The sequence below is a fragment of the Marinobacter sediminicola genome (genome assembly GCF_031157525.1).
GTDB classification, from domain to species: domain Bacteria; phylum Pseudomonadota; class Gammaproteobacteria; order Pseudomonadales; family Oleiphilaceae; genus Marinobacter; species Marinobacter sediminicola.
Map to the genome: position 1 here is coordinate 57,672 of NZ_JAVIXR010000013.1, position 48,822 is coordinate 106,493.

A 48,822-nucleotide genomic window follows, 5' to 3' on the forward strand; every position below is an offset into this window, starting at 1 on the left:
GCCAACCTGCCCTTCATTGCTGTGATGTTTGCCGTATTGCTAGCCGTCATTTTATGGCCTGAAGGCATCGTCATGAGCGTACCCCGCTTGCTTGGACTTTAGTCAGGCCAGCATAAACCTCGATCGATCTTAAGGAATACCCATGAAAAACCAGCAATTTCTTGATGTTATTTATACACATACTGAAGGCGAGCCAACTTGTATCGTTCATAGCGGCATCCCCTATCCGCATGGTGGCGATATCCTGTCCAAGCGCGAATACCTCAAGGCTAACCACGATCACGTGCGTACAAGCCTGATGAGAGAGCCCCGGGGCCACCAACATATGTTTGGTGTTTTCCTGACCCCTCCTTCGGATGCCAACCACGATGCCGGTATGCTCTGGATGGATGGTGAGCAATTTGTTGATATGTGCGGCCACGGCACGATCGCCCTTTCAATGTCGATGGTTGCCCATCGCCTGGCGCCAGCGCCCCAAGCTGACGGCATTACCAAGATTCGTTTCGAGACCACTGCGGGCACTGTTGTGTCAGAAGTTAAGGCCGATGAAGAGCGGGTTCATTGGACAAAGTTTGAAAATGTGCCGGCATTCGTGATGGAGCAGGACATTCCGGTAGAAGTGCCCGGACTGGGCACGTTGAAGGCTGACCTGGTGTTCGGCGGAAACTTTTTTGCAATTATTCGAGTGCCATCAGACATCCAGCCCATTTGCGCTGAAAATGGCAGCTATTTCTCCCAGGCTGGAGAAGCGGTAAAGGCAGAGATTAATCGGCGCATGGAAGTACGCCACCCAACTCACCCACATATTAATGGACTGAATTTTGTTACCTTCTGGCATGAGGGGACACACCCGGATTCTCTCTACCGCAACGTTCACGTTTTCTCCGGCGGAAAACTGGATCGGTCTCCTGGCGGAACTGGAACCAGCGCCATGATGGCAATGTTCCACGCCAGAGGTGAGCTCGAGGTCGGCCGCCCAATTTATTCCGAGGGACTGCTTGGCAGCGGGCGTTTTACCGGCGAGATTCTCGGTGAGACAGAGATTGGCGGCTACAAGGCAATCCGCCCCAGCGTTCAAGGCACTGCCGAACTCGTTGGTTACGGCAAGTGGTTGATCGACGAAACAGACCCTGTGGGCCGTGGTTTCGTTATTCGGTAAATCCAGCCAACCACTGTCGCCAGTATGGTGGCAGTGGTTGTTGTTGGCACAACCTCGCCATGACTCTGGTGTCTCGCACAGCTTCTATCTGGCAACCCAAAACCAGAGCCGGCACACCCCGCACAACCCTCCAATGCTTAGGCAACCATAGGTCATATTCAGGTAACCCAAAATTCTCACTCTGTGCCCAAAATCCAAGTTGTCATGTGGGCTTAACCGCTTTCAGTAGGGCGAGCACATTTCGCCCAAACTCTTTCCCAGCAACGACTCACACCGATTTAAGTCGGTGCCGGCCAGTTGAAACCGTCTGATGGGGTGCCCTCCGAAGGGGGGTCACAGGTTCAAATCCTGTCGGGCGCGCCATATTTTTCAAGGCCTTACGTGAAAGCGTAGGGCCTTTTTATTGGTTGTGCCCAAATGGTGTCCGGCTTCTTAAACCACTTTTTCTCAACGCTAGAATTACTGCCTTTGCCCAGAGCCTGAGGCCGTGCCTGGCACGTTAGCGCTCAGTTCACTCTCCACTCCATAAACATCCGGCGCCTGAATCTCTGCAATCAACCACTCTTTAAACGCCTTCATAGCCGTGGTTAATGGGCGGTGCTTCTGATGAACGAGGTAAAAGGCCTTCCGGGTGTCGAGCGGGATATTAAAGGGCACTACCAAATTCCCGGAACTGATCTCTCTAGAGGTCAATGTAAGATCCGCCAGAGCAACGCCAAGATTTTCTTGCGCAGCGGCAGTGGTCAACTGGCTGCTGGACAACTGAAGGCTGTCTTTCGGCGTAATGTATTCCGAACTGGCCACCTGGAACCAATTCTCCCACTCCCACATGCGGGTGCTGACGTAAATCAATGTGTGGTTTCGCAAATCGCCCGGGTCCCGCAAAGGATGCTTACCCTCAAGTAACTTGGGGCTGCACACGGGTACGAGCATTACTTTCTGCAGGAAATGGACTTCTATATCGTCCCACTCGCCATTGCCGTAGTAGACCGCCATATCCGTGCTCGACTGATTAAAGTCGAGCAAACCAACAGAGGCACTTATCCGTAGTTCAATATCCGGAAACATCTCTCTGAAACGCGACATACGGGGCATTAACCAGCGCGTCAGGAAGTTGGGTGCGACGCTGATCTGGACCACATTCGTTTCTTTGCTGGCCGTCAGCCTGTGTGTCGCCACCTCAATTTCGTTCAGCGCATGCTTCACAGACACCAGGTACTGTTTTCCAGATGGCGTTAGCTCAACCGTGCGCTTGCTTCGGCTGAACAGTTTTATCCCCAAATACTCCTCAAGAGTCTTTATCTGGTGACTCACTGCGGATGCAGTGACAAACAATTCCTTTCCGGCGGCCGCAAAGCTGCCGTTTCTGGCGGATGCCTCAAACGTCCTAAGGGCGTTTAAGGGGGGGAGTTGCCTCATAGGGCTTACTACCTATCATGAGTTTTTCTCAGCAGTCTCGTTAGAAACGATCGCTTTCCCAAATTTTTAGACCTAAGTAGCATATTCCCCATAGCACTTATATGGTGAAAACCAAGGAGATTATCCTTTATGAATACTCAAGCATCACGCGTTCCCAGCATTACCGAAATCAATCAGGCTGTAGAACTGGCCAAAAATGAGCGCAGCAAATACATTGCGGAAAAAACCAGCGCGCTGTCTGCCAAGCTGAGCACATTCATTCGCTCTACAATTCAATCTGTAGCGGGCAAAGCTTCTCCAAGCCACTGACACGCTTAGCCGCTTCAATCCGACAAGGGACTGATTGAAAGCGAGTTGCCATGCCAGCGCCCCTAGTCTCGCCCTTCGAGCGCGGCGCGCATTTTCAAAGTGACTAGCACCGTATTCAGGTGTGGCACCGCAATACCATGGCGCCTGGCTATGGCCACCACGCTACCGAGCACAGCGTCCCGTTCAATCGGGCGACCGTTCAGGTAATCCAGCGCCATGCTGTTCTTGTACGCGGGCATTTTACGGGTGCTCTCGATATTCTTGTCGATCAGCGACTCGTCCATGGGGTAGCCATCCGCCGCCGCTACCTCCATCACCTCGCGCATCATTGCCCGCATTAGCTCCTCGCCTCCTTCTGTGTCCACCAAAGTTCGCGTATCCGCGCCATTGGCGATGACCGACAGGGGATTAAACGGAGTATTCCAGAGGCATTTCCGCCAACGCTCGCCCACTACGTGCTCGGTCAACTCGACGTTAATCCCGCCCTCCCGAAACAGTTCAGCAAGCATCTGGCAGTCCTCATCAATGCCTTGCGGGTAACGCCCAAATACCAGCTTCCCAAAGGCCTTATGCTCGACTATTCCGGAATCCACCCGGCTCACCGCCACAAATGCCAGGCAACTTATGAGTGGGTTCTCCGGGTAGGCATCCACCAACTCTTGCTCAATATCCAGCCCGTTTTCAATCAGCACTAAGCGGGTATTGTCACCCATCCAGGGTGCAATCATCGCAGCCCTGTCCACACCGGGAAGCACTTTCACACAGAGAATCAGGAAGTCGGGATATGCGTCTGGTATGTCGCCATGGCGACAAATGCGATCTGGCGCGAAGGACAGGTCACCAAGCGGGCTTTCGATTCGAATGCCATGCTCTTTAACTGCCTCATAATCTGAACGCAGCACAACGCTCACAGCGCATCCAGCTTTCTTGAGAATGGCACCGTAGAAGCTACCAATCGCTCCGGCGCCAACAATCAGCATGCTTGGCTTTTTACTCATACTATTTCACCATTTCACAGCGGAGCTTGAAGTAGACCGAGGTTTACCATACAAACAAAAGCCTTACACTCCCTGATACCACCGCACCCCGTCTGCATCAACTGAACGAGTGATTTCACCAAGCTCATACAGATAGTTCAAACATGCGACGGCTTCTCCGGTCGCAAGATTAAGAATCAGAAGATTGTCTTCAGCTATGGGCCTTGAAAACAGCACTTCGAATAGGTCGTAGGCGCGTTTCGGGGACTCCTGGAGTGCTTCCAGCAAGGCAGTAAACACTTGGGTCTGTGAGCCAATCAGTTCATCGATGCGGGCGTGCAACCCGATAAAGCACTCCTGGTGGGCGGGCAACACCATTACGTCATCCGGTATTTCCGCTTTCAGTTTTTTCAGTGAACCAAGCCAATCCGCCATGGGGTTAGCGAAAGGGTCCATTGGAGTAACGGACACATTTGAAGAAATTCGCGGCAGCACCTGATCGCCGGAGATAAGCAGTTTTAGCTCCTCGGAGTAGAAGCAGGCATGCTCGGGAGAGTGGCCATTACCGACGACGACTTTCCAATCGGTGCCGCCGATTGAGTGATGCTGGCCTTCAGCCAACCGGCGATACGAAAACGGTGGTTGAAAGACTCTTTTCCGGTAGGAGCCATATCCCCGGGCATAGGTTCCGATCACTTTCTCGGGCCAGCCTGCACTGCGATTAAACGCATCAACTTCCGGGGGCACACCGTCTTCATTGATCTGGCTATATACGATACGACATGTCATGTATTCCAGCTGGGTCATCCAGAACTGCTCGGCGCCTTCACGTACCAGCCAGCCCGCCATGCCCACGTGATCCGGATGGAAGTGCGTTGCATACACGGTCCGGACAGGCGCATCGTCAGGCAAGCTGCTCATCAGTTGTTGCCACGTATTCACTGCCTCTTGGGTGTACATCCCGGTATCAATAACTGCGTAGCCGTCATCATTTCTCAGAAGCCAGATATTAATGTGATCCAACCCGCCGGGCAGAGGCATACGACTCCAAAAAACATTGGGCGCGACTTCTCGCAACTCCCCAATCTCAGGGGCGCGTTCCAATGGATAGGCTATTCTGCCAGCCGTGATTATGCTCAATACAGAGTCCTCTATAACGGTATTCAGTGATTTGCGCGCGCCTGATCCTGCAGCTTGCGCCACAGCACCTTTCCAGCTGCTGATTTGGGCAGCTCATCAAGAAACTCAACGTGCGTAGGCACTTTGTACGTGGCCATGCTCTGTTTGCACCAGTCAATAATATCCTCTTCCGTAACCGCTGTGCTGGCTCCGGGCTTCAATACGATCAAAACCTTGGCCGTTTCCCCGCGTTTTTCGTCCGGTACGCTGATCACGCACGCCTCCTGAATGTCAGGGTGGCCATACATGATGCTTTCGACTTCAGCAGGCCAAACCTTGTATCCGGACGCATTGATCATGCGTTTGAGGCGGTCGACCATAAAGAAATAGCCTTCTTCATCCAGGTAAGCGAGATCACCAGTGCGTAGATAGCGTTTGCCATCACGGTGGATAAAAGCGTCTGCGTTCGCCTCGGGCTTTTGCCAATACTCAAGCATCACTTGAGGGCCGTTAAGGATGATTTCGCCAGTTTCCCCTTGGGGCAATTCCTCAAGCGTGGCAGGATCAATGATGCGGGCATCCACGTTGAACGTCGCGATACCCAGGCATTGCCGCTTTCCTCGCTCCACTGGGTTACCAAGCACAAAGCCTGCGGTTTCGGTTAGCCCGAATGCCTCGTTGTAAGTGAGCCCATACTCTTCGTTGAGCCTTCGGGATACGGCTTCTGGCATCGCCGCCCCACCGCCCATCAAACGATGAAGGCTCGAAATATCGTGATGAGCCAGTGCCGGGTTGGCAAAGAATTCAACAAACATCGCCGGAGTTCCTGACCAGCTAGTCACCCGGTATCGCTCAATGAATTCCAGCGCCATTTGTCGATCCCAGCGCTGCATGACAACTACCGTTGAACCACAAAAAATGGGCGTATTCATTCCGGCCTGCATGCCCAACACATGGAACAACGGGGCTATAGCCAACACGGTGGTTGCCGGGCTGTTGCCACGCCAGGCAGAAGTACCTGCAACAGCGGCCATAATCGTGCGATGGTTATGGAGACAGCCTTTCGGGTTGCCGGTTGTTCCTGATGTATAAGCCGTCAGGCACACATCGTTATGAGTGCCGGTATAGGGCAAAGGCTGGCGTCCCAAGCTGAGCGCATCGTCCCAACCCACAACATTCTCACGGGCAGGAATGTTTCGAGGCTCGGTTAAGTTACCCGGTAGACGCGTCGCTTTCTCCTTACTCAATTCGCCCAAATAGTCTGAGTAGGTATGAATGATCACTCGGTCCAGACAGCCTGATTCCAGCACTGTCGCCGCATTCTTGTAGAGTTCCTGGGCCGCCAGGAGTGTCCGCGCGCCACTGTCAGAAACACAATACTCGAGCTCCCCCGCCAGGTTCATGGGGTTGACGGGTACAACCACGCCTTGGGCACGCAAAATGCCATAGTATGCAACCACAAACTGGGGGCTGTTCTGGGAGTAGAGTGCTACCCGATCGCCTGGTTCTACATTGCATTCAGCTTGCAAATAGCCTGCTAGTGCCTCTGCCTGTTGAAGCAATTCGGCGTAGCTGAGCACTGAGTCGTAGAAAACCACCGCGGACTTGTCCGGGTAACGGCGTGCGGATACTTCCAGGTTATCGAAAAGGGTCGTCTCGGGAATGTCTAAAATACGGGGAAGACCTTGGGGCCAATATGTCTTGTAGCTCATTGCGTCGTATTCCTAAAAGTCAGCAGCACAACCAGCACGTTGTTCAATGTCGTTTAGAACTAATTGGCAAACAGCACTCCATGGGCGCATTGATTGGTTTTCCACCAATGCCTTTAAAACCTGCCATACAAGTTATTAGCTGGGCAACCGGAAAAATAACCGGCCGCTTGTTTTTACTGGCCAAAACCTCGGTTTCTTTTACTGAATAAAAATTTAAGTACTTTTAATTCATCACCTTATAGTTCGCATGCAACATAACCCTGAACGAGATATACAATATGAACATAAGCTCTATCTAAATTGTGCTTTTCTCACCTTGCAACCAACTTGCTATGGTTTTTACTCAAAACATAAAAACTGACCAGCACCAGCCGAGCACAAGCACTCCAAACGAACTCTATATCTTCGGCTTTTTTTCGGAGCCTCAAATGAATAAAGCGAGCAATCCGTCTATGTCCCTGGCGGACGCAATCAACCATCGGCGCTCCGTGCGGGGCTTTCTGCCCAAAGCGGTACCGGCAGAGACGATGACGGCGATATTCGAACTGGCACAAATGGCGCCATCCAATTGCAACACGCAACCCTGGCATGTGGTTGTTGCCTCTGGAGAACTACGCGACAACCTGCGCGACCAGTTCGTTGAGAGGGCCAAATCCGGCGTGCCTTCCGCACCGGATTTCAACTACGTTTCCAGGTTTGAAGGCGCTTATCGCGGCCGGCAGGTTGAGTGCGCCGCCGCGCTGTACGGCGAAATGGCAATTGCCCGGGACGATAAGGTCGGGCGCAATCGCGCTGCCCTGCGCAACTTTGAACTTTTTGATGCGCCACACGTAGCCTTTTTATGCATGGATCGTTCTTTTGGCGCCACCATTGCTGTGGATGTGGGCATTTACGCCCAAACCCTGATGCTGGCCATGACAGCCCATGGCGTGAGTTCCTGTGCTATGGGTAGCCTGCGCTCACACCCGGATCTTGTTCGCGACGCGTTCGATCTGGATGACACTATGGGCGTATTGTTTGGTGTGTGTTTTGGCTACGAGGATCCGGAGGTCCCGGCCAACAACACCCGCACCAGCCGGGTTCCACTCAGTGAGGCGGTGACGTTCAAAGATCACTGACACTGTGTTTCCCATGAATTTTTAAACTGCAGTCATGCAACCGGGGGTCTAAGCAATGGATATCTCATTTTCTGACGAAGAAGTGGCGTTTCGCGATCAGGTTCGGGACTTTTTCAAGCAGGCCCCTGTAGCGGAAGTCACCGCACTGATAGCGCAGCCAGACACCTACAAAGAAGGAACGGTTCGGTGGCAGAAGCACCTGTTTGCCCAGGGCTGGATCGCCCCCACCTGGCCGATTGAGCACGGCGGTGCCGGCTGGACGCCCACCCAGATGCACATTTTTGAAACTGAACGAGTGGCTGCCAGTGCGCCTGATGTTCTGCCCTTCGGCTTGAAAATGGTCGGGCCGGTTATCTACACCTATGGCACCGAGCAGCAAAAGCAACGGTTCCTGCCACGCATTCTTGCGTCTGATGACTGGTGGTGCCAGGGCTATTCCGAGCCGGGTGCCGGCTCCGATTTGGCGTCTCTGAAAACCCGCGCTGAGCTGGACGGTGACCACTACGTTGTTAACGGATCCAAAACCTGGACCACCGGCGCGCACCATGCCGACTGGATCTTCTGTCTGGTCCGCACCAGCACCGAAGGTCGCCCCCAGCAAGGTATTTCTTTTTTACTGATCGATATGACGAGCCCGGGAGTCACCGTACGCCCTATTCCCACGATCAACGGCGAACACTCACTCAACGAAGTGTTTTTCGACAATGTTCGGGTGCCCGTGGAAAACCGTATCGGTGACGAAAACAAAGGCTGGACCTACGCCAAATCCTTGCTGGCTCATGAACGAACGGTTATCGCCAGGGTTGCCGATTCAAAACGTCGTCTTGAGAAGCTCAGGCAGTATGCACTCAAGGAAACAGAAGGCGGCCAAGTGATGGCACAGGACCCGGTTTTCAGATCCCGTTTTAGCGACATCGAAGCGGAATTGATGGCGCTGGAATACACAGGGCTGCGGGTACTGGCGGCCCAGGCCAGTGGTCAGGGGCCGGGAGCGGAGTCTTCATTACTGAAGATCAAAGGCACGGAGGTTCAACAGGCCATCCACGAGCTGACCATTGATCTGGCTGGTCCTTACGGCGGCATCATCAATGACAGCCTCACCTCTGGCGACATTGGTCACGAATTCGGGGACCAGGCCCGGAAAGATTACATGTATGGTCGGGCCACCACTATTTACGGTGGTTCCAATGAAATCCAGAAAAACATCACTGCCAAGCACGTACTTGGCCTGTAACCGGACTGATCTAACGCTGAGGAGTCATATCCGTGCACTTTAATCTTTCTGAAGAACAGGCAATGCTGCAAGCAAGTACTGCCCGTTTCATTGATCAGCAGTATTCATTTGAAGTCCGCGAAAAAGACGTAAGGCTGCCCGAAGGATTTAACCGCGACACCTGGGCGACATTTGCGGAGCTTGGTTGGCTATCCGTGCCTATTTCCGAAGCCGGTGGTGGATTCGGCGGAAACGCAGCAGACACCATGGTACTAATGGAAGAGCTGGGCAAAGGCCTGGTGGCATCGCCTTATATTCCAACGGTTATGCTATTCGGCAGCCTGGTTGATATTGGTGCGCCAGAAGCATTGAAACACAGCCTGCTGGAGCCCCTGATTGCCGGGCAACTGCAAGGCGCCTTCGCCTATCAGGAGCGCCAAAGCCGTTACAACCTTGCAGATATCAAAACTGCGGCCACCCGTGAGGGTGAAGGCTATGTGCTCAATGGTGAAAAGGCGCTGGTAATGAATGGCGCTGCAGCAGACCGGCTAGTGGTAGCAGCACGCACCAGTGGGGAACAGTTCGACACCGCAGGCATCAGCTTGTTTGTGATTGATGCCAATGCCACCGGTGTACATAAGACAGCTTACCGGCTTATGGATGGGCAACTGGCTGCCAACATCCGGTTTGAAAACCTGAGCGTGACAAGCGACCAGTTGCTTGGCGATGAAGGTGACGGTTACAGCCTGATTGAAAAGGTCGTCAACAGTACGGTTCTTGCCTTGTGCGCCGAGGCGCTGGGCATTATGAACAAGCTCACTGACATCACACAGGAATACACCAAAGCCCGCAAACAGTTCGGCGCGCCTATTTCATCATTCCAGGTATTGCAGCATCGCATGGTGGATATGTTCATGGCCTGCGAGCAGAGCCGCTCCTTACTCTACAGGACCGTTTGCTCGGTAGGGACCAGCGATGCCGATCGCAGCCTGCACGCCTTGAAGTACATGATTGGCCGCAATGGCCGAATGGTCGGAAACGAGGCCATTCAGCTGCACGGCGGCATGGGCATTACAGATGAGCTGGAGGTTGGCCATTACGTAAAACGTTTAATGGTAATCAACACCCTGTTCGGTGATGCAGACCATCACCAACAGAAGCTTGCCCAAATATCCTTACCCACGTGAGTGCAACCACGGCCACCATAGAGAAACAAAGCGGCGCTCTATGGCATCTTAACCTCTCAGCCTTGTGCTTGATGGCGGTTTCCCTGAGCGCCGTGGTTGTTGAATTCGGCGCCTCGCAATGGGCCAGCCTCTTGGCAGGCGTGTCTATTCTGTTGTTTCTGACACTTCAGTGGCGCCAGATACACCGGACGTTCCAGTTTTTTGTGATTGTCGCGATCGGGCTTGGGCTTACGCTCTGGTTCAATTATGACATCACCTGGCCCGAGCTGGCGGCAGCCATAGACCGGGGCGCCTTCTTCACATTTTTCCTGACATCCCTTGCCGTACTCAGAGAAGCCGCGGGCAGTTCACCCCTGGTGCGCCGGTGCGGCACGATTATGGTTAACCAGCCACCTGGGCGGCGCTACCTGCTGATGTCCTTCGGCTCCCACTTGTTCAGCGTTATGCTCAATGTGGGCGCACTGAACGTGCTTGGCACCATGGTGAAACGCGCCATTCATTATGGTGATACCGATGAGCAGAAGCGCGTTGCCGGCATCCGCAGCCGGCGAATGCTGACAGCGGTGCTCAGAGGTTTCAGCAGTATTCCATTGTGGTCACCCACCTCCGTTACCATGCTTCTGGTGCTGTCTGCCATTCCCAGCCTGCAGTGGGAGCACTACGCACCGGTGGGGCTTCTTCTGGCCGCCGTATTTATCCTGTGGGGGGCCGTTCTTGACCGGATTTCCTACCCGCAGCGAAAGGTGACTCCGGGAGCCAATCACCGGCTGTACTATTTGCTTCCTCTGGTTCTGTTGGTTGCGCTGATACCTGCCACCGCCATTGCCGTATCGGTTCTCACCGGCCTGCAAATGTTTTCAGCTCTGCTGATGTGCGTGCCCTTTATTGGCGTAATCTGGATCAGCTTCCAATACCGGCGCTCAAATGCGCGCCTGACTGCGGCTCTCGTTGCCCGGCGAGTCACCCGGTCATTTCCGGTAACTTTCACCAACCAGCGCAATGAAGTCGCCCTGTTTGCATCCTCCGGTTTTATTGGCGTGATTCTTATTCCGTTGATTGATCCCGCCTGGATAAATAACTGGATAGAACAGGCCAATATTGGCGATGCCTGGCTGATGATCATAATATCCCTGACCATTCTCCTGTCATCGTTGCTTGCCATTAATCCGATCATTACTGTCACACTTATTCTGGGCATTTTGCAGCAACTGCCAGATCTTTCCATACCGCCTACCGTTCAGGTAGTCGTCATATCCCTCACTTGGGCAGTATTTGCCGGCTTATCGCCCTTCACTGCAGCTTTGCGCTTTATTTCAAATTTTTCCGATGTCACCCCTGCCGTTTTTGGCATCGTATGGAACGGCGTATTTAACCTGACTGTACTAATTGCTCTGTACGCAGCACTTCTTATTTTCCTTTAGATTGTCAAAACAACATTACAAATAAAGCCCATACCGAAAAAGCCTACGACATAGACAATAACGATAATAGCCAGCTACTTATTATTTGGTAGATTGTAATCTGCCAATAAAAAGCAAGACAGGAGAGGAAGCTCAATGAGCCTACCAAAAATAATTAAAGACAATATGACCATACCGGTTATAGGGTCACCTTTGTTTATCATTTCCAACCCCAAGCTGGTGGTGGAACAGTGTAAAGCCGGTATTGTTGGCTCATTCCCTGCCTTGAATGCCCGACCAGCCGAAAAACTCGATGAGTGGCTAACCACCATCAAGCAGGAATTGGCTGACTATAAAGCGCAGAATCCGGATGCCAAAGTAGCGCCCTTTGCCGTGAACCAGATCGTTCACCCCTCCAACGACCGTCTTGAGCATGATATGGCCGTTTGCGTAAAGCATAAGGTGCCTATCATCATCACCAGCCTTCATGCCCCCACTGAGGTTGTGAAGGCAGCACACAGCTACGGCGGTCTGGTTTTCCACGACGTCACCAACGTAAAACATGCCAAGAAGGCACTTAGCGTAGGCGTTGACGGCCTGATTCTGGTGGCTGCAGGCGCCGGTGGGCACGCCGGAACAACTAACCCTTTTGCCTTGCTGACCGAGATTCGTCAATTTTACGATGGCACGGTTATTCTGGCGGGCTCGATCACCCGTGGAAATCATGTTCTCAGCGCAGAAGTTATGGGGGCAGATCTGGCTTACATGGGTACACGCTTTATAGCGACTCACGAAGCTAACGCAGATGACGCCTATAAACAGATGGTTGTGGACTCGACTGCATCCGATGTTATCTACTCAAACCTGTTCACCGGCGTGCATGGCAACTACCTGCGCGGCAGTATTGAAAACGTGGGGCTCGACCCGGACAACCTGGTTGAATCCGACAAGAGCAAAATGAAGGTTGGCTCCAAGGGAAGTGCCAAGGGCAAAGCATGGCGAGACGTGTGGGGCGCGGGACAAGGCGTGGGCAATATTACTGCCATCACCTCCGCTGCAGAGGTGATTTCACAACTGCGGGATGAATACGCAGAAGCTCGGAACAAACTGACGGCCGCCTCTTAACGCGGCTACGGATGCCGCGGTTCGGTTTCCCGAATCGCGGCACTCTCTTCTGGCTATTTAAGCCTGAGTTACACTACCTCAAACAGACCAGCCGCGCCCTGCCCTCCACCAATACACATAGTGACAACCACCAGTTTGGCACCGCGACGCTTGCCTTCCAGCAGCGCATGCCCGGTCAGGCGTGATCCGGAAACACCGAACGGGTGACCAATGGCGATGGCGCCACCGTTCACGTTCAGCTTCTCCATGGGAATGCCCAGACGATCACGGCAATACACAACCTGCGAAGCAAAGGCTTCGTTAAGTTCCCACAGGTCGATATCGTCCATGGTCAGGCCGTTACGCTCCAGCAACCGGGGAATCGCAAACACCGGGCCTATGCCCATTTCATCTGCCTCACAACCCGCCACCGCAAATCCGCGGAAGATGCCGATAGGCTCAATGTTGTTCTTTTCCGCGTACTGGCTGTTCATAACCGTACACACCGAAGCACCGTCCGACAGCTGGCTCGCATTACCTGCGGTAATAAACTGGTCAGGACCACGCACCGGCTCCAATGAGGCCAGGCCTTCTGCGGTGGTATCGGGGCGGTTGCACTCGTCACGATCCACCGTGACCTGCTTTTCGCTCATTTCGCCCGTCGCCTTGTCTTTCACCAGCATGGTGGTTTCCATGGGCACGATTTCATCATCGAACAGGCCGTTCTTCTGGGCGGCCGCAGCGCGCTGCTGGCTGATCAGAGAGTATTCATCCTGCGATTCACGGCTTACACCGTAGCGCTGAGCCACAATATCAGCAGTTTCGATCATCGCCATGTACAGGTCAGGCTTGTGTTTCATCAGCCATTCGTTGGTAGCGCGGTATTTGTTGAGCTTGTCGTTAATGACCAAACTGATCGATTCAACACCGCCTGCCACCATAGCGGGCACTTTTTCCGAAATAACGCGCTGCGATGCCAGAGCGATGGATTGCAGGCCAGAACTGCAGAAACGGTTAATGGACAGACCCGCAGTTGTCACCGGCAAACCGGCCCGAATTGCCGCTTGCCGAGCCATGTTTTTGCCCTGCGCTCCTTCGTGGTAGGCTGCGCCGAGGATGACATCCTCAACCACGCCCGGGTCGATACCGGCGCGCTGCACAGCATGCTCGATAACATGTGCGGCCATATCAAGGCTGTGAGTGTTGTTGAAAGAACCACGATATGATTTAGCCAAGCCAGTACGGGCTGTGGATACGATAACTGCATCTGCCATTACAAAATCCTCTTGTTGTAACGTTAATAACCGCAAATTCGGCTAAGCACGTTTGAACTTACCCAGTCGGCGCTCACCTACTGCACGAGCACCTTCAAGGTGGTCTTCGGTTTTCGCCAGCCATACCTGCTCGGCAAACTCGTGTTTTACCCGTTCCCTGAGCTCTTCAATCAGCCCAACTCGTGAAGTAGCACGAGTTGATTCCACGGCCAGAGGCGCACATTCGGCAATTTCTGCAGCCAGTGCGATGGCGTCATCACGCACAGCCGCAGCACTGGACAACTGGTCTGCCAGACCCCATTCGTATGCCTGCTCACCGTTTATTCGCCGGCCTGTCAGCAGCATCAAATTAGCTTTTTGTGCACCTATAATTCGCGGCAGCACAGAGCTGATGCCAAACCCCGGGTGGATTCCCAGCCGTACAAAGTTCGCAGCAAACCTGGCTTCCGGCGCAACAACACGGAAGTCCGGAACCAACGCCAGGCCAAGCCCGCCGCCAACAGCCGCACCGTGAATAGCACCGACGACGGGTTTTTTACAACCGAACAGGCGGATGGCGTTCTGATAGAGCCGGATAGCACTGTCCGGAGAATCCGGATCAAATAATGCCTTGCCTGATGAGGAAAAATCGGCGCCAGCGCAAAATGCCTTGCCTTGCGCAGCAAGCACAATGGCGCGGCAGCGGTCATCCTGTCCCAGCTCATCAAAACAATCGGCAATCTGCTGAATCAGCGAGTTATCAAAGAAGTTAAGGGGAGGCCGCTGTATCTCGACCACAGCGACATGGCCGTGCCACTCAACATCAATATCGTTGTAGGTTGTCATTGTGTATCTCCGTTGATATGCCCACTCTTCAATAGGCTCGTGCAATAGAGGCCCAGGCACCGCCTTCGTCGGTCAGGCTGACTTTGCTAGCTACATGCTGCCCCAGCCACTGGTTCCAATAGAACTCGGAGCCAAATTCCTCACGCCAGCACCACATTCGGCGACTGTACTGCTGCAGCGGGTATTCATGGCTAAAGCCCATGGCGCCATGGGCCTGGTGTGCCAGTTGTGCGACCTTGCCAGCAGCCTCGGCAGCTACAGACTTTGCTGTGGCAATGGCCATTAGCGCATCATCAAACTCGCAGTCAGGCTGGGATACTGTTCGGGCCGCTTGCTCAACAGCCGCGTTGGCCAGAGCACTCTCACCCGCTATATCCGCCACACTGTGCTGAATGGCCTGAAACCGTGACAAGGCCCGGCCAAACTGATTCCGTTCCTGCACGTAATTTACAGTGAGCGTCACAATATGCTCCAAGGCGCCAGCAATCTGATGAGCCCGGGTAAGCGCGGCCATGCCCCGTGCCAACTCGATTGCCCCCCCGCTGTGAACCGTTCCGGAGGCAAGAGGCACCGCACCCTTAAACGCAACGGTGCTTCGGGGCTCCCCCGCCAGGCTCCGCTGTTCGCTGATCTCGCAGGCATCAACGTTAACCAATGCAATCGTTAACTGCCCTGATTGCAGGCAGGGCACAGCCAGTTGCGACACCTGAGAGGCAAACGCTACCCCTTCAACAACGCCGTGTAGCTCTCCATTATTCAGCTCAGGTAGCGCATCCAGTGCTAGCGCAAAACCATTGCTCTGTTCGCCGCTTGCCAGCCCTGCCTGAGCCAGCAACCAGTTGGCCACCAGGGATTCCGCCAATGGCACGGGTAATGCGTAACGGGCAGCACGCCTTATGAGCGAGAATCCCAGCCCCATAGAGCCACCCACGCCACCTTCAGCCTCGGGCACCCAGACGAGCAACAACCCGGCTTCTTTCAGCGCTCCCCATAGTTCGGTTGGGTAGTGCCCACTATCGGCGGCATTGACCACGTCAGCGCTGCAGTGGTCTGCAAAAATGCGCTCTGCGGTATCCAGAATTAACTGATCAGACTGTTCCATCGGATGCCTCTTTTATTGTCAGCTACTATTCATTCACGACCTGCGTGGTGCGCCTTATAAAACACCTCAACGCAGCCCGAGACCGCGTGCAATAATGCCCTTCAGAATTTCGTTGGTACCGCCACGAAGTGTGAACGACGGTTGCCGAAGCAGGCTTTCCGACAATAGATTCTGAAAGTCATCACCGCTGTTCTGCGACATAAAGATTGGCCAGAACTCCCGTAACTTTTCGACTATTTCCTGCTCAAACCGGGTTCCCAGGTCTTTCACAATTGCAGCTTCTACCTCCGGCGATTGTCCATTTTGCAGCAGCGTTGCAATCCCCAGAGACATGCTGCGTAACGCACGAATCCGGGCAACCAGACGGCCCAGAACCGCTTTTTGGTGTGAGTTTTCCGGCATTGCAGCCATTTCGGAGAACGCCCTTTCCAACGCAACAAACGTACTCAAAAAGCGCTCAGGGCCAGACCGCTCCATAGCCAACTCCCCAGTGATCTGCTTCCAGCCATCACCAACGGCACCCAGCACCGCATCGTCCGGTACAAAAACATTTTCAAAATTGGTTTCGTTGAAATGCTCGACGCCGCTCATATCCCGGATGCCGCGAATGCTGACTCCCGGAGAATCCAGTCTCACCAAAAACTGGGTGAGCCCGGCATGGCGGTGGTTTTCGTCTACCTTGCTGGTTCGTGCCAATACCGTCATGTATTCGCAAACCTGCGCTCCTGACGACCAGAGTTTGGTTCCGGTAATTTGCCACCCTCCTTCGGTGGGTAATGCCCGTGTTCTGACCGCTGCAAGATCGGAGCCCGCGCCTGGCTCACTTAGCCCGAGCGCAAAGTAGCATGTGCCTGCCGCAATACGTGGCAAGATGCCTTCCTTCATGGCTTTGGTGCCGGATTGCAGGATAAGCGGGCCGCTCTGGCGGTCAGCAATCCAGTGCGCATGCACAGGCGCGCCTGCCACCAGCAACTCTTCAGTGATGACGTAACGATGAAGAGCTGTTAGTTCCTGCCCGCCATATTCTTTTGGCCAGGTGACACCAATCCAGCCTTTTTGCCCCAGCCTGCGAGTAAAGTCCGTATCAATGCCTGCACACCAGCAGTCAGCTCCCGGGTGGAAGGTACCTTTGCGCCGCTCATCGGCAAGAAATTGGCGCACGTCCATCCGGAGCGTTTCAACACTCGGATCAACTATAGGTGCAGGAAAATTAAAGTTGATGTTCTGCATAACGAACCACTCCTAAAACAATCTCTGGAGGATCTGACGCTATAAATAAAAAAGGGTTTTCTTTCTCAAGAAAACCCAAAACCTGAAATGCAAAATGAAACTACAACACTCAACATAATCAATAATATCAACAGAGAAAATAACAACAAATACACTTTATCTATAGCTCAGATACACCAATCACATACGAAATAAAATGAAATTATCACTTATCGACATAACTCTTCCTGAGTTCCGTTTTAAGTATTTTGTTAACACCAGACATTGGCATTGGTTCTTCCCGGATAGTAATTCCGGTTGGGCACTTATAATGTGCAATGCGATCGCGGCAATACTGGATCAGTTCTTCTTCTGTCACTGATCCGCTACCATCACGCAGGCGAACAACCGCATGAACCGACTCACCCCAAATTTGATGCGGTACGCCAATAACAGCACACTCAACAATGGCAGGGTGGTGGGATAATACGTTCTCAACTTCAATTGGATAGACGTTTTCGCCACCACTGACGATCATGTCCTTTATTCGGCCTGCCAGAACCAGGTATCCGTCTGCATCGAAATAGCCACTGTCTCCAGTGTGATACCAGCCATCACGCAAAGCAGCCTCTGTTTGCTCAGGTGCTCGCCAATACCCCTTCATTATGTTTGGCCCGCGCACCACTATCTCACCTGTTTCTCCCTGGGGTACGCTGCGGCCCATGGCATCAACAACCTTCAGATCCACGTAGGATGTTGGCCGCCCTACGGTATGCAACTTGGATTCGCCACCACCTGAAATCACATGGTCCTCGGGACCAAGGGTTGTAATAACCGGCGACGCTTCCGTCATTCCGTAGGCCTGACAAAAGCGAATACCCGGGAATTTATCAATGGCGCGCTGCAATAAAGCGACCGGCATAGGCGATGCACCGTAGCCAACCATTTTCAAAGAGGACAGGTCGAATTCATCGAGTTTCGGGTGATCCAGAATCATCTGAAACATAGTAGGCACTAACTGCAAGCCATTGATTTTGTACTTCTCAATGGTCGCCATCACCTCTTCGACATCAAACTTCGGCAACAGAATCGTATGGGTACCGAGGGTTACCGCGGTGTATACCCGGGAACCAGCCGCCGTATGAAACATAGGGGCAACAAGCAAGTAGCGCCCAAGCTCTACCAACTCATACAGAGGAATGGTGCCACGGCTGTTTGCCAACAGGTTAGCATGGCTCAGCATGACGCCTTTGGAGCGCCCCGTAGTGCCACCGGTGAAAAACAGCACAAGCGTATCATCGCCACCACTGCGCTCACCCATCGGCTCGGCGCTGGTTTCCTCAATCAGTGCCTCATACGAGAGCTGGTATTCCGGCGTGCTCAACTCACTGGCATTGATAACAATCTCTACCGCGGAACAAGCAGCAACTAACGCCTCAGCCTGAGCAAGATGATACCCATCGACAACCAATACTCTTGGCTCGGAGTCTTCAAGGCACTCAATCATTTCTCTCTGGGACAAGCGAAAGTTGATCGGCACCACAATTGCACCGATAAGAGATGGCGCAAAGAACATCTCGAACAACCGGTGTGAATTGAAACCGAGATACGCAACCCGGTCTCCGGCCCGGATACCTCGCAGAGCCAGCGCGTTAGCAAGGCGACGGCAACGATCAGCGGTATCTGCCCAGGTATAGGTACGACCTTCATCCGTGATTGAAGGTGCATCTGGCCAGCGCGCAGCTGTGGTTTCCAGAATCTCACCAAAACTCATGGACGGTTCATCGTTTCGCGTATTCGCCTTGGCCAACATAATAAAAACCCTGCTCTATTCTTATAGATTTACAATGTTCAGTGACGATCGCTTCCAATCGCTATGACATGCTCATTGGCAATAGCAGTGAAATAATCGGGAAAGCCAACAACAAGCCCACCACAATCAAATCAACAACCATAAATTTCATTACACCGAAGAAAATCGTATGCACCGGAATCTCTCGTGAAATCACACTCTTAATGACAAACACGTTCAATCCAACCGGGGGTGTTACCAAACCCACTTCCAGCAGCTTGATAACAATGACACCGAACCAGATCAGGTCGAGGCCCATGTTTTCAACCAGGGGAATAACGAACGGCAGGGTCAGCAACATGGTGCCGAGTGGGTCAAGGAACATACCCAGACCGACATAAAGCAGCACGATGCACAGCAACACCATCCAGTTTTCAAACCCGGCTGCTGCGACTGCCTCTACAAGCACGCCGGTCACGCCAGTGAGCGACACAAAGGAAACAAAAATCTTGGCACCAACTGCGATAAAGAACAGTCCGGCTGACTGATAGGCAGTCTCGCGCATTGACGCCATGAAATCAGACCAGGTCAGGCGACGGGAAAGAACACCAAACCCCAAGGCAAAAGCCAAACTGATGGCTGCGGCTTCTGTTGCCGTAAATAGTCCACCGTATATGCCGCCAATGATGATGGTCATCAGCATCAGAGCTGGCCAAGCCTTAATCGCGGCATTAAGCCGTTCTTTGCCTGTGAAGTTCAGATCTTTTGGCACGGGCGCGGCCGAGGGCCTCACCAGCGACCACACAACAACCACCAGAATAAAGCCAGCCAGGCTCAAAAGCCCCGGCAGAATACCGGCCAGAAACAGCTTGTTGACAGATTGCTCAGTAAACATGCCATAGATAATGAACAACACACTTGGCGGTATCAGTGCGCCCAGGGTTCCACCCATGGCAACAGTAGATGTCGCGAGTTGCGGGCTGTAGCCGAAGCGCAACATTTCTGGAACACAGATCCGGCCCATAGAGGAGGCGCACGCAAGACTTGAGCCAGTGATCGCAGCGAAACCACCACAACCGAACAAGGACGCAATAGCGAGACCACCCGGAAGCTTGGCAAGCCAGACTCGCATGGCTTCGTAGATATCCGTGGTTATGCGTGAATGATAGGCAATGTGCCCAGCGGCTATGAACAGCGGAATCATGCTCAAAGGATACGAATGGATGAAGTCGTAAGCGTTGGACTCAATTAACCCCAGCGCCGGCCTCAAGCCCCGCATGAAGGTAAAATCACCACCCGGGCGCCAGGCGTAGGCCACCAAAGAACAAACGGAAGCCACACTTACCAGCACATACCCAATAGGTACCCGCATAGCCAGTAGAACAATCGCGGCACTGAAACCGTACATGCCAATTACTGAAGGTTCCATCGTGCTTACTCCTCCGCCTGCTCAGCACTGTGTGGACGAACTACTCCGCACAAAACCAGTGTTTCAAAAATCGCCAGATCGATGAGCCGGATAAAAAAGATGCCATAGCCGATGAAAAACGCGATGCGTCCGGGCCACTTCGGCAACTCCAGCAATCCAAAGAAATACGAACCACTATCGATGGCGTCTACCATCGATATATATGCGGCATACGCAATAGGCGCCACGGCGCACAAACCGACGACCGCACTCAAGATATTCAACGAGATCTGAACCCGAGGACCAAAACGGTTGGTAAATACCTCTACCGCTATAAAGCCCCGGTCTGCCGCCACGTATGCCAGCGGCAAAATCAGTGCTCCAATCATCAATTCGCCAACGATAACCACCTCGTCAGAAACGCCGGAGTAGCCAAGCTCACGCAGTATTACACTTGCCATGATGATGACGCCGAGCGCCAAAATGCAGAACACAGCTATGTACAGCAGTATATTTTCCAGGCCAGCCAAAAACCCTCGGGCGCGGGTTACGCCCCTGGAGCAGGCCATGCCTATACTGCGCCCGTGATAACTCTCTATCGATCCCATGGGTAACCTCGCTCATCTCGCTCAGCTTCATATTTCTTCACCAAAGCGGTGTACTGATCCCAGATTCCCTGGCCATCAAGGCCCAACTTGTTGGACTGCTCAATCCACTCACGAACATATTTTTCAGTGGCGCTGAACAGTTTCTGCCGATCTTCCTCTGGCAATTCGATCATTTCGATTTTATTGCCCAGCTTACCCGTGGGCAGATTAGCGGAAACGTCATCTATCTCTTCCAGTAGCAGGCGGGCGTAATGATCCGTCATAGCGATACCGGCATTACGGAAGATTTGCTGCTGTTCGGGCGTGAGATCATCCCAAACGTACCGGTTCATCACCAGGGCAAACCCCATGATCTGACCCCAGTCGACCCGGGTAACCGAATGGGTGACTTCCGGCGTCTTGAACGCCTGCATCGCATAAAAATACGCCGCAGAGCAGTCCGCAAGCCCCGTTTCCAACGCTTGATAGATGTCTGAATAGGTCATATTGATCAGATTGGCACCCAGATCCTTGAGAACCTTGGCGTAGGTAACTGAAGCCCGCATGCGCTTGCCTTTCAAGTCCTCAAGGGTGCGAATCTCGTTACCTTCTGTGCACTCGAACTGAACGCCTGTGGTGGTGTAGTTACCAAGATAAATCAAGTCATGCTTTGCCAGCGCCTGCTTCATCTGCTCGTTCTGAGTCATCAGGTCGTACATCGCATGCAGACCGACCCAGGGGTCCGAGTTAGCCAGCGGTAAATCACCAATGGCCAGTGCCTGCAACTTTTGCGGCTGGTAGGCGGCCAGTACCGTTCCAAGGTCTGCAGTACCGGCAGACACCCCGTCCAGGATGGCACTGTACTTCAACAGAACCCCGCCCCAATGGATGTCGAGCCGCATTTCACCACCGGACTCACGTTTGATCTCTTCCGCGAAAAACTCTAATGCCTCTGCTCTGGTGCCGCGGTTAGGTGTGCCCTCGGCATACCGGAACGTGGTTTCCGCTACGGCCTGACCCACTCCAATCAGTCCTAACGCCAGAGCAAACATTACTTTTTTCATAGTTTTAACAGGCTTCATTGTTATTATCCTCTAGTACCTATGACGAACACCTACCCAGCCTGATCAGCGGTTCCAGGGGTAGCCATCCTGATCCCGTTGTTGCTCATATTTCTGTACCAGTGCCGTGTAACGATCCCAGATTCTCTGACCATCCAGCCCGCGTTCAGTGGCTTCCTTGATCCAGAGATCACGATACTTGGTAGTCGCATCCAGAATTTTCTGGCGCTCTACCTCATCCATAGTAGTCACTGGAATGGTAGGGCCCCACTCTCCGGACACCAGGCTTTTTGCAGCCACCTCAATCTCATCAATCTGCAGCTGTGCAAAACGATCCACCATGCTGGAGCCCGCCTGGCGAATAACATCCTTCTGGTCGTCCGTCATGTCCTCCCAGGTGTACTGGTTCATGGCAATGGCAAACCCCATTAACTGACCCCAGTCAGCACGGGTCACTGTGCTAATCACTTCGTAGGTCTTGTAGGCGCGCATGGTGTAAAAATAGCTGCCCAGGCAATCCACCAGGCCAGAATCCAGTGCCTGATACACATCACCGTAAGTCATGCTGACCATGTTGGCGCCAAGGTCACCCAGCACGTTGCCGTAAACTGCCGATGCGCGCATGCGCTTGCCTTTGATGTCATCCACAGTACGGATTTCATTGCCCTCGGTGCATTCAAACTGCACCCCTGTGGAGGTGAAGTTACTCACGTACACCAACCCCTGCTCTGCCAATGAATCCTGGAGCTGCTGCTCGGTGGTTTCCAGCTCATACATGGCACGCATCCCCACCCAGGGGTCAGAGGTAGCCAGAGGAATATCTCCAATACTGAGGGCACTGAGCTTGCGCGGGTTATAGGCAGACAACACTGTCCCCATATCAACCGTGCCTGAAACAACGCCATCCATGATGGCACTGTACTTGAGCAGGGCTCCGGCCCAATGAATCTCAACCACCATCTCACCACCAGACAACCTCTTTACTTCACTGGCGAAGTACTCCAGAGCCTGCGGCCGCGTCCCACGATTCGGGCTGCCGTCGGCGTAGCGCAAAACCAATTGAGCCGAAGCCTGGGCAACCAGGGCAAAGACAAGAAAAACAGTGATACTGACGAGCCTTAAAGGATGTTTCATAATCGTGACCTCATGAGATTGCTCAGATTTTTGTTATCACAACGATTGGCAGAGTCAGGGGCGTGGCGTTTCGACAAAAATACTCACCTGCCAACGCTATACTTCCTGCTCTTCAATCCACTTTAAAAAGACACTAGCACTCGCAAAAACCTCTAACAATTATATAAATTCTATATTACCTATATTTTTATTTGCTAAGACGGTTCCCTGGCTACTCCGCTGGCACACCCTGCTCATCTTCACCACCGGCAACATAGCGAAACGTGCCCGAGGCCGTTGCGACCAGTGTGTCCTGATGAAATACCCGGGCGTCTACGAAGAAAATTTTGCGACCACTGCTCACCACCCGCGCCTCAGCGCGAAGCACCCCTTCCGAGACAGGTTTCATGAAACTGGTGTTCATCGAGATGGTAATGCAGCGCCGGAGGTTGCCGGGTACGTCGCAATACACACCACTAAAACCGCAAGCGGTGTCCAGCAGCGACATAACCACACCTCCGTGGACGAAGCGATTGCGGTTATGGTGGGTTTCATTGAGCTCAAGTTCGACGACCGCCCAGTCTTTACGCCATTCAACCAACTCGAAACCGAGCAGGTCCCGAAAACCCATGGAGATCAATGTCGGAACAGAGCCTTTTTCAGGCAACTGCCCCTTATTACTCGGTCGTACTGACATATCCGGCCCCGTAGAAGAGTTGTTTTTTCAGGACCTATCAAGATATCAAGTCCAAACACCCCAAACCATTATCTATATTGGATACAATCTATATAGAAAAGGCATGGAGCCTATCAGGGGCATGGAAGGAGGCGGCGAGCCCTGTTTCCGGGCTCGCCGGGCACATCATATTCGCAGCGGCTGCGGATATTCGTTAAGCGGCATAAGACGGGTCAGTGCGATCGAGCATCCGCAGGAGCGCAGGCCACTCACGCTTGCCCAACAAGCCCCGCTTGCTTGGGTGCAGCACATCTGCCGTCGCATCGCACGCTTGCTGAGTTGGCATATTGAGCCTCCGCCCCATGGACAAGGCATCGACCTGGGCTTTGCAGGCCATTTCCAGCCAATAAATGCGACTGAAAGCCTCGCCTACGGAAGGGCCAACCGCCAGAAGGCCGTGGTTTCTCAGGATCATCACGTTATGCTCGCCCAGATCCCTCTGGAGCCGGGCCTTTTCATCCGGATTAAGAGCCGGGCCTTCGTATTCGTGGTACGCCACGGCGTTGTAAAACCGCATGGCGCTCTGGGTCAAAGGCAGCAACCCTTCCTCAATAGCCGACACGGCCATGCCCGCACGCGTGTGGGTGTGTATCACACACATGGCGTCATGGCGCACTTGATGCACAGCCGTATGGATGAGCGCGCCGGCTTGATTGACACCATATCCATGAGGGCTCTGCGGCTCCAGAACCACCTCCCCGTTCAGATCAATGGTTATCAGGCTGGATGCGGTAATTTCGTTATAGAGATACCCATAGGCGTTAATCAGTAAATGCTCTGTGCCGGGAATTCGCGCCGAAATGTGGTTATAGATCATATCGGTCATACCATAGTGGTGGACCAGCCTGTAACAGGCTGCCAACTCCACTCGGGCCGCCCACTCTTCCGGTGACACCACATCACGAACCTGCTCTATCGCTACTTTCATGAAAGGCCTCCTCTGCCGTCAGATTTCATCAGGTTCTTCATCCCAGCATTGCCACCTGCACGTCGCGACTTCCATCAAACGGGTTGCGGCCATGCCAAACCTGCAAGTTATCGAGAATCATCACGTCGCCATCCTTCCACTGCCAGGCTCGCTCCCGTTCGTCGAGAAATCTGGTGAAGTGCAAGGCTTCTTCTTCAGTAAGGGAGTCTCCATTGCCAAGGAAGGTGCCAGAGGGGCGCTCCTGGGTCTCCTTTAGCCGCCGGATGATTTCAGGATCCAAACCGGCCATATTGCTGTCGACCCTGTAGATATGGAGGTTGGATCTGTAGAGCTTTTGCCCGGTATCGGGGTGCTCCACCACCGCCGCAGTGCGGTTCACCATGGTCAAACTCCCATCTTTATTCCAGATGGGCTCCAGCCCTCGCTCCTTGCACCGTTCTGTCACTTCGTCCCTGTCTTCTGTTTCGAAGGCAACATCCCATCCCCGCAGATCTACATGTGGAACCGATGCTTCCAACTGCCCGGTTGGTTCCGCAAAGTTACGCACCGTCATCACGCCGTGGGTTTCCAGTTTTTCCTGCAAATCGGATGGAAGTGACTCAAATAGCCCTCGCGTATCCGCAACAATGGTAGCGCCACCTGTGTGCGCGGTTTCCTTGCTGAAAAAAGCGACTCTCGGCGGAAAACTCTGCATATAGGCCATTTCTGAGTGCAGACGAATTTTTGCATTTTTATCGAGCCGGGTTGCTTCCATCACTTTGCCTGCAATTTGGCTTCGCGGAGCGAGTCCACCCAGGTAATCGCCGTCGTAAGACGGAAATACCCCAACAATCGCCCCAAAATCTTCAGTTTCGCGCACAGGAAAGCCGCGCAAGATAACGCCGCCATGGGTGATGATGAGCTTGTCGAGCAGGTCGCGATGAGACTCCATCCAATCAATAAAAGGCTTCCGGGACTGGAGCCGCTCTCCGGCTGGCTCTATAAACAGCAGTGGCGAGCTTTCCTTGGGCGCATGGCAGATTACATCCGGGCCAAGCAGTTTAACGTCTTCCGATATTTCGAAGGTCATAGTCATAGCAAGACTCCTTATCCTGTTGTTTTTATTTAATACAAAAGCCCAATCAAATACCGCCACCTGGGCTTAAGAGACCACCATTAAGTCATCAAATGAAAAGCTAATAGTTGAGTTTATTTCTAATACTAAGTATTAAAATCAATTAAAATAAACAAGAACAAATAAACATTGCATTGAGTCTCTCAACAAACTCATGAAGACAGAAATACATTTTCGGCATACAGCACCACCAGTTTTGCTATCAGATGAGATCCTCACACAGTCTTTTCCACGGAACAAAACAACCCCAACCAAACAATACTCAGTATATAAAATCAGCATCGACTGCATACCGCATTGCTATTGGCTGGTAAATAACCGGAGTGATAGCTTGATAAATGTCTAAAACCAAAAATGGAGATAACAATGATAAAAACTTTGATTTCCAGCTCTATCCTCACACTGGCGCTGACAACGACGGTTTCTGCCGCGACACAGCTGCGTTATGCCGAAGGGTCACCAAACCGGGGTGCTCGGGCGGACGCCGTTTTCCATATGATTGAGGATGTGAAGAAGCTTTCTGGCGGTGAGCTGACCTTTGACACCCACTGGGGTGGCGCGTTGCTGAATTACAAATCCATGGTTGGTGGCGTAGCCGGTGGCACAGCCGACATGGGCACCATGCTTGCCGCCTATGATCCAAAGAAACTGAGATCGTTAACCATTGGCGATATACCCACAGCCTATTCCGACCCCTGGGTAGGCACTCGCGCCATGTACGAGCTGATGTCCACCAATAAGGACATGCAAAAACTGTTGGCAGATCAAGGTTTTGTATACCTGACCGGATTCTCGACCACCGGGGCGCAGTTTGAGTGCGCAGGCGACAAACAGATTCGGTCGATAGCTGACATCAAAGGCAAACGCATGCGGGCTGTTGGCAACTTTGCCAAAATTCTCGATGACCTGGGTGCCAACCTGATAAACCTGAACATCAGTGACGCCTACCAGGCTTATGACACGGGCCTCGTTGACTGCGGCGCATCCTATTTCTACACCATCAGAGCGTTCAAAACCTTCGAAGTGGCGTCTAACTACACAATCGCCAACTGGGGCCAGCTCCTTGGTTTTGCAACGCTGATGAATATTGATATATGGAACGATCTGTCTCCGGAGCACCAAGCGGTTTTGCAGAAAGCGGGCTCCAATGCCGTAGATTATGCCGCCAAACTTCAGATTGAAGAGATGGAGCTGGTGGTTGATGGCCTGCGCACCGGGTCCATCGGCAAGAAGGCAGAGCTATATGAACTGCCCGAAGAAGACCGTTCCGCACTTGATGTGGCTGCAGAAAAATACGTCCAGGAATGGATTGATCAAGCGAACCAGGATGGTGTAGACGGCCAGAGCATATGGAATGAATTCAAAGCATTACTAGCCAAGTACCAGGAAGAGAAAGATAGCAAAGGTTATCCCTGGCAGCGTTAATCTGAATGAAAAAACCCGCAGGCATGGAACATGCCTGCGGGCTCTCTGGTCTTAAAGTTATAATAAACCGGTCGTTATTTCCTGTCCCAGGGGTAGCCCTTGGTATCACGCTCGTTCTCATACTTCGCTAGCAGAACCTGATATTCGTCCCATAGCTTCTGACCATCCACACCGTCTTTAGTGATGCTATCGATCCAGTCACGGGCATACTTTTCAGCTGCTTTTTCCAGTTTGGCTTTCTCTTCGTCGGCCATTTCGTACACAGTCACTTTTTTACCGATCGACCCGGTGCGCAGGCCATCAACCACCAGCTCCATCTCTTCAATCTGAAGTTTGGCGGCATAATCTACAGCGTTAGATCCGGCCTCACGCATGATGGCCTGCTCTTCCTTGGAGAGATCCTCCCAGGTGTAGAGGTTCATCAATGTGGCAAACCCGTTAATCTGCCCCCAATTCACCAGTGTGACGTTATCAATAACTTCGAACGTCTTCATGGTGCGTATGGTGTACAGGTAACTCGCGCTGCAATCGACCAGCCCGGTATCAATCGACTGATAGAAATCGCCCGCCGTCAGGTTAACCAAGCTCGCACCCAGCTCGTCCAACACCTTGGCATAGGTGGCAATGGCGCGTATCCGCTTACCCTTGATATCCTCTACGGTGCGAATCTCATTACCCTTACCACATTCAAACTGAACCCCTGTGCTGGAATAGCCGGTGATGTAAACCAGCCCCTGGCGCGCCAGTAGATCTTGCATAACCTTGTTCGTAGTCATCAGTTCATACATGGCCCGAGTACCCACCCAAGGATCCGAAGAGCCTACAGGCACATCGCCAATCGTGAGAGCTTTCAGTTTCTGGGGTGTGTAGGCGGCAAGCATGGTGCCCATATCGGCTGTGCCACGGGAAATCCCGTCAGTCATGGTTTTATAATCGAGTAACGCACCACCCCAGTGGATATCGAACTTGAGCTTCTCTCCAGACAGTTGCTTCACCTCTTCCATGAAATGCTCTACTGCCACTGCGCGACTCCCACGGTTGGGCGAGCCCTCAGCAAAGCGCAGTACCATATCTGCAGATACCGTCCCTGCCATAGCGCACATCAAAACTGCGCCAGACACCATTTTTTTTAACATTATATTCTCCCCAAAAGCAGTAGCGAATTTCATTCGACCATAGCACCGCCCCCGGAGCCGGACCACTACAACTTATGGCTAGTGGCCATGCCTAATAACTATAAAAGAACACATTTAAAACTTGTGCAAAAGCCCACTTGCCCGGTCATATATTAAAATCGCATACCCCGGTACAAATTTATCTATTGGTCGCCAAGCTAGCCACGTGCCAACCTTAGTAGACTACCTACGTTTACATTAGGCACAGGCAAAATTCCAATGAGTGACTTATTAACGGAATGGCAGGACGACCTGCTCATACTCACATTAAACCGGGCAGATAAACTGAACGCTCTGACCAAGGAAATGCGTGACGGGTTAATTAGCGCACTGGCCGGGCAAGCACATGAACCAAAGGCACGGGCCATCCTTATCCGCGCGGAGGGGCGGGGTTTTTGCGTTGGCGCCGATTTGCAGCCGGACAAGATTCTTGCGCGGCGGGACACGATTCAACAGGAGATGGAAGACGGCATAAACAAGCTTGTCTCTCTTATGCGCAGCATTCCTGTACCTGTTATAGCCGCTGTAAACGGCCCCGCCGCAGGCGCAGGGTTCAGCCTTGCCTTGGCCGCTGATATTGCCATTGCGAATGAATCCGCAAACTTCAGTCTGGCGTTTGCGCGAATTGGCCTGGTAATGGACGGCGGCGCATCTTTCTTTCTGTCACGAGCCATAGGCGCTGCACGTACCCGTGCTCTGGCCATGCTGGGCAAGAGCATTTCTGCCTCAGAAGCCCTCGACATGCGGCTGATTTACAGCATCAGCGAAGACGCCAGCCTTCAGGATGATGCCCTGGCGCTGGCGCTAAAACTTTCCAAAGGCCCCACAGTGGCGCTCGGTTTGATCAAGTCAGAAATCGAGTTGGCGCAAACGGCAACACTGGAAGAAGCTCTGGCGTTTGAAGCCAGTTGTCAGGGCAAGGCGTTCAAAACAGATGATTTCGAAGAAGGGATTGGCGCTTTTCAAGAGCGGCGACCTGCAGCCTTCAAAGGACAGTAAACCGACAAGTTGAGTCTTTTGAAAATACCCGAATCCTGCTGTGACAGCGCCCTTGAGGAAGCTATCACAGCAGGATTTTTTTGGTTTTGTGCTCAGATACTTCGCCCGGCAGCCTGCCAGTATTTATCTCTCAGACGGCGCTTGAAGATTTTGCCTGAATCCTCGCGGGGCAAATCGTGCCCAACTTCAATACGTCTGGGTACTTTATAGCCTGCCAGGTGCTTTCGAAGATACGTTTTCACGTTTTCGACGTCGATATCATTACCGTCGTCAGTCTCGATAACAGCCATCACTGACTCACCAAATTCCGCATCAGGAACCCCGAATACCGCGCAGTCTTTAATCCCCGGGCAGTTGTGCAAGACCTCTTCAATTTCAGCCGGATAAATATTAACGCCACCGGAAATAACCATGTCTTTGATGCGATCGGCAATGAACAAAAAGCCGTCTTCATCAAAATAACCCATATCGCCGGAGGTGATATAGCCATCCCGGTCGATCGCTGCGCGTTCTTCCGGCTTACGGTTGTAAGTGAAGTCCATATTCGGGAAGCGCGAGTAAATCTCACCAATCTGACCTGGCGGTAGAATATTACCCTCAGCATCCAGGATACGGACATCCGCTTCTGGCACGGTTGTGCCCACGGTACCCGGCTTTGCCAGCGCTTGCTCAGAGGTACAGGCAGTAACACCACTGGATTCCGTCGAGCCGTAAAACTCGTTGATAACCGGGCCGAACCATTCAATCATCCGGGTTTTCACATCGGCGGGGCAAGGCGCGGCCGCATGCACAACAAACTCGAGACTGGAAAGGTCATACTTGTTACGCACATCTTCAGGAAGCTTCAATAACCGAATAAACATTATCGGGACCATGACCGCCGCCGTGATTGCGTACTCCTCAACCAATGCCAGAAACGACTCCGCATCAAAGCGCGGCACAATCAACAGCAACTCACCAACCCTCGATGACTGCATGGCAAAACCATTGGGCGAACTGTGGTAAAGCGGGCCTGGAACCATGGCGCGCACGCCTTCTTTACAGCCGTATACCCGCGACCGGAACGCTTGCATCTCTTTGGCATTTTCAGGGGGCAAGGGCTTCCGCCTTACGCCTTTTGGGTGCCCGGTGGTGCCGGAGGTATAGATCATGGACGCCGGCCCTTCCTGCGGAGGATCAGCAATCGGATCAGATTCCGCCAGCCACCGGGCGAAAGCAATTTGATCGTTCGGCACTTTGCAGTCTTCGGGTGTGAGATTAAACGCCTCGCGTAACGCCTTGGGCGTCTCTACCAGAATGCACTGGACACCTTCCGGAATCTCGTTTTTGACCTTGCGCCAAAGATCGGCATGTATGACCAGTATCTTGGCCGCGCAGTCGTGGAGGATATACGTCAGCTCTTCACCCACCAGATGCCAATTGATTGGCACCGCATAACCACCGATATAGGCTGTGGCTCTGGACAGGGTCATAAACGGAATATCGTTGCGCATGAAAATAGCGACGCAATCGCCCGGTTTAACGCCAGCCTCTCTCAGCCCGGTTGCAGCACGCTTGATGTCGTTTTGAAACGCCTCATGACTGAGATGCTGGTCTCCGCAAACTATCCCGGTCAGGGCGCGTGTATGTTGTTTTTGGGTAGTCATAAATCCGGGGTCTCCTGTAACACTGCTGACTGGGTAGGAATAAGGTAGGGCTATTTACCGGTGTACTGGGGTTTGCGCTTTTCGTTGAACGCGCGCACGCCCTCCACCCAGTCATCGGTTGCCGTGCAATCTCCAAAGGATTCCGCTTCGGCTTGCAGTTGCGCTTCCAATGAAGAACTCAGTGATTGCAGGATGAGGCGTTTGGCGTTGCCGTAGGCATGAGTGGGACCCTTGGCGAGGCGCTCTGCCATGGCTTTGGTGCGTTCTTCCAGGGTGCCTTCAGGCACTACCCAGTTGATCAGGCCCATGCCTGCGGCGTCCTGGGCGGAAAACCGCTCACCCAGCAAAGTGAGCTCCATGGCTTTCTTTTCACCGACCAGTCGTGGCAGTTGATAGGTGCCGGCACCGTCCGGGGTCGTTCCTATGCCTGTGTAAGCCAAAGTGAAAAAGGCTTTTTCACAGGCCATCACCAGATCACAGCACAGCGCCAGGCTCACTCCGGCCCCGGCAGCGGCACCTTGCACACTGGCAAGAATCGGTTTGTTCAGACTGCGCATCAGGCCCATGATGGGATTCAATTCCTGAACGCGCCTGGTGAAACGGGCTCGCCGCTGCTCTGGCGTCCACTCTGTGAATTCCATAAACCCTTTTACATCGCCACCGGCTATAAAGTGCTTACCGGCACCTCTCAACACCACACAGCGAACCTCATCATCGACTCTGATCTGTTCCAGGCGCTCGCGTATTTGCTCGCGCATTTCGGTGGAGAGTGCATTACGGGCTTCGGGGCGGTTCATGGTGAGGTACGCCACCCCATTCTCAACGCTGTAAAGTAAATCGCTCATTGTTTTTGTTGCCTCGCAATATCGGGAATTGCCGAGCTTTCTAGCTGCACGCTTTCCCGGCACGCAGCTGGTCAATCTCTTCTGCGCTGTAGCCAATTTCTTGCAACAGTGCATCTGTGTCTTGGCCGTAGGGTTTGGCTGCGAAACGGATGTGTGCTTCGGTACGGCTGAACCTGGGCGCAGGCGCTGGCTGCTTCATGCCGCCAATGTCCACGTAGGTATTACGCTCAACATTGTGCGGGTGCGATTGCGCCTCGATCAGATCCAGCACCGGCGCAAAACAGATGTCGCTGCCTTCCATCAACTCGCACCATTCATCACGGGTTTTCTGTCTGATGGTGTCGGCGACAATCTCTGACAGCTCGGGCCATTTGCTCTTGTCCATCTGATCGGCAAACTTGTCTGCCGGCAGGCCGGCCACTTCGATCAGCTGGGCGTAGAACTGGGGCTCGATGGAACCCAGGGAAATGTATTTGCCGTCGGCGGTTTCGTAGGTGTCGTAAAAGTGCGCACCGGAATCCAGGCGGTTCACGCCACGCTCAAGGCTGTGGGTACCGCGCTCATGGGCAGAATTGAACATGGACATCAGCACTGCGGAGCCGTCGGTCATGGCCGCATCAATCACCTGCCCTTTGCCGGATTTTTGAGTCTCCAACAGTGCGCAAACAATGCCAAAGGCCAGCATCATGCCGCCGCCACCAAAATCCCCCACAAGGTTCAGCGGTGGCACGGGTTTTTCGCCTTTGCGCCCGAACGCATGCAGGGCGCCGGTCAGGGAGATGTAATTGATATCATGGCCTGCCGCCTGCGCCATTGAACCGTATTGCCCCCAACCGGTCATGCGGCCATAAACGAGCCTTGGGTTCACCGCCAGGCAGTCATCCGGCCCAACGCCCAGTTTCTCTGTTACGCCGGGGCGAAAGCCTTCAAGCAGAGCGTCTGCGCTTTCAACCAGCTTCAGTAGAGCTTTGACGCCTTCGGGGGTTTTCAGGTTCAAGGCAACCGAACGCTTGCCGCGCCGGCTGCAGTCCAGCTCCGGTTGAACGGCAGTCACGCCAACCCGCTCCACACTGATCACTTCAGCACCCATGTCCGCCAGCATCATGCCGCAGAAAGGCCCCGGGCCTATGCCCGCCAGTTCAACAATACTAATCCCGTGTAATGGCCCCATTAACTCTATCCTCCTGATCTCAGCCAGATTCTGTCGGCCGGTTCAACCTGCGGTATGCGCTGCCACAATTTTCTGATCAAACAGGCGCCCGATTTCGGTGTTGCTCAGCCCGAGTGTTTCGGCAAGAATTTCTTCTGTGTGCTCACCCAGATGGGGCGCTCTGCGCACCGGCTCTTTTTCAACAGAGGTGAATCGCAGAGGATTGTCCGGCATCAAGTAGGTGCCGATACCCGGCTGTTCCACCATTTCAAACAATGGGTTATCAACTGAACAATCGCGATCGTTCTCCACCGCTTCTTTAACTGTCTGGTACTTGCCCCAGCACACCCCGCCGTTATCCAGCGCGGTTTGCACGTCTGAAAAATTGCGGGCTTTGAACCAGGGTTCCAATATCGAAGTAATCTCATCGCGGCCTTTGTAGCGATCCCCTTCCTGTTTGAAGTTGAAACCGGAGCGCGCCTCCAGTTCACCGATCTGGGTTTCCGTTTCCGTAACACTCACAATGGCCCGCCACTGGTTGGGGCTAACGCCAACGATCATGACCCGCTCGCCGTCTTTGCACTCGAAGTCGTGGCCATAAGTGCCGTAGATGTGATTGCCAATGGCATCACGATCAGCATTGTTGATCATGGCCTCGGCGATATACCCCAGGTTACCCAGTGTTGCCCAGGCTACGTCTGCCAGAGCGATTTTTATCAACTGACCTTCCCCAGTGCGGGAGCGGTGCCGCTCAGCCGCTAACAGTCCCAACGCAATCTGCTGGCCGGTAATCACATCCCAGGCAGGCATCGGGTTATTCAAAGGCCCGGCTTTGCCATCTCCGGTCAGGGAAGGAAACCCGACCTTGCAGTTCACCGTATAGTCCAGTGCACTGCCGCCGTGGCGGTCGCCCGTGAGATTCAGGTAAATCAGGTCTTCACGGTGCTGGCGCAGGCGCTCATAGGCCATCCAGCCTTTCGCCGGGAAGTTAGTCAGGAACATGCCGGCCTGATCACCAGGTGCTGCCACCAATCGGGTAAGCAACTCTTGGCCTTCAGGTTTACGGAAGTCCACCGCGATCGAACGCTTGCCCTTGTTCAGGCTGTGCCAGTAAAGGCTGCGCTGATCGGCGGTAACCGGCCACCGGTTGTAGTCAATGCCACCACCGATGGGATCAAAACGAATCACGTCGGCACCAAGCTGGGCCAGTGTCATGCCACCAGAAGGCGCGGCCACAAATGCACTGCCCTCAATTACCCTGAGTCCCGACAAGATGTTCTGCATATCCATGCTCCGTGTTGATACGTTGTTGCAAATGCTCAGCTAACTTCGGCGTAACCGTTGTTAATCACCACAATGTCGCGCTCTACAGAGCGACAGCGGAAGGCGATTTTGTTGCCGTCGCGCCACATTTCAGTGCGAATGGTTTCGCCCGGATAAACCGGTGCAGAGAAACGCACGCGCATACGATTCAGGCGCGCAGGATCGTAGTCGCACAAGGTTTTCAGCAGAGCATGAGTCGCCACACCAAAGGTGCACAGACCATGAAGAATCGGCTTTTCGAACCCGGCCTGGCGCGCAACACTCGGTGAGGCGTGCAGGGGGTTATAGTCTCCGGACAAGCGGTAAATCAAAGCGGCCTGATCCAGAGTTGGCAGATCGCAGATCAGGTCTGGCTCACGCTCGGGAATCCGGTCTGGCGTTGCGCTGGAGGTAGATGGACCACCAAAGCCGCCATCACCCCGCGCCATGATGGTGCTGAGCAGTGTGCACAGATCTTCACCTGTTGCCTTGTCACGCACCACGCGCTCGGTAACAACCAACGCACCGTTGCCTTCACCTTTATCAACAATCTCGGTGACCTTGGTGGTGGCTTCAACCACACCAGAGGCAGGCAGGGGCTTGTGGATGATGAATTCCTGGCCTGCATGCAGAACCTTGACCCAATCAATACCCGTATCCGGCTCGCGCGCCCAGAAGCCTGGGTAGGCCAGCACAACAGACATGCTGGGCAGTGCCTTGAGGCCGTCTTCATACACAAACTGCAGGCAGTTTTCATTCAACGGGTCATTGCCCAAACCCACACCCAGCGCGTACAGCATGCTGTCTTTTTCGGTGTAATCGTGGGTCAGTGTTTCAAACTTGCGGTTAAGCAACTGTTCGTAATTGATTGCCATGATGGGCTTCCTGTTAATAGGCCGGTACTGGCGCAGCATCTCCGTGGATAAGCTGCGCCGTGCTCAGTCGTCAGATTCAGGTGGAGGGAATCAGAACGGGTCCCAGCTGAAGACGTCAGCAGAGCGATCCAGCTTGTAGAAGTCGCTTTCAAATGCAGGCAACACACGGCTCAGAACGGTTTCCGGCGTCCAGCCTTCCAGGGTGTGGGCCGAACGCATGGGGCGTGGCTGACTGAACAGGAAAATTTCGTTGTTGCGCACGCCAAAGATCTGGCCGGTTACGTGCTTGGCAGCATCGCTGCACAGAGTGACTGCCAAAGTGGCAATCTTGTCTGGCGTCATCTGCTGAATCTTCGCAACGCGGGCTTTCTCTTCTTCGGTTTCTGTCGGGATGGTTCCGATCAGACGGCTCCAGGCAAAGGGCGCGATGCAGTTGGAGGTCACACCAAAGCGGTTCATATCCAGTGCCAATGACTTGGACAGCCCCATGATGCCGGCCTTGGCGGCAGCGTAGTTGGCCTGGCCAAAGTTGCCGATCAGACCAGAGGTAGACGTCATGTTTACAAAGGTACCGCTGCCCTGCTCGCGGAAGTGCGTAGCGGCTGCACGGCTGACGTTAAAGCTGCCTTTGAGGTGAACCGCGATAACAGAATCCCAGTCGGCTTCCGACATTTTGTGGAAGATGCCATCGCGCAGGTTGCCGGCGTTGTTAACAACACCGTCGATGCGACCAAAAGTATCGATGGCTGTCTGGATGATGTTATGGGCACCGTCCCAATCGGTCACACTGTCATAGTTGCTGACGGCTTCGCCGCCGGCCTTCTTGATCTCGCCAACCACTTCATCAGCCGGCGTCTGATCACCACCGGAGCCATCTCCCGCACCACCCAGGTCGTTTACAACCACTTTGGCGCCATGCTCGGCCAACATAATTGAGGTCGCACGACCAATGCCACGACCGCCACCGGTAACAACGATGACTTTACCTTCCAATAACTTTGAATCGCTCATAATAGGCTCCGCTTGCTTAAGCTTGTTTTCGTTCAAGGTTTTTACTTCGCCTGTGCTCTGGTGACCAGATCACGGGCAATTACTTTCAGCGCCAGGGTTTCTTCGGCGCCTTCGAAGATGGACAGCACACGGGCATCCACGAAGTAGCGGCTGACATCGCTTTCTTCGGCGTAACCCATGCCGCCATGAATTTGCATAGCCTCCCGGCTCACCCATTCTGCCGCACGGCAAGAGAAGAGCTTGACCAGGCTGGCTTCCATCTGCCCTTTGCCTTCATCCATCAACCGGGCTACCGCGTAGGTAAACTGGCGTGAGGCAATAAGGGTTGAGAACATCCGCGCCAGCTTGACCTGGGTCAGCTGATACGCGCCCACCGGCTTGCCAAACACCTTGCGTTCACCGGCGTACTGCAGGCCCTTTTCACAGGCTGCCTGCATCACACCGGATGCTCTCGCTGCCGTCTGGATACGACCACCGGCAAATCCGGACATGGTGAAATAGAAACCCTTGCCCTGGCCTTTTTCCTCACCAATGAGGTGGTCCGCCGCCACAAAGTAGTCTTCAAAGAAGACATCGTAAGAATGCATGCCGCGGTAGCCCAAGGTGGCAATGGCCTTGCCGGAGATCTTGCCGCCAGACGGTTGCTGGTGGTCAAACTCGTGGCCAGCAGCTGCGGGCTTTTCCACCAAAAACAGGCTCAGACCTTTGTGTCCAAGGCTCATATCCGGCTCGGTTCTGGCGATAACCACCAGCAACTCTGCCTTGCCGGCAAAGGTGCACCAGGTTTTGCTGCCGTTGAGCACCCAGCCACCTTCGGTAGGGGTTGCACGCAAGCCAAGGGATGCCACATCCGAACCATGGTTGGGCTCTGTAATGGCAATGGCACAAAGGGTTTCACCCGATGCCAGGCGCGGCAGCCACTTTTGCTGCTGGGCTTCGGTACCGCCACTAAGCAATGCTTTGGCGGCAATTTCAGGGCGGGTTATCAGGCTACCCGCAGCGCCCAAAGAGGCTCTGGACAGTTCTTCTGTCACCACGATCATGCTCAAGCTATCGTCGTGGTCGTCAGGCTGCAGGCCACCAAAGCGCTCGGGAATGCTGATGCCAAAGCTGCCCAATTCCGCAGCGGGCTTCAGGATTTCATCGGGAATATCGAGGTCGTGACGGTGGATTTTCTCCGCCAGTGGCATGACCACATCAGTGGCAAACCGGGCGAAGGTTTCCCGTACCATCTCCTTATCGTCGTCCAGCAGGGCGGGCAGGTAGAGGCTGCCCCGGGATGACAACTGTTCTCCCAGAGCGGCCAGATACCCGGCACTGCCGAAGTTATTGATGAATGAGCTCAGCTCGGCATCGCTGTAAAGAGCCAGCACGGAAGCACGTTCAATGCCGGCATCATCCGCCAGCGCCAGCAGGCGCTGCATGACTTTCTGCAGGGCTTCCGCATTGAACGCCAGGGCCACAGTCAGTGCCAATGAGTCCTGTTGCTGTGCCTTTTCCGCATAGCGGTTTACGGCATCGGCAGCGCTCAGCTCCGCGACACAAAAGGCGAGCTCGTAGCACGACAGCTGATGATCATCGAGACGCTCCGAGTTTATCCGGCCGTCAACACTGCACAGCGTGTTGAGCCGCCCCAAAGCCCGATCAACAAGCTCCCGGGCTTTGCCCAGATACCGGTCGGCTACCACTAGCGAATTTGTCGCGTTCATAATGCTCTCACTCACATGCTTGCTGCTGGCGTTCATCGTTCAACCTTTTGTCTCCAGTCGGCTTTGCCTTACTTTTCGTACCGACCGATGATGGAAATACTGCAGATATTCTGGTGCGGGAACCCACCCAGGTTGTGGTTCAGGCCCATACGTGGATCTGCCAACTGTCGGTCACCAGCCCGGCCACTGAACTGCAGGTAGTTCTCGTAGATCATCCGCAGTCCGGAAGCGCCTATCGGGTGACCGAAGCACTTGAGCCCGCCATCAATCTGGCAGGGGATACGGCCGTCAGCATCAAAGTCACCGTTGAGCACATCGCGCACGGCTTGCCCTTCTTCTGACAATTGCAGGTCTTCCATGGTCACCAGCTCAGTAATCGAGAAGCAGTCGTGCACTTCTGTCATGCTGATTTCTTCACGGGGGTTCTTGATGCCGGCTTCGTCGTAGGCACGCTGAGCCGCAATGCGGGTTGTCTTCAGGTAGGAACCATCCCAATCGCCGTAACCTGCCTCGTATCCGTTAGAAGCTGCCAGTTGCAGAGCCTTGACCGATACCAGGTCGGAATTTTTCAAACGTGCGGCTATCTCAGGTGTTGTTACAATTGCGCAGGCCGCACCGTCACTCACACCACAGCAGTCAAACAGGCCGATGGGGTCTGCAATGTTGGGCGCATTCATGGCCTGCTCAATGGTGATTTCACGCTGCAAGTGCGCTTTCGGGTTTTTCGCCCCGTTGGCGTGGCTCTTTACCGAAATATGCGCCATGGCACGCTTCAGATCGTCCTTATCGATACCGTGCTTGGCGCGATAGCCTGAGGCCAGCTGCGCAAAAGCACCGGGAGCTGACACGTTCGGCCAGAACATATCGTTCTCAACACCGCGAGTACGCTGGGGCAAACCGCCGTAGCCGATGTCTTTCAATTTCTCGACGCCCAGCGCCAAAGCTATGTCGCAGGCACCGGATGCCACCGCATAAACCGCACCCCGGAACGCTTCGGTTCCGGTGGCGCACATATTTTCAACTTTGGTCACCGCGATGTTCGGCAAACGCAGGGCGATGGACAGCGGCAAGCCGCTCGGCCCTACGTTGTGTGCATCCATTCCCGCGCCGAACCAGGCTGCCTGGATCTCACTCTTGTCGATGCCCGCATCTGCAATGCACTCTTCGAATGCTTCCGCCATCAGGTCTGCAGGACTGCAATCCCAGCGCTCGCCAAACTTGCTGCAACCCATTCCCAGAATCACAACTTTATCTTTGATTCCACTAGCCATTTTCATTCACCTTGTCTTAGCGCGTGTATTACTGCTGCGATGGAATAGCTTTCCAGAAGTACTTCCGGAAACCGCGTTGGTTATCGAACTGTTTGATCCGGAAGTGCGACGTTACCGTCACGCCGGATTCCACTGTTCCTTCTTCAACCTCGGTGAAATCCATCATCAGGCGACCACCACCTTCAAACTCGACCAGTCCGAAATAGGCCGGTGGGTTCCAGTCAAACGTCAACCGGTCTGCCGTCCAGGTCTTGATCCGGCCTGGCACCTGAGACAACGCGTAATCATCCTGGCTGTGCAGGGCGCCGCACTCGGTGTTAACACAGTAGTTTTCTTTCGGGATCTGGATGGTGTTGCACTCGCGGCACTTGCCACCGATGAACCCATTGAGCAGATCCTTCTTGCGGTACATCGCTGCCAGATAACTCTGCTTGTCCAGCTCGCCGCGTTTTCCGATATCACGCTCAACCAGGTTGTTAAAGCTCAGGAAGCGGTTGTAGTTGGTTTCCGGGCGACGCTTTTCCAACGCTCCGTTAAAGCCGGTTTTTGGACGCCGCGAGGCAATCGCATCAGTAACACGGAACAACACGGCATCAGTGCCTTGTCCAAACCCGGCCAGCAGCACCAGGTCACCGGCGTTGGCTTTATCAAGAACCGCAGTCAGCAACAGGATCGGATGCGCGGCACCCGCCACTCCCAGGTTGTTGATGTGGCTGTCTACTACTGCGTCAGCAGCAATACCCAGAGCTTTGGCAACAGCACCTGGCGTGCGAGCCTGGTCCGATGGCAACACAAAGTGCGCAATGTCGGCGGCTTTGATGCCAGTGTTTTCGAACAATTCGTTAACCGCAGCCGGCACGCTGTTCAGATAGCCTTCGTCACGAATCCAGCGCTCTTCCCAGTCGTAGTTGAAGGTTGCATCTTCACCACGGTAATGGTCGACAAAGTCGTCCGCGAAGCAGGCACTGCCCAGGTACTCGGCGATAACGCCCTGAGAACCAACACCCAATGCGGCAGCCCCATCACCCCACAACATTTCCTGACGAGAACCACACATGGTGCGACGGTGCTCAGATGCCACCAACAGCGCGGAACTGTCATCCTTGCCACCGGCTTCCAGGAGGCTGATCAGAGCTGTAGTTGCTGCGCGCTGTGATGCCGTTACATCCATAGTGCGCAAGCGGTTACCCAGGTTCAGGGCTTCGCTGATCACCACAGAGTTCTGCCGATCCAGAAACGGTACGGTGGTTGATGCCAGGCACAGAGACTTGATGGTTTCCCGGTCAAGCACCGTCAGGCAGTCCTGTGCGGCTTCGACCGCCATGGTGATGGTATCTTCATCCCAGTTGCACATGCTGCGCTCGCCTTTGGCGAGACCGCGAAGGCTGGCGTCAAACCAGTCGTTGGCATCCGCAATGGCACTTTTTTGCAGGCGGCTGCGAGGAACGTAGGCGCCGTAAGCAGTAATCCCGAACATATGATTGTTTCCTCTTTAGCTAGGCCAGTGATTAGAGTGTGCGCGCAATAAGCAGCTTCATGATTTCACTCGCACCGCCATAAATACGACGAACCCTTGCGTCTACAAACGCCCGCGAAATCGGGTATTCCTTCATATATCCGTATCCGCCAAAGAACTGCAGGCACTTATCAACCACCCGGCCTTCGTTCTCTGTTGTCCACAGCTTGGCCATGGCGCCCTCTTCAGGAGTCAAAGTGCCTTCGTTAGCTTTCACCAGGCACTGATCGAGGAAGGCCCAGCCTACGGTCAGATCGGTTTTCAGGTCAGCCAGGGTGAACTGGGTGTTCTGGAAATCGAGCAGAGTCTGGCCAAATGCCTTGCGCTCTTTTACGTACTCAGTGGTGAGGTCGAATGCACGCTGGGCTTCAGCCTGTGCCCGGCAAGCAATGGTGATTCGCTCACGGGGCAATTCACGCATCATGATGGCGAAGCCTTCGCCTTCATTGCCCACCAGGTTAGTTACAGGTACACGTACATCCTGGAAGAACAGTTCGGAGGTATCCGCGGCTTTCTGTCCGATCTTGTCCAGGTTACGACCCTTTTCAAAACCAGGGCGATCTGCTTCAACAATAATCAGGCTGATGCCCTTGGCGCCTTTGCTGGGATCTGTAGAACAGGCCAACAGGCAAAAGTCGCAGTTCTGACCATTAGTGATAAAGGTCTTCTGGCCGTTGATAACGTATTCGTCGCCGTCACGAACCGCAGTGGTGCGCATGGCTTTCAGGTCACTGCCGCAACCGGGCTCTGTGAGGCCAATCGAGGCAATGCTTTCTGCCGTTACCATGCGTGGCAGCCAGTATTTTTTCTGCTCTTCAGTGCCTGCGTGCAACAGGTAGTAGGCGACGATGTCGGCCTGTACCGAGAACCCGACGCTGGCGCCACCAATGGCGTAACCGGTTTCTTCCGAGAAAATCATGTTGTAAAGGAAGTCTGCACCCGGGCCGCCGTATTCTTCCGGCACGCCGCAGCACAAGAACCCGTTTGCGCCGGCCTTTTCCCAAAACGAACGGGGCATAATTTCGTCTTTTTCCCACTGGTCGATATTGGGCTCCAGCTCTTCCCGGAAAAAGCGCCGCGCGTTCGTGCGGAACAGCTCATGGTCACTGGAATAGACAGCTCTGTTTTCAATAGTCATTACACTCTCTCCTTTACCTGTTTGAGCAATCGCGCCGCCCGCTCAACAACCGGCTTGTCGATCATTTTTCCGTCAAGTGAAAATACTGCTTCACCCTTCTGTTCATGCGCCCGGAAGCCTTCAACAATCTTCCGGGCTTTTTGAATCTCTTCTGCCGAGGGCATAAAGCCCTCATTCATAATGGCAACTTGCGTTGGGTGTACTGCCAGGGCACCACGAAAGCCCAACTGCCGCGCCCGCTTGATGGTTTCAGCAAACCGCTCCTGGTCACTGTAGTCTGCAATCGAATCCACAAACCCATAGGGTGTTACGCCGGTGCGATTCGCCGCAAAAACAATGGCCTGACTCGGAACCAGCAAGGTGTCTGGATTAGGCTCCATACCCACCTCGGCACAAAAATCCTCGGGGCCAAGGGTTATTCCGACCACCCGCGATACCGCTGCAATGTCATCCAGTTTCAGCAGCGCCTCGGGAGATTCGATCTGTACCAGCATCACCACGCTGCCTGGTGCCAGGCCACGCTCAATCTCCAGCTCAGTTACCACGTCGGCCAGAGCCTGTAATGCCGCTGCGCTTTCTACCTTGGGAACAACCAGCCCACGCACACCCTTGATGACCGCTGCCTCGAGATCACGCACGGCCATGCGCAAAGGCTGATTGATTCGCACCATCATGTCCGCGCCTGACTGGGTTACCTGGTGAACAACCACTGGCAGGTGATCCCGTGCTGACTTCTTTTCACCAAGGGGCACACTGTCTTCAAGATCAACAATGATGGCGTCCGCCCCACGTGTGTGAGCTTTCTCCAGGAACCGGCGGTTGTTAGCAGGCACAAACAGCAAAGAACGCCACGCCGGCATGTTGCGTGTATTCATCCTCGTGCTCCCGTTAATGAGGTTTCGTTGGCGCCTTTCAGCTCCACTTCCAGAGACATGGCAAGCTGGTTTCCGGGGGTCAAAGCCCAGAGCTTCACCGTGTTGCCATCCCGGGCGCCGTTAACGGTGAACGGCTCCAGATCAAACAATGGCTGTACGCCGCGGAACGTGAACCGGGCAATTTCCACCGGCCCCAGGTTGCTGTACATCAAGTCTATTAACAGCGTAGCAATCAGCGGCCCATGCACCACCAAGCCGGGGTAACCTTCCGCGTCAACCGCCCAATTGCGATCGTAGTGAATGCGGTGGCCGTTAAAGGTCAGCGCGGAATAACGAAACAGCATGACCGGGTCCGGCGTGATGGTTTTGCTCCACTGCGGCGCCAGCTCCGGTGTATATTCCGGGGCTACGGGCGCCGGACCGGTTGGCATTGCGCGGTATACTATGTCCTGAATCTCAGTGAGCACCGGCTCCTGATTGCCCTTGAACAACCGGTGAGCAACGCTTACAAACACCAACTCACCCTGCCGGCCACTCTTGGGCACAACCGATTCCACGGTGGACGTGCAGGTGAGCTTGTCACCAATCTGAAGAGGCTGGTGAACCTCAACTTTACTCCCCGCCCACATACGGCGTGGTAGTGGCACCGGCGGTAAAAAGTCGCCTGTTTTCGGGTGCCCATCCTGGCCTGTGGCCGACGCTTGCGGAGTTGGTGTGAAGAACAACCAGTGCCAGGGCAGAGGCAGAAAGCTACCTTCTGTTAACTGCGGGTTCTGGTGGTCCAACGCGGCAGCCATCTTGGCCACGACGTTAGCACTGACCAGATCAGACGATTCCTGAGTTCGCCCCACCCACTTCTGCAGCCCATCAAATTGTGTTTTTTCTGCCGCTGACCTTGCCGTCATGACTGCGCCTCCATAGCGCCTGAATTGCTGGCATCAAACTCGCGCCTCAGCATTACACTGTGCTCCCCCAGCGCAGGTACCGGACCAAACCCATTATGTTGGCGGCGGGTAACTGCGGGCGGCGCAACAACACTGACCGGGCCAGACACCGTCTCAACCTGAATGCGCCGTAACTGCGGGTGCCGGCTGAACTCCTCGACTGTTTTGACTTCGCCATAGGCAATGCGGGCCTGATTCAGGCGATCGACCAGTGTGTGCCGGCTCATAGCTGCGATAATGGGTCGCACCACTTCGTTAAGCGCATCGCGATGCATGCAGCGCGCGATGTTGCTCTCATAGGCTGGATCTGTTTTCAGCGTCGGGACCTCCAGCACCTGATCACAGAAGCGCTCCCATTCCCTTTGGTTCTGCACTGACAACACAACTTGCTGCCGATCAGCGCAGGAATAGACTTCGTAAGGTGTGATTGCAGGATGCCTCAGACCAACACGCTCGACTGGAATCTGCCGGGATTCACTCTGTAACAGAGGTACGGTCATCCAATCTGCTATCGCATCGAACAGGGACACCTCAATGCTCTCGCCTTCGCCTGTGCGTTCGCGGGCGATCAGCGCTCGCAGCACTTCCGCGTGGGCGTACATGCCGCAAGCGATGTCACAAACAGAAACCCCAACCCGGGCCGGCTCGTCTGCCGCACCGGTAATCGAAGCCAGACCGGATTCACACTGAACCAGCAAGTCATAGCCCTTCATATTCTGGTAAGGGCCTCTGCTTCCGTAGCCGGTGATATCAACGGTAATCAGGCGCGGATTCTCGCGGCGAAGTGCTGCCGAACCAAAACCGGCGCGCTCGGCGGCTCCCGGGGCCAGGTTCTGCACAAACACATCGGCTTCCTTCAACATCTGCAACAGCAACTGATGATCAGCGCTGTCTTTGATGTTCAGACAAATGGATTCCTTGCCTCGGTTGAGCCATACAAAATAGGAGCTCTCTCCGGCGGCGGCCTGATCGTAATATCTGGCAAAGTCGCCTTCACTGCGCTCTACCTTTATTACACGGGCACCCGCGTCGGCGAGCCTGGAGGTGCAATAGGGCGCGGCTACGGCCTGCTCCAGCGAAACAACCAGGAGCCCTTTAAGAGTAGGCGTGCTCATTAAAACGACCTCGGCATGCCAAGATCATGGGTGGCCAGGTGAGACAAAATCAGGTTGGTTGAGATGGGAGCGACCTGGTACAAGCGGGTTTCCCGGAACTTGCGCTCAATGTCGTACTCTTCGGCAAATCCATAACCACCATGGGTCTGGATGCAGGTATCACCCGCTTGCCAGGAAGCCTCCGATGCCAGCAACTTGGCCATATTGGCCAGCGACCCGCAGGGCTCTCCGGATTCAAATGCTGAAATAGCCCGGTCAACGATGGCTGCCGCAGCCTCCGTTTGAGCATAGGCTCGGGCAATCGGAAACTGGACACCCTGGTTCTGGCCAATCGGGCGGCCAAACACTTCACGGCTTGAGGCATAAGCCGCGGCCTTCTCGATGAAGTAGCGGGCATCACCAATGCACTCGGCCGCAATCAGAATCCGCTCTGCGTTCATGCCATCGAGGATGTAACGGAATCCAGCGCCCTCCTCACCAATAAGGTTCGCCGCCGGCACACGCACATTGTCAAAAAACAGCTCAGTGGTGGCGTGGTTCATCATGGTTTTGATCGGGCGTATAGATAGACCGCCAGCCAAAGCATCCTTCATGTCCACCAGCAACACCGACATGCCTTCCGTGCGCTTGGCACAGGCATCGCGCGGAGTGGTACGCACAAGAAGGATCATCAAGTCCGAATGTTGAGTGCGGGAAATAAATACTTTCTGGCCGTTGACCACATAGTCGTCGCCATCTTTCACCGCTTTAGTGGTAATACGGGTGGTGTCTGTGCCACTGGATGGCTCAGTTACACCAAACGCTTGCAACCTCAATTCGCCGGCGGCGATACGGGGCAAATACTTCTGTTTTTGCTCTTCGCTACCGTGGCGTAGCAGAGTACCCATGGTGTACATCTGTGCGTGGCAGGCACCGCCATTACAGCCGGAACGCTGTACCTCTTCCAGTACCGCGCAAGCAGCACCCAAAGGCAAACCCGAACCGCCGAATGCTTCCGGAATCATCACCGACAAGTATCCGGACTGGCCAAGAGCATTCACGAACTCAGTCGGGTAGGCACCCTGCTGGTCCAGCGCTCTCCAGTATTCACCCGGGAACGCGCTGCACAAACGTGCAACGGACTCCCTGATTTCTGGATACGACAACGGCGATTTCATTTCCATCTCCTGCTGGTAAATAGATGTGCCTCTACAACACACCTCTCCGACCATCCTGAAATCACACTACCAGCAAGACATACACCCAACAATTATATAGTTTTTATATCCGCCATCAGTTTTTTGCATACCATCTCCGAGCCACCACGCCCGCTTTCAAATAATTACGGCATGCAGTAATCTGATACCATCACTTTTGGGCATACCCTGGAGAGCACTCATGGCCGCTAACATTAATGTTGATGTCCGACAGCTAAACACCTTTCTTACTGTTGCAGACACCGGCAGCTTCAGCCGGGCATCTGAAAAACTGTTTGTTGCTCAGCCGGCGTTAAGCCGACAAATCCGGATGCTGGAAAGTGCGTTGCATGTAGATGTGTTTGTTCGGCATGGCCGAGGAGTAGTGCTGACTGCGGCTGGTGAACTTTTATACGATAGAGCGCGCAAGCTCATGCAGGATCTGGAACGAACCCTGGCTGACGTAACGGCGGTCGGAGGAGAAGTTACCGGGCAAGTGATGCTGGGAATTCTTCCAACGGTGGCACATCTTTTTTCCGGCACCATCGTTGAAAAGTACTGCCAGCAATACCCTCAGGTAGACCTAGCGGTGAAATCAGCCATGAGCGGCACCTTGCAACAGATGGTTGCCCAGCACCGGCTCAACCTTGCCATAACGTACAACCCGACCAGCCAGAGAAACCTGCGATGCATACCCCTGCTTGAGGAACCCCTTTGCCTGATCGGACCAAACAACAGCCCGTTCGCTGGCCGCAGCGAAATAACGGTCGATGAGGTTCTGAAGCTGCCGTTGATTTTGCCGGAAGAAAAGCACGGGCTGCGCATGAAAGTAGAGCGAGAGGCTACCGAACGTGGCGTTCCGCTCAACCTGGCCCTTGAGGTAAGTGCTTGGCCATTATTAACCGACACCGCTCGTCGCGGGCTGGGGTATACCATTCTCCCTGCGGCTGCAGTGCATGAAATGGTGGCTCGGAACGAGGTCATGTCTATTCCAATCACTTCTCCCGAGATGACTCGAACACTTGCTCTAGTAACGCCTGTAGACCTGCCCTCCTCTGTTGCCACCCGAAAACTTGCAGAGCTGATCATGGAGCAGCTGGCGATACATGTTCGTGAGGGGCTATGGAAAGGGCGCCTGCTGTTCGATGTCAATAAACCAAATCCGGTGGGTGCGGATTGATTGCAAAAGGAGAGATCGCATCTATCTCTCCGCGCAGCACCCCTGACCAGCTATTCATTTTCGTTATGCTCCATATCAAACATAGATAATTGTTGCCCTCCCCGCGCGCTGCTAGGCTCGTTTGGTCGCCCAAATTGCGACTTTAGAGTTGTCTGTATTTGCCTCCATCAGACTGAACGATCTCTAGCGGCAGAAATTTAAATAATAACGGGGAACGCGACCTATGCTACGCAATAAATTGTCCACAGCAGTTAAAGTAACCAGCTCTCTGCTGGTGTTAGGCTTGGCTAGCCAGGCTAATGCTTTTGAAGTGCAGGCCGGCGACTACACCGCCGACATTTATGGTTACGCACGCCTCAACGCCTCTTACGATATTGATGAAGATATTGCGATTGGTTCCGGCACGCGCGCAGGTGACTACAGGGAGATCACTAAAGGCGGCAGCAAAGGGGCCAAGGGCCACTTCGGCGCAGACGCTTTGCAATCCCGCATTGGTGTGCGCACGACGACACCCGAAGGCGTTAAAATGAATGTGGAAGGTGACTTCCGCACAACCACAGGCACACTGCGCCTGCGTCATGCCTATGGCGAGTATAACGGCTTTTTGATGGGCCAGACCTGGTCAAACTACGGAAGCCTGATTGGCACAACTTCCCAGCTAGAGTTTGACCAAATCCCTGGTTCAGGTGGCTATGTAGGGCGGAAGGCACAGGTACGCTACACGACAGGCGCCTTCTCCTTTTCAGCTGAAGACCCACTATCCAGCATTCTTGACAATTCCGGTGCCGCAGCCTCCGATAAAAAGAACGGCTCTCCGGCACTGACCGCCCGCTTCTCATCCAAAGCCGGCAACCTGACTTACGCAGCAGCAACCGTTGTTCGCCAACTCTCCGTCGACGACGGCACCAATGATGACAGCGCCATAGGGTTTGGTGTATTCGGCGCGGGTAAGCTGGCAGTGACCGATACGCTCAACATTCAGGGCGCAATCAACTATACCGACGGTGCTAACCAGTACCTTTGGCGCTCCGGCACCAACTACGGCGCCGCCGATGCTTACATGAAAAGTGATGGCAGCCTGGAAACCATTTCAGGCTTTGGCGGCACCATCGGCGCCAGCCTGAAGGTAGGGCCTGGTACAGTTAATACTGCCTATGCCCTGACACAAGTTGACTGGGACGATGCAAAAAAGGATGGCGTAACTAACGCAGCCACCCAAAACAAGCGCAACACGATGGCGCTACTGAACTACCAGTGGAGCCCGGTTAAAGCAGTGATGCTCGGCGTGCAGTATACCTACCTCAAAACAGAGCTGGAAAACGGTGATGATGGCGACGCCAACCGCCTGATGTTTGCTGCTCAGTACAACTTCTGAGCCTGAGTCGAGGTAGCTTTTAAAAACGTTAAACCAGCTTCTTTTCCCCACTATGTGCAAAACCAGTTATACCGGTGGGGAAAAGAGGCGCATAAGAATTCGCCAGATTTAATTCGGGAGGCATAAATGCGAATACTGGTCGCTGTAAAACGAGTAATCGACTACAACGTAAAGGTACGCGTCAAGCCGGATAACACTGGTGTTGATCTCGCCAACGTCAAAATGGCAAT

Annotated in this window: 43 protein-coding genes and 1 pseudogene (1 of these 44 cut by a window edge); 13 read left to right on the forward strand and 31 right to left on the reverse strand. The window is 54.0% G+C overall.

Annotated features, from left to right (window positions below; translation table 11 throughout):
- Positions 1 to 102 carry the end of a TRAP transporter large permease gene (locus RG807_RS15400; protein WP_309045684.1) on the forward strand. The gene continues 1,179 nt to the left of window position 1, outside the view, so only the last 102 of its 1,281 coding nucleotides appear in the window; its start codon lies off the left edge, out of view; the stop codon is at positions 100 to 102.
- Between the two features lie 40 nt (positions 103 to 142).
- Complete coding sequence (locus tag RG807_RS15405; RefSeq protein WP_309045685.1) at positions 143 to 1,159, forward strand: proline racemase family protein; 1,017 nt, start codon at positions 143 to 145, stop codon at positions 1,157 to 1,159.
- A 459-nt stretch (positions 1,160 to 1,618) separates the two neighbouring features.
- On the opposite strand, the gene gcvA is transcribed toward RG807_RS15405, so the two are convergent.
- On the reverse strand, positions 1,619 to 2,578 hold the full coding sequence (gcvA, locus tag RG807_RS15410) for a transcriptional regulator GcvA (protein WP_309045686.1): 960 nt from the start codon (positions 2,576 to 2,578) through the stop codon (positions 1,619 to 1,621).
- Positions 2,579 to 2,707: 129 nt separating this feature from the next.
- Here gcvA and RG807_RS15415 point away from each other — a divergent pair, with 129 nt between their 5' ends.
- Positions 2,708 to 2,887: a hypothetical protein gene (locus tag RG807_RS15415; RefSeq protein WP_309045687.1), complete on the forward strand. Its 180-nt coding sequence runs from the start codon at positions 2,708 to 2,710 to the stop codon at positions 2,885 to 2,887.
- Positions 2,888 to 2,949: 62 nt separating this feature from the next.
- Here RG807_RS15415 and RG807_RS15420 read toward each other — a convergent pair whose 3' ends face one another.
- The 3 genes from RG807_RS15420 to RG807_RS15430 form a co-directional block, all read right to left on the reverse strand.
- The gene (locus RG807_RS15420; protein ID WP_309045688.1) at positions 2,950 to 3,885 is read right to left on the reverse strand and encodes a ketopantoate reductase family protein; all 936 of its coding nucleotides are present in this window, start codon (positions 3,883 to 3,885) and stop codon (positions 2,950 to 2,952) included.
- Positions 3,886 to 3,948: 63 nt separating this feature from the next.
- A complete protein-coding gene (locus tag RG807_RS15425; protein WP_309045689.1) occupies positions 3,949 to 5,004 on the reverse strand; it encodes an MBL fold metallo-hydrolase in 1,056 nt (351 codons plus the stop codon).
- 23 nt (positions 5,005 to 5,027) lie between these two features.
- Positions 5,028 to 6,695, reverse strand: a complete 1,668-nt coding sequence (locus tag RG807_RS15430; RefSeq protein ID WP_309045690.1) for a long-chain-fatty-acid--CoA ligase — start codon at positions 6,693 to 6,695, stop codon at positions 5,028 to 5,030.
- 428 nt (positions 6,696 to 7,123) lie between these two features.
- Here RG807_RS15430 and RG807_RS15435 point away from each other — a divergent pair, with 428 nt between their 5' ends.
- The 5 genes from RG807_RS15435 to RG807_RS15455 all read left to right on the forward strand — a co-directional run bounded on the left by RG807_RS15435 (position 7,124) and on the right by RG807_RS15455 (position 12,738).
- Positions 7,124 to 7,813 carry a nitroreductase gene (locus tag RG807_RS15435; RefSeq protein ID WP_309045691.1) on the forward strand — a complete coding sequence of 230 codons (690 nt, stop codon included), beginning with the start codon at positions 7,124 to 7,126 and terminating at the stop codon, positions 7,811 to 7,813.
- A gap of 55 nt (positions 7,814 to 7,868) precedes the next feature.
- A complete protein-coding gene (locus tag RG807_RS15440) occupies positions 7,869 to 9,047 on the forward strand; it encodes an acyl-CoA dehydrogenase family protein (RefSeq protein WP_309045692.1) in 1,179 nt (392 codons plus the stop codon).
- A 32-nt stretch (positions 9,048 to 9,079) separates the two neighbouring features.
- Positions 9,080 to 10,213: an acyl-CoA dehydrogenase family protein gene (locus RG807_RS15445; protein WP_309045693.1), complete on the forward strand. Its 1,134-nt coding sequence runs from the start codon at positions 9,080 to 9,082 to the stop codon at positions 10,211 to 10,213.
- Positions 10,210 to 11,634, forward strand: a complete 1,425-nt coding sequence (locus RG807_RS15450; RefSeq protein ID WP_309045694.1) for a hypothetical protein — start codon at positions 10,210 to 10,212, stop codon at positions 11,632 to 11,634. The genes RG807_RS15445 and RG807_RS15450 overlap by 4 nt, the downstream gene beginning before the upstream one ends.
- A 135-nt stretch (positions 11,635 to 11,769) precedes the next feature.
- The gene (locus RG807_RS15455; RefSeq protein ID WP_309045695.1) at positions 11,770 to 12,738 is read left to right on the forward strand and encodes an NAD(P)H-dependent flavin oxidoreductase; all 969 of its coding nucleotides are present in this window, start codon (positions 11,770 to 11,772) and stop codon (positions 12,736 to 12,738) included.
- A gap of 68 nt (positions 12,739 to 12,806) precedes the next feature.
- Here the strand turns inward: RG807_RS15455 and RG807_RS15460 are convergent, their stop codons facing one another.
- From RG807_RS15460 to RG807_RS15515, 12 genes are all read right to left on the reverse strand, one after another.
- The gene (locus RG807_RS15460) at positions 12,807 to 13,991 is read right to left on the reverse strand and encodes an acetyl-CoA C-acyltransferase (RefSeq protein ID WP_309045696.1); all 1,185 of its coding nucleotides are present in this window, start codon (positions 13,989 to 13,991) and stop codon (positions 12,807 to 12,809) included.
- A 42-nt stretch (positions 13,992 to 14,033) separates the two neighbouring features.
- Positions 14,034 to 14,816 (reverse strand): enoyl-CoA hydratase/isomerase family protein, encoded by a 783-nt coding sequence (locus RG807_RS15465; protein ID WP_309045697.1) that lies wholly within the window; start codon positions 14,814 to 14,816, stop codon positions 14,034 to 14,036.
- A 28-nt stretch (positions 14,817 to 14,844) separates the two neighbouring features.
- Positions 14,845 to 15,918: an acyl-CoA dehydrogenase family protein gene (locus RG807_RS15470; protein ID WP_309045698.1), complete on the reverse strand. Its 1,074-nt coding sequence runs from the start codon at positions 15,916 to 15,918 to the stop codon at positions 14,845 to 14,847.
- Positions 15,919 to 15,984: 66 nt separating this feature from the next.
- Entirely contained in the window at positions 15,985 to 17,148 is a 1,164-nt protein-coding gene (locus RG807_RS15475) for an acyl-CoA dehydrogenase family protein (protein WP_309045699.1), read from the reverse strand.
- A gap of 205 nt (positions 17,149 to 17,353) precedes the next feature.
- Positions 17,354 to 18,940: an acyl-CoA synthetase gene (locus RG807_RS15480; RefSeq protein WP_309045700.1), complete on the reverse strand. Its 1,587-nt coding sequence runs from the start codon at positions 18,938 to 18,940 to the stop codon at positions 17,354 to 17,356.
- Between the two features lie 61 nt (positions 18,941 to 19,001).
- On the reverse strand, positions 19,002 to 20,348 hold the full coding sequence (locus RG807_RS15485; protein ID WP_309045701.1) for a TRAP transporter large permease: 1,347 nt from the start codon (positions 20,346 to 20,348) through the stop codon (positions 19,002 to 19,004).
- A 5-nt stretch (positions 20,349 to 20,353) separates the two neighbouring features.
- Positions 20,354 to 20,935 carry a TRAP transporter small permease gene (locus tag RG807_RS15490; RefSeq protein WP_309045702.1) on the reverse strand — a complete coding sequence of 194 codons (582 nt, stop codon included), beginning with the start codon at positions 20,933 to 20,935 and terminating at the stop codon, positions 20,354 to 20,356.
- Positions 20,923 to 21,996: a C4-dicarboxylate TRAP transporter substrate-binding protein gene (locus RG807_RS15495; RefSeq protein WP_309045703.1), complete on the reverse strand. Its 1,074-nt coding sequence runs from the start codon at positions 21,994 to 21,996 to the stop codon at positions 20,923 to 20,925. The genes RG807_RS15490 and RG807_RS15495 overlap by 13 nt, the downstream gene beginning before the upstream one ends.
- A gap of 45 nt (positions 21,997 to 22,041) precedes the next feature.
- Entirely contained in the window at positions 22,042 to 23,109 is a 1,068-nt protein-coding gene (locus tag RG807_RS15500) for a C4-dicarboxylate TRAP transporter substrate-binding protein (protein WP_309045704.1), read from the reverse strand.
- A gap of 211 nt (positions 23,110 to 23,320) precedes the next feature.
- Positions 23,321 to 23,785: a PaaI family thioesterase gene (locus RG807_RS15505; RefSeq protein WP_309045705.1), complete on the reverse strand. Its 465-nt coding sequence runs from the start codon at positions 23,783 to 23,785 to the stop codon at positions 23,321 to 23,323.
- Positions 23,786 to 23,978: 193 nt separating this feature from the next.
- Positions 23,979 to 24,752, reverse strand: coding sequence for a class II aldolase/adducin family protein (locus RG807_RS15510; protein ID WP_309045706.1), 774 nt, complete (start codon positions 24,750 to 24,752; stop codon positions 23,979 to 23,981).
- A gap of 37 nt (positions 24,753 to 24,789) precedes the next feature.
- Entirely contained in the window at positions 24,790 to 25,827 is a 1,038-nt protein-coding gene (locus tag RG807_RS15515; RefSeq protein ID WP_309045707.1) for a TauD/TfdA family dioxygenase, read from the reverse strand.
- A gap of 405 nt (positions 25,828 to 26,232) precedes the next feature.
- Between RG807_RS15515 and RG807_RS15520 the strand changes: the two genes are divergently transcribed.
- Positions 26,233 to 27,291 carry a C4-dicarboxylate TRAP transporter substrate-binding protein gene (locus RG807_RS15520; RefSeq protein ID WP_309045708.1) on the forward strand — a complete coding sequence of 353 codons (1,059 nt, stop codon included), beginning with the start codon at positions 26,233 to 26,235 and terminating at the stop codon, positions 27,289 to 27,291.
- Positions 27,292 to 27,365: 74 nt separating this feature from the next.
- On the opposite strand, the gene RG807_RS15525 is transcribed toward RG807_RS15520, so the two are convergent.
- Positions 27,366 to 28,427, reverse strand: coding sequence for a C4-dicarboxylate TRAP transporter substrate-binding protein (locus RG807_RS15525; RefSeq protein WP_309045709.1), 1,062 nt, complete (start codon positions 28,425 to 28,427; stop codon positions 27,366 to 27,368).
- A gap of 258 nt (positions 28,428 to 28,685) precedes the next feature.
- Here RG807_RS15525 and RG807_RS15530 point away from each other — a divergent pair, with 258 nt between their 5' ends.
- A complete protein-coding gene (locus RG807_RS15530) occupies positions 28,686 to 29,465 on the forward strand; it encodes an enoyl-CoA hydratase-related protein (protein WP_309045710.1) in 780 nt (259 codons plus the stop codon).
- Positions 29,466 to 29,557: 92 nt separating this feature from the next.
- On the opposite strand, the gene RG807_RS15535 is transcribed toward RG807_RS15530, so the two are convergent.
- From RG807_RS15535 to RG807_RS15600, 14 genes are all read right to left on the reverse strand, one after another.
- Positions 29,558 to 31,111: an acyl-CoA synthetase gene (locus RG807_RS15535; protein WP_309045711.1), complete on the reverse strand. Its 1,554-nt coding sequence runs from the start codon at positions 31,109 to 31,111 to the stop codon at positions 29,558 to 29,560.
- A gap of 50 nt (positions 31,112 to 31,161) precedes the next feature.
- Positions 31,162 to 31,956, reverse strand: coding sequence for an enoyl-CoA hydratase/isomerase family protein (locus RG807_RS15540; RefSeq protein WP_309045712.1), 795 nt, complete (start codon positions 31,954 to 31,956; stop codon positions 31,162 to 31,164).
- Positions 31,957 to 31,996: 40 nt separating this feature from the next.
- On the reverse strand, positions 31,997 to 33,127 hold the full coding sequence (locus tag RG807_RS15545; protein WP_309045713.1) for a CaiB/BaiF CoA transferase family protein: 1,131 nt from the start codon (positions 33,125 to 33,127) through the stop codon (positions 31,997 to 31,999).
- Positions 33,128 to 33,169: 42 nt separating this feature from the next.
- Positions 33,170 to 34,390 (reverse strand): CoA transferase, encoded by a 1,221-nt coding sequence (locus RG807_RS15550; protein ID WP_309045714.1) that lies wholly within the window; start codon positions 34,388 to 34,390, stop codon positions 33,170 to 33,172.
- A gap of 35 nt (positions 34,391 to 34,425) precedes the next feature.
- Positions 34,426 to 35,283, reverse strand: coding sequence for a MaoC/PaaZ C-terminal domain-containing protein (locus RG807_RS15555; protein ID WP_309045715.1), 858 nt, complete (start codon positions 35,281 to 35,283; stop codon positions 34,426 to 34,428).
- Between the two features lie 90 nt (positions 35,284 to 35,373).
- Positions 35,374 to 36,294: an SDR family NAD(P)-dependent oxidoreductase gene (locus RG807_RS15560; protein ID WP_309045716.1), complete on the reverse strand. Its 921-nt coding sequence runs from the start codon at positions 36,292 to 36,294 to the stop codon at positions 35,374 to 35,376.
- A gap of 41 nt (positions 36,295 to 36,335) precedes the next feature.
- On the reverse strand, positions 36,336 to 38,003 hold the full coding sequence (locus RG807_RS15565; protein WP_309045717.1) for an acyl-CoA dehydrogenase family protein: 1,668 nt from the start codon (positions 38,001 to 38,003) through the stop codon (positions 36,336 to 36,338).
- A gap of 68 nt (positions 38,004 to 38,071) precedes the next feature.
- A complete protein-coding gene (locus RG807_RS15570) occupies positions 38,072 to 39,274 on the reverse strand; it encodes an acetyl-CoA acetyltransferase (protein WP_309045718.1) in 1,203 nt (400 codons plus the stop codon).
- A 28-nt stretch (positions 39,275 to 39,302) separates the two neighbouring features.
- Positions 39,303 to 40,751, reverse strand: coding sequence for a 3-oxoacyl-[acyl-carrier-protein] synthase III C-terminal domain-containing protein (locus RG807_RS15575; RefSeq protein WP_309045719.1), 1,449 nt, complete (start codon positions 40,749 to 40,751; stop codon positions 39,303 to 39,305).
- 31 nt (positions 40,752 to 40,782) lie between these two features.
- The gene (locus RG807_RS15580; protein ID WP_435404684.1) at positions 40,783 to 41,928 is read right to left on the reverse strand and encodes an acyl-CoA dehydrogenase family protein; all 1,146 of its coding nucleotides are present in this window, start codon (positions 41,926 to 41,928) and stop codon (positions 40,783 to 40,785) included.
- Positions 41,928 to 42,803 (reverse strand): HpcH/HpaI aldolase/citrate lyase family protein, encoded by an 876-nt coding sequence (locus RG807_RS15585; protein WP_309045720.1) that lies wholly within the window; start codon positions 42,801 to 42,803, stop codon positions 41,928 to 41,930. Before RG807_RS15585 ends, RG807_RS15580 begins: the two co-directional genes overlap by 1 nt.
- A complete protein-coding gene (locus tag RG807_RS15590; RefSeq protein WP_309045721.1) occupies positions 42,800 to 43,708 on the reverse strand; it encodes an HTD2 family dehydratase in 909 nt (302 codons plus the stop codon). The genes RG807_RS15585 and RG807_RS15590 overlap by 4 nt, the downstream gene beginning before the upstream one ends.
- Complete coding sequence (locus RG807_RS15595) at positions 43,705 to 44,862, reverse strand: CaiB/BaiF CoA transferase family protein (RefSeq protein ID WP_309045722.1); 1,158 nt, start codon at positions 44,860 to 44,862, stop codon at positions 43,705 to 43,707. The genes RG807_RS15590 and RG807_RS15595 overlap by 4 nt, the downstream gene beginning before the upstream one ends.
- Positions 44,862 to 46,019 carry an acyl-CoA dehydrogenase family protein gene (locus RG807_RS15600; protein ID WP_410800773.1) on the reverse strand — a complete coding sequence of 386 codons (1,158 nt, stop codon included), beginning with the start codon at positions 46,017 to 46,019 and terminating at the stop codon, positions 44,862 to 44,864. The genes RG807_RS15595 and RG807_RS15600 overlap by 1 nt, the downstream gene beginning before the upstream one ends.
- Positions 46,020 to 46,239: 220 nt before the next feature.
- Between RG807_RS15600 and RG807_RS15605 the strand changes: the two genes are divergently transcribed.
- The 3 genes and pseudogenes from RG807_RS15605 to RG807_RS15615 form a co-directional block, all read left to right on the forward strand.
- Positions 46,240 to 47,217, forward strand: coding sequence for a LysR family transcriptional regulator (locus RG807_RS15605; RefSeq protein WP_309045724.1), 978 nt, complete (start codon positions 46,240 to 46,242; stop codon positions 47,215 to 47,217).
- 223 nt (positions 47,218 to 47,440) lie between these two features.
- A complete protein-coding gene (locus RG807_RS15610) occupies positions 47,441 to 48,592 on the forward strand; it encodes a DcaP family trimeric outer membrane transporter (RefSeq protein ID WP_309045725.1) in 1,152 nt (383 codons plus the stop codon).
- 126 nt (positions 48,593 to 48,718) lie between these two features.
- Positions 48,719 to 48,822: pseudogene (locus RG807_RS15615) on the forward strand (electron transfer flavoprotein subunit beta/FixA family protein); the annotation flags it as partial.

Bases quoted from the DNA above. Each gene is read 5' to 3' on its own strand.
- RG807_RS15405 (WP_309045685.1), top strand. From the start codon at position 143: ATGAAAAACCAGCAATTTCTTGATGTTATTTATACACATACTGAAGGC.
- gcvA (WP_309045686.1), bottom strand. From the start codon at position 2,578: ATGAGGCAACTCCCCCCCTTAAACGCCCTTAGGACGTTTGAGGCATCC.
- RG807_RS15415 (WP_309045687.1), top strand. From the start codon at position 2,708: ATGAATACTCAAGCATCACGCGTTCCCAGCATTACCGAAATCAATCAG.
- RG807_RS15420 (WP_309045688.1), bottom strand. From the start codon at position 3,885: ATGAGTAAAAAGCCAAGCATGCTGATTGTTGGCGCCGGAGCGATTGGT.
- RG807_RS15430 (WP_309045690.1), bottom strand. From the start codon at position 6,695: ATGAGCTACAAGACATATTGGCCCCAAGGTCTTCCCCGTATTTTAGAC.
- RG807_RS15435 (WP_309045691.1), top strand. From the start codon at position 7,124: ATGAATAAAGCGAGCAATCCGTCTATGTCCCTGGCGGACGCAATCAAC.
- RG807_RS15440 (WP_309045692.1), top strand. From the start codon at position 7,869: ATGGATATCTCATTTTCTGACGAAGAAGTGGCGTTTCGCGATCAGGTT.
- RG807_RS15455 (WP_309045695.1), top strand. From the start codon at position 11,770: ATGAGCCTACCAAAAATAATTAAAGACAATATGACCATACCGGTTATA.
- RG807_RS15460 (WP_309045696.1), bottom strand. From the start codon at position 13,991: ATGGCAGATGCAGTTATCGTATCCACAGCCCGTACTGGCTTGGCTAAA.
- RG807_RS15465 (WP_309045697.1), bottom strand. From the start codon at position 14,816: ATGACAACCTACAACGATATTGATGTTGAGTGGCACGGCCATGTCGCT.
- RG807_RS15470 (WP_309045698.1), bottom strand. From the start codon at position 15,918: ATGGAACAGTCTGATCAGTTAATTCTGGATACCGCAGAGCGCATTTTT.
- RG807_RS15475 (WP_309045699.1), bottom strand. From the start codon at position 17,148: ATGCAGAACATCAACTTTAATTTTCCTGCACCTATAGTTGATCCGAGT.
- RG807_RS15480 (WP_309045700.1), bottom strand. From the start codon at position 18,940: ATGTTGGCCAAGGCGAATACGCGAAACGATGAACCGTCCATGAGTTTT.
- RG807_RS15485 (WP_309045701.1), bottom strand. From the start codon at position 20,348: ATGGAACCTTCAGTAATTGGCATGTACGGTTTCAGTGCCGCGATTGTT.
- RG807_RS15490 (WP_309045702.1), bottom strand. From the start codon at position 20,935: ATGGGATCGATAGAGAGTTATCACGGGCGCAGTATAGGCATGGCCTGC.
- RG807_RS15495 (WP_309045703.1), bottom strand. From the start codon at position 21,996: ATGAAGCCTGTTAAAACTATGAAAAAAGTAATGTTTGCTCTGGCGTTA.
- RG807_RS15500 (WP_309045704.1), bottom strand. From the start codon at position 23,109: ATGAAACATCCTTTAAGGCTCGTCAGTATCACTGTTTTTCTTGTCTTT.
- RG807_RS15505 (WP_309045705.1), bottom strand. From the start codon at position 23,785: ATGTCAGTACGACCGAGTAATAAGGGGCAGTTGCCTGAAAAAGGCTCT.
- RG807_RS15510 (WP_309045706.1), bottom strand. From the start codon at position 24,752: ATGAAAGTAGCGATAGAGCAGGTTCGTGATGTGGTGTCACCGGAAGAG.
- RG807_RS15515 (WP_309045707.1), bottom strand. From the start codon at position 25,827: ATGACTATGACCTTCGAAATATCGGAAGACGTTAAACTGCTTGGCCCG.
- RG807_RS15520 (WP_309045708.1), top strand. From the start codon at position 26,233: ATGATAAAAACTTTGATTTCCAGCTCTATCCTCACACTGGCGCTGACA.
- RG807_RS15525 (WP_309045709.1), bottom strand. From the start codon at position 28,427: ATGTTAAAAAAAATGGTGTCTGGCGCAGTTTTGATGTGCGCTATGGCA.
- RG807_RS15530 (WP_309045710.1), top strand. From the start codon at position 28,686: ATGAGTGACTTATTAACGGAATGGCAGGACGACCTGCTCATACTCACA.
- RG807_RS15535 (WP_309045711.1), bottom strand. From the start codon at position 31,111: ATGACTACCCAAAAACAACATACACGCGCCCTGACCGGGATAGTTTGC.
- RG807_RS15540 (WP_309045712.1), bottom strand. From the start codon at position 31,956: ATGAGCGATTTACTTTACAGCGTTGAGAATGGGGTGGCGTACCTCACC.
- RG807_RS15545 (WP_309045713.1), bottom strand. From the start codon at position 33,127: ATGGGGCCATTACACGGGATTAGTATTGTTGAACTGGCGGGCATAGGC.
- RG807_RS15550 (WP_309045714.1), bottom strand. From the start codon at position 34,390: ATGCAGAACATCTTGTCGGGACTCAGGGTAATTGAGGGCAGTGCATTT.
- RG807_RS15555 (WP_309045715.1), bottom strand. From the start codon at position 35,283: ATGGCAATCAATTACGAACAGTTGCTTAACCGCAAGTTTGAAACACTG.
- RG807_RS15560 (WP_309045716.1), bottom strand. From the start codon at position 36,294: ATGAGCGATTCAAAGTTATTGGAAGGTAAAGTCATCGTTGTTACCGGT.
- RG807_RS15565 (WP_309045717.1), bottom strand. From the start codon at position 38,003: ATGAACGCGACAAATTCGCTAGTGGTAGCCGACCGGTATCTGGGCAAA.
- RG807_RS15570 (WP_309045718.1), bottom strand. From the start codon at position 39,274: ATGGCTAGTGGAATCAAAGATAAAGTTGTGATTCTGGGAATGGGTTGC.
- RG807_RS15575 (WP_309045719.1), bottom strand. From the start codon at position 40,751: ATGTTCGGGATTACTGCTTACGGCGCCTACGTTCCTCGCAGCCGCCTG.
- RG807_RS15580 (WP_435404684.1), bottom strand. From the start codon at position 41,928: ATGACTATTGAAAACAGAGCTGTCTATTCCAGTGACCATGAGCTGTTC.
- RG807_RS15585 (WP_309045720.1), bottom strand. From the start codon at position 42,803: ATGAATACACGCAACATGCCGGCGTGGCGTTCTTTGCTGTTTGTGCCT.
- RG807_RS15590 (WP_309045721.1), bottom strand. From the start codon at position 43,708: ATGACGGCAAGGTCAGCGGCAGAAAAAACACAATTTGATGGGCTGCAG.
- RG807_RS15595 (WP_309045722.1), bottom strand. From the start codon at position 44,862: ATGAGCACGCCTACTCTTAAAGGGCTCCTGGTTGTTTCGCTGGAGCAG.
- RG807_RS15600 (WP_410800773.1), bottom strand. From the start codon at position 46,019: ATGAAATCGCCGTTGTCGTATCCAGAAATCAGGGAGTCCGTTGCACGT.
- RG807_RS15605 (WP_309045724.1), top strand. From the start codon at position 46,240: ATGGCCGCTAACATTAATGTTGATGTCCGACAGCTAAACACCTTTCTT.
- RG807_RS15610 (WP_309045725.1), top strand. From the start codon at position 47,441: ATGCTACGCAATAAATTGTCCACAGCAGTTAAAGTAACCAGCTCTCTG.